Below are 54,898 nucleotides of genomic sequence, written 5' to 3' on the forward strand. Positions count from 1 at the left end.
AGGACTTCCCGCTCACCGACACCGGCAAGATCCGCAAGGTCGAGCTCGTCGACCGGGCCCAGGCGCTCGCCGACGCGGCCCGCGGCTGACCCGTCCGCCGCCTCCTTCCCCCTTCGCACTCCTCACCCGACAGTCCTAGGACAGCCCGCCAGGACCCCGCGCGCGACCGGTCCAGCGCGACAGTCCTAGGACTGTCGGAGCGTCCAGGACGAGCATCACGCGCTTGACACCCCGCGGGGCACCTCAGTATGAATATGAATCCACCTTCAAGTTTCTAGGAGTGCCCATGTCGCTACCGACAACGGCGTCGGACGCGGTCCACGGCATCGCCACCAAGAAGGCGCTGACCCGGCTCGTCCCGATCCTCATGGCCGCCTACTTCATGGCCTTCGTCGACCGCACCAACGTCGGCCTGGCCAAGACCTCCCTGGAGGTGGACGCGGGGATCGACGCGGCCGCCTACGGCCTGGGCGCGGGGCTGTTCTTCATCACCTACGCGCTGCTCGAGGTGCCCAGCAACCTCATCCTGCACAAGGTCGGCCCGCGCCGGTGGATCTCCCGGATCGCGGTGACCTGGGGCCTGATCACCATGGCGATGATGTTCATCTCCAGCCCGGCGGTCTTCTACGTGCTGCGGCTGCTGCTCGGCGCCGCCGAGGCGGGCCTCTACCCCGGGATCATGTACATGATCACCCAGTGGTTCGCCCAGAAGGACCGGGCGAAGGTGGTCGGCCTCATCCTCACCGCCTCGTCGGTGGCCTTCATCGTCGCCAACCCCATCGGCGGCGCGCTGATGTCGCTCGACGGGGTCGGCGGGCTGCACGGCTGGCAGTGGCTCTTCGTCCTCGAGGGCATCCCCACGGTGCTGCTCGGCCTGCTGATCTTCTTCATCCTCCCGGACTCCCCGCGCGACGCCAGCTGGCTCACCGAGGAGGAGGGCGCGGCCCTGGAGCGCGAGGCCGTCGGCGACGCCGCCGAGGCCCAGGTGGAGACCCCGGGCACCATCGTGCGCCAGGCGATGTCCCGCCCCTTCCTGCTCACCGTCGCGGCGATCTACTTCATGAACCAGATCGCCACCTACGGCGTCGTCTTCTTCGTGCCCTCGATCGTCGAGGACATGAACGTCACCGAGCCGCTGATGATCGGGCTCATCTCCGGCGTCGTCGGCATCGGCGCCGTCGTCGGTGTGCTCGTCGTGCCCCGGGTGCTCGCCCGCACCGGACGCGAGGTGCCGCTCATCGGCATCACCACCGCGGCCGCGATCGTCATGGCGCTGGCCTTCATCGCCGTCGCCGACCCGGTCGCCCGGATGATCATCCTCAGCATCACGATGCTCTTCATCGTCGGCGTGCAGCCGCTCTACTGGTCGGTGCTCATGGCCCGCCTGGGCGGTGTCGGCGCCGCGGCCGGGCTGGCCTTCGTCAACACCATCGGCCTCACCGGCGCCTTCGTCGGCCCGTACGCCTTCGGCCTCAGCGAGGAGGCCACCGGCGACCCGTCGGCCGGGCTGTGGGTGCTCGTCGGGGCGACCATCCTGGGCCTGCTGTGCGTGCCGCTGCTGGGCAGCCTGCTGCGCTCGCACGACCGCGCCCACGGCAGCGACGAGGGCGACGCGCTCGTCGTCGACACCGGCTCCGGGGTGCGCTGAGGCCTCACCCGGCACAGACCCCTCGCCGGGCGGGCCGGCTGATCATCCCCGCCCGGCGAGGACCATCCTCGTGACCCGCGGCTGCGCCGTGGGTCACGATGTGCTCCCGCTGAGCCCAAGGGTGCGGCAGACTGCCGTGGTCCCCGCACCTGTCGGACCCGGCACCGGCCGGGCCCCGCACCTCCCGCAGGAGCCCGCATGAGCACGGCCGCACCCCCGGAGCCGTCCCTGAGCCGTCCCGAGCGGCTCGGCCGGCTGCCCTTCACCCGCCGGCACGGGCGCCTCGTGCTGGCCTCCGGCGCCGGCTGGGCGCTGGACGCGATGGACGTCGGGCTCATCTCCTTCGTCCTCGTCGTGCTCACCGAGCAGTGGGGCCTGAGCGACCTGGAGCGCTCCCTGGTCGTCACCGTCGGCTTCGTCGGGATGGCGGTCGGTGCCACCTTCGGCGGGGTTCTGGCGGACCGGATCGGCCGGCGCACGGTCTTCGCGATCACCATGGCGGTCTACGGGCTGGCCACCGGCCTGTCCGCGCTGGTCGGGACGCTGGCGGTCTTCCTCGTGCTCCGGTTCGTCGTCGGCCTCGGTCTCGGCGCCGAGCTGCCGGTGGCCTCGACCCTGGTCAGCGAGCTGTCCCCGACGAAGATCCGCGGACGGCTCGTCGTCGCCCTGGAGTCCTTCTGGGCGGTCGGCTGGATCATGGCCGCGGTGGTCGGCTTCTTCGTCGTCCCCGAGGGGGAGAACGGCTGGCGCTGGGGCCTGGCCATCGGGCTGCTGCCGGCGCTCTACGCGGCGGTGATCCGCTTCGGGCTGCCGGAGTCGGTGCACTTCCTCGAGCGCTCCGGACGCGAGGACGAGGCCGAAGGGGTGGTCCGCGACTTCGAGGAGTCGGCCGGGATCGACCCGCCGGCCGGCGCGGCGCACGGGCCCGCCGCTGACGCGACGACGACGCCCACGGCGACCACCGGCCCGACGACCACCGCCGAGGTGACCCCGGGCGAGGCCACCCCGGGCGAGGCGACCCCGGCGGAGGCCACCTCGGGCGAGGCGGCCCCGGAGGGACCGGCCGGGCTGTGGTCGGCGGCCTACCGGGTGCGCACCGCCGGGATCTGGATCGTCTGGTTCTGCGTGAACTTCTCCTACTACGGCGCCTTCATCTGGCTGCCGTCGCTGCTCGTCGCCCAGGGGCACAGCATCACCCGGTCGTTCGAGTACACGCTGATCATCACCCTCGCCCAGCTGCCCGGCTACCTCGTCGCGGCGGTGCTCGTGGAGGTCTGGGGCCGGCGGGCGACGCTGGCCACCTTCCTCGCCGGCTCGGCGGTCGCCGCGTGGTTCTTCGGCCAGGCCGGCGACGAGACGAGCATCATCGTCGCCGGCTGCGCGCTGTCCTTCTGCAACCTCGGGGCGTGGGGCGCCCTCTACGCGATCACGCCGGAGATCTACCCGACCGCGGTGCGCGCCACCGGGGCCGGCGCCGCGGCCGGCTTCGGCCGGATCGCCTCGATCGTCGCCCCGCTGACCGTGCCCTTCCTGCTGGCCCGGGCCGGGGGAGAGGTGGTCGTCTTCACCCTCTTCACCGTCGCCTTCCTGCTCGCCGCGGCGGCCGCCTTCCTGCTGCCGGAGAAGAAGGGCGTCGGTCTCGAGGCATGAGCACCGGACCGGGCCGCGGAGCTGTGGGCACCGGCACCGAGGTGGCTGGTGCTGCGCCGCCGTCGGTCGTGGGGGAGCATGGAGCCATGCGCAGCGCGAGCGACCGGGTCACCGCGGCCCGGCGGACCCTGTCGGCGAAGGGGGAGCGGGTCACCACTCCCCGGCTCGCGGTCATCGAGGCGCTCGCCGACCTGCCCGGGCACCCGGACGCCGACACCGTCCACGACGCCGTGCATGACGCGGTCGGCATGCACCGGGCCACGACCTACCGAGTGCTGCACCACCTCGTCGAGGTCGGCATCGTCACCCACGTCCACCCCGAGGGCTCGTCGGTGCGATACCACCTCGCCGACGAGGGCGACCACCGGCACGTCCACCTCTCCTGCATGGTGTGCGGCCGGGTGCAGGACGCGCCCCCGGACCTGCTGGAGGCGGCCGCCGACCGGCTCGCAGCCGAGGGCATCGAGCTGCACCCCACCCACGTAGCGCTGTCGATCACCTGCGCGGACTGCGCGGAGGGCGCCGACGACGAGTAGCGCGGCGGGACTCCTCAGCGGTAGTTGACGTACTGCAGGGCGACGTCGAGGTCCTTGCCCTTGAGAAGCGCGATGACCTCCTGCAGGTCGTCCCGGGACTTGCCGGTCACCCGCAGCTCGTCGCCCTGGATCTGCGGCTTGATCCCCTTCGGCCCCTCGTCGCGGATGATCTTGGAGATCTTCTTCGCGTTCTCCTGGTCGATGCCCTCCTTGAGGGGGCCGCCCAGGACGTACTCCTTGCCGGAGGGCTGGGGCTCCTTGTCGCCGAAGTCGATGTTCTTCAGCGAGACGCCGCGCCGCACCAGCTTGGTCTCGAAGACGTCGAGCGCCGCCAGCACCCGCTCGGCCGTGCTGGCGCGCAGCACCACGGACTCGCCGCTCCAGACGATCGAGGCGCCGACCCCCTTGAAGTCGTAGCGCTGGGAGATCTCCTTCGCCGCCTGGTTCAGGGCGTTGTCGACCTCCTGCTTGTCGACGGTGCTGACGATGTCGAAGCTGCTCGTGCTCGCCACGGCGGGCCTCCTTCAGGGACGGGGACGAGGGTGCCGGGGGCGCGGGTTTCCGTCCGTCGCCTCCGGCTTGCTATCGTTTCACGCGCACACGGCAGGTTGTCCGAGCGGCCAATGGAAGCGGACTGTAAATCCGCCGGGTTATCCCTTCGAAGGTTCGAATCCTTCACCTGCCACCGAGGTGCACGACGGCCCCGACCTGCACGGTCGGGGCCGTCGTCGTATCGTCGGCGGGGACCCGTCCGACGAGACCGCAGGAGACCGTCGTGGCATCCGGTGCCCCGTTCGCCATCACCCCCACCATGCTCGCCCGGGCCGCGACCATCGGCGCGGTCAGCGCCACGCTCAGCGCGCGGGAGAACGTACGGGCCTGGCGGGTGACCGAGATCGGCGCCGGCCTCGGCCTCGGCGGGCTGGTCGCCGCCGCCGCCAGCGGCGCCGTGGACCCCTCGCGCCTGCTCGGAGCCGACGCCGTCGAGACCGGCGAGGCGTCGCTGCCCGTGGCCGTCGGGATCGGCGCCGGGACGGCCGTGGCCGTCGTCGCGGTCAGCGAGATCGGGCTGCGGCTGCAGGGTCGCTTCGAGGAGTGGTCCGACCGGGTCACCGGCCGCCCGCGCCTGACCGTGGCCCTGCTCGCCGCCGCGATCAGCCTGGGCACCGACCTCGTCGAGCGCCAGGTCTCCGGGCTGCCCGAGGAAGCCACCGCGACGAGCTGAGCGGCCCGCCGCCGATCCGCCACGACAGGCGCTGGGCACGGTCCGTCCGGGGGCTCAGCCGTCGCCGAGGGTGATGATCTGCCGCAGCGCGGCCCCCGAGGCCAGCTTGTCCATGCCGGCGTTGATGTCGCTCAGCGCGATCCTCCCGGAGACCAGGCGCTCCACCGGCAGCCGACCCTGGCGCCAGAGATCGGCGAAGACCGGGATGTCCCGCGCCGGTACGGCGGAGCCGAGGTAGCTGCCGACGATGCTGCGACCCTCGGCGACCAGCCCGAGCGGGGAGACGCTGATCCGGGCGTCCGGGTGCGGCAGGCCGACGGTGATCGTCACCCCGCCGGGGCCGGTGAGCGCCACCGCCGACTCCAGCGCGGCGGCGTGCCCCACCGCCTCGACGACCACCCGTCCGCGCACCCCCTGCTCGGCGGCCTGCTCCGGGGTGAGCACCTGGTGCGCACCGAGCTCGCGTGCCACCGCCAGCTTGGACTCCACCCGGTCCACGGCGACGACATCCACCCCGGGCTCGGCGAGCGCGGTGAGCACGGCGGCCATGCCGACGCCACCGAGCCCGACGACCACGACGGTGTCACCCGCGCGCGGGCGCCCGACGTTGCGGACCGCGCCGCCGCCGGTGAGCACGGCGCAGCCGAGCAGCGCGGCCACCTCGGCCGGCACGTCCGGTTCCACCGGCACCACCGAGCTGCGGTCCAGCACCGCGTGCGTGGCGAAGGCGGACGCCCCGAGGTGGTGGTGCACGCTCTCGCCGTCGCGGGTCAGCCGGCGACCGCCGCCGACGAGCTCGCCGGCGGCATTCGCCGCGCTGCCGGGCGTGCACGGCGCCGCGCCGTCGCTGGCGCAGGCGTCGCAGCCGCCACAGCGGGGGAGGAAGGTCAGCACCACCCGGTCGCCGGTCTCCAGGTCGGTGACCTGCTCGCCGAGCGCCTCGACGATGCCGGAGGCCTCGTGCCCCAGCAGCATCGGGACCGGGCGGGGCCGGTTGCCGTCGACGACCGACAGGTCGGAGTGGCACAGCCCGGCCGCCTCGATCCGCACCAGCACCTCGCTCGGACCGGGCTCGGCCAGCTCCAGCGTCCCCACGCTCAGCGGTCGGGACGACGCGTACGGCGCGCCCGCGCCGATCGTCTCGAGCACGGCACCCTCGATCTGCATGCTTCTGACCCCTTCGTCACGGCTGCGCCGCACCGCTCCGGTGCGCTGCTCGCACGCTACCGGGGCGCCGTGCCCGCCACCGGTGCCGACCCGGCAGGATGGGGCGGGTGAGCGACCCCGCGCCCGAGCAGCAGCACGCCCCCGACCGCTACCCGCACCAGGTCAGCGTGCCCACCCGGTGGAACGACAACGACCGCTTCGGGCACGTCAACAACGCCGTGCACTACCTCGTCATGGACACCGTCATCAACGACTGGCTCTACGCCCACGGCTTCGACGTCACCGCCGACGGGAGCACCGCCAACCTCATCCCGGAGACCGGCTGCCGCTACCTCGCCGAGATCTCCTACCCGGACACCTTCGAGGTCGGGCTGCGGGCGACCCACGTCGGCCGGACCAGCGTGCGCTGGGAGTGCGCCATGCGTCGCGGCAGCGACGGGGTGCTCGTCGCGGTCGCCACCTCGGCGCACGTCTTCGTCGGCGCCCAGGACCGACGTCCGGTGCCGGTGCCGGAGGTGCTGCGCCCGCACCTGGAGGCGCTGCACGTCACGGGGTGAGCCCAACCGATTTCACCGCGCGGGGCGGGGGCGTGTAACCTCACCGAGGCGCCCGCGCGGCGCACGCCCCCTTAGCTCAGTCGGCAGAGCGTTTCCATGGTAAGGAAAAGGTCGTCGGTTCGATTCCGACAGGGGGCTCTGGTCCGGCCGCCTCGCCGAGCGCGAGGCCCGGTACCTCACGGCGGGGTAGCTCAGCTGGTTAGAGCGCACGACTCATAATCGTGAGGTCGCGGGATCGAGTCCCGCTCCCGCTACGCAGGACGCGACGCTGCCCCGGGCTCGGCTTGAGCCCAGGGCGTGTCGTGGAATATTCTGGCGCGTCGGTTCGCTGTGCCCCCTGTCGGGTCGCGAGCATGCTGCGAGCCGGTCCGACGTCCGCCGCGAGCGCGGCGACCATCCGCATGAAGAGTGTCTGAGAGCAGGTAGTAGCCGTGGCCAGCAAGAGCGCTGACATCCGTCCCAAGATCACGATGGCTTGCACCGAGTGCAAGGAGCGGAACTACATCACCAAGAAGAACCGTCGGAACAACCCCGACCGTCTCGAGCTGGCGAAGTTCTGCCCGCGGTGCCGCACCCACACCCCGCACCGCGAGACCCGCTGATCCCAGGCGAGCACCTGGCGCACCCGTCCTGACGGGTCACGCCTACGACGCCGCCCCGGCCACCTCGGCCGGGGCGGCGTCGTCGTTCTCCCCTAGGCTGTGGCCATGGCCGTCAACGAAGCCTTCGCCGGGCGCACCTACCCGCTCACCGAGCCGTTCAGCGTGGGGCGCGAGCACATCCGCGACTTCGCCACCGCGGTCGGCGCCACCGCGCCCGAGCACCACGACGTCGAGGCCGCGAGGGCGGCCGGCTACGACGACCTGGTGGCCCCGCCCACCTTCGCCGTCGTCCCGGCGCAGCGCTGCGACGCCCAGTTCGTGGCCGACCCCGAGGCGGGCGTCGACTTCAGCCGTGTGGTGCACGGCGAGGAGCGCTTCGTCCACCACCGTCCGGTGGTCGCCGGCGACGAGCTGCGCGGCCGGCTGACCATCGACGCGATCCGCTCCGCCGGCGGGCACCAGATGGCGACCACCCGCAGCGAGCTGCTGGACGCCGACGAGGAGCTGGTCACCACCGTCTACTCGACCATCGTCATCCGAGGAGGCGAGTGATGGCTCGCAGCGAGCAGCCCCTGACCCTGGCCCAGGTGAGCGTCGGCGACGAGCTGCCGGCCCGCACCATCCACGTCGACCGCGCCACCCTCGTGCACTACGCCGGTGCCAGCGGCGACCGCAACCCGATCCACTGGGACGAGCGCTTCGCCACCGGCGTCGGCCTGCCCGACGTCATCGCTCACGGCATGTGGACCATGGGCGCCGTCGTCGGCGTGGTCACCGACTGGGTGGGCGACCCCGGCCGGGTCGTCGAGTACGGCACCCGCTTCACCAAGCCGGTCGTCGTGCCGCACGACGGCGGCGCCGACGTCGAGGTCACCGGCACCGTCAAGAGCGTCGACGAGGACACCCGTCGCGCCGTGGTCGCCCTGACCGTGCGCGCCGACGAGGACAAGGTGCTCGGCCGCACCGACGTCACCGTGCAGCTCGCCTGATGCCGGAGCAGACCCACGCCCCGCTCGCGCCCCTGACGACGATGCGGGTTGGCGGCCCTGCACGCCGCCTGGTGACCGTCACCTCCACCGACGAGGCGATCGCCGCGCTGCGGGAGATCGACACCGCCGGCGAGCCGCTGCTCGTGCTCTCCGGCGGCTCCAACCTCGTCGTCGCCGACGCAGGCTTCGCCGGCACCGTGCTGCAGATCGCCACGCGCGGGGTCGAGGTGCTCTCCGCCGACCGGTGCGGCGGCGTGGTGGTCCGGGTCGCCGCTGGCGAGCCGTGGGACCCCTTCGTCGCCCGGGCGGTCGCCGAGGGCTGGTCCGGCATCGAGGCGCTCTCCGGCATCCCCGGTCTGGTCGGGGCCACCCCCATCCAGAACGTCGGCGCCTACGGCCAGGAGGTCGCCCAGACCATCGCCTCGGTGCGGACCTGGGACCGCCAGGAGCAGGCGGTGCGCACCTTCGCCAACGCGGACTGCGAGTTCACCTACCGGCACTCCCGCTTCAAGGGGCACGACCGCTACGTCGTCCTCGAGGTCACCTTCCAGCTGGTCCTCGGGGACCTCTCGGCGCCGGTCGCCTACGCCGACCTGGCCACCCAGCTCGGGGTCGAGCAGGGTGCACGGGTCCCGCTGGCCGACGCCCGCGAGGCGGTGCTGGCGCAGCGACGGCGGCGCGGCATGGTGCTCGACGAGCCCGACCACGACACGTGGAGCTGCGGGTCCTTCTTCACCAACCCGATCCTCACCGAGGCCGAGCACGACGCGCTCATGGCGCGAGCCGCGGAGCGACTGGGCGCGGACGGGCCGGTCCCGCCGCGCTTCCCCGGGGGCGCGGACGGCATGGTCAAGACGAGCGCCGCGTGGCTGATCGACAAGGCCGGCTTCGGGAAGGGCTACGCGATGCCCGGGCCGGCCGCGCTCTCGACCAAGCACACCCTGGCGATCACGAACCGGGGGAGCGCCAGCGCGGCCGACGTCGCCGCGCTGGCCCGCGAGGTGCGGGACGGGGTGGCGGACGCCTTCGGGGTCACCCTCGTCAACGAGCCGGTCTTCGTCGGCCACGAGCTCTGAGACCGGCGCCGACTCCGGGGCCCCGTCGGCGCAGGTCCGCAGACGCTCACCTTCGCCCTACCCGCTCAGCGTGCAAGCTGAGGGGATCCAGCTGCCTAGGGGGTTGCGGGGGAGAGGGGCGGTGGGGAGAGGGGCGGTGGGGTCTCAGGAGGGGGGTGGGGAGGAGAGCCAGGTGTCGATGTCGGCCAGGGTGGTCGCGCGCAGGTCGGCGGGCATGAGGCTGGCTCGCACCGAGCCGCGGGCCAGCTCGGCCAGCGCCGCGTCGTCCAGCCCGTGCACCGTGCGGGCGGTCTCGTACTGGTCGAGCAGCCGGGAGCCGAAGAGCAGCGGGTCGTCCGCCCCGAGCGCCACCGTGGCCCCGGCCTCCAGCAGCCGGCGCAGCGGCACCTGCTCGGCCTCGCCGTAGACCCCGAGGGAGACGTTGCTGCCCGGGCACACCTCGAGGGCCACCCCGTCGCGGACCAGCCGCTGCAGCACCGCCGGGTCCTCGACCGCGCGCACCCCGTGGCCCAGCCGGTCCGGGCCCAGGGTGTCCAGGGTCCGGATGATCGCCTCCGGCCCGAGCAGCTCGCCGGCGTGCGGCACCAGCGCCAGGCCGGCCCGGCGGGCGATGGCGAAGGCGGGCGCGAAGTCACCCGTCTCGCCGCGCCGCTCGTCGTTGGACAGCCCGAAGCCGAGCACCGACCCCGGGCCGTCACCGGCGTGCAGCGCGGCCAGCCGCGCCAGGGTGCGCGCCTCCAGGGGATGGCGCACCCGGCTCGCCGCGACGAGCACCCCGACCTGCGCAGCCCCGGTCACCGCGGCGCCCGCCGAGACCTGCCGTGCCTCGTCGAGGACGATCTCCAGCGCCGGGGTGATCCCCCCGACGAAGGGGGCGTAGGAGGTCGGGTCGACCTGGATCTCCAGCCAGCGCGACCCCTCGGCCCCGTCGTCCAGCGCCGCCTCGCGGACGATCCGGCGCATGTCCGCCTCGCCCTGGACGACGTGCCGGGCCGCGTCGTAGATCCGTTGGAAGCGGAACCAGCCGCGCTCGTCGGCCGCGGACAGCTCCGGCGGCCACCCGCCACGCAGGGTCTCCGGCAGCCGCAGCCCGTGGCCGTCGGCCATGTCGCGCACCGTCTGCACGCGCATCGACCCGGTGAAGTGCAGGTGCAGGTGCGCCTTCGGCAGGGCGCGCAGGTCGCGACCCGGGCCCCCGCCCGTGGGACCGCTCAGAGGTCGCCCTCGTCGCCCTCGTCGTCGACCACGACGTGCACCGCGGCCTCCTCGGCCGAGGCGGCGCCGGCGTCCACGCCGACGTCCTCGCCGAGCGCCTCCTTCTCGACGTCCGGGCCGTCGCCCTCGTCCGGGGCGACCAGCCGACCGGCGCGCTCGTCGCCGACCTGGGCGTCGTCGCCGATCCAGTCCTGGTCGGCGTCGATGGCGTCCGGGTCGTCACCACCGACCCGGTCCACGTCCAGCCCGGACTCGTTGTCCGGGGCGCCGTAGGCGCTGGTCGGGTCCGGCACCTCCTGCCGGATCCGGTCCTCGATGGTCTCGTCCTCGTCGTCGAAGCCGGCGAGGTCGGCCCGCGGCCGGTCGTCGGTGACGTACCCGGTGTCCAGGACGTCCTCGCCGAGCTCGCCGTCGAGGGTGTCCTCGGGCTGCAGCTGGTCGGTGTCGCCGAGGATCCCGCTCGGCAGGTCGGCGGCGTCGCTCTCGCGGGGGGAGTCGCTCATCAGTTCTCCTTCGTCAGCTGCTCGGCGGCCGCCAGCAGCACGCAGGTCGCCACGGTCTCCATCGCCGCGGTGACCTCCTCGACGGGCGGCATCGTCGGGGCGAGGCGGATGTTGGTGTCCTCCGGGTCCTGGCCGTAGGGGAAGGAGGCGCCCGCCGGGGTGAGCGCCAGCCCGGCCTCCTTCGCCAGGGCCACCACCCGGGAGGCGGTCCCGGGCAGCACGTCGAGGCTCACGAAGTAGCCGCCGGCCGGCGAGTTCCACGAGGCCACCTCGTAGCCGCCGAGGCGCTCGCTCAGCACCCGGTCCACCTCGGCGAACTTGGGCGCGATGATCTCGCGGTGCCGGGCCATGTGCGCCCGCACCCCGGCGGCGTCGCCGAAGAGCTCGACGTGGCGCAGCTGGTTGACCTTGTCCGGCCCGATCGAGCCCTTGCCGAGGTGGGCGAGGTACCAGGCGACCTGATCGGTGGAGCAGCCGAGGAAGGCGACCCCGGCGCCGGCGTAGGTGATCTTGCTCGTCGAGGCGAAGGTCAGCGGCCGGTGCGGGTTCCCGGCGGCCGCGGCCAGGCTGAGGATGTCGGCGCTCTTCGCCTCGTCCTCGGTGAGGTGGTGCACCGCGTAGGCGTTGTCCCAGAAGATCTTGAAGTCCGGCGCCGCGGTCTCCATCGCGGCCAGCCGGGCGGCCACCTCCTGGGTGCACACCGAGCCGGTCGGGTTGGCGTAGGTGGGCACGATCCACATGCCCTTGATGCTGGGGTCGTCCTTGACCAGGGCGGCGACGGCCTCGGCGTCCGGGCCGTCCGGGGTCATCGGGACGGTGACCATCCCGATGCCGAGCTCCTCGAGCAGGGCGAAGTGGCGGTCGTAGCCGGGCACCGGGCAGACGAAGGTGAGCGACTCCTCCTGGGACCACGGGCGCGGGCTGTCCACGCCGCCGAAGAGCAGCAGGTCGACCAGGCAGTCGCGCATCATCGTCAGGCTGCTGTTGCCGCCGGCGGCGAGCTGGTCGGGCTGCACCCCGAGCAGCTCGGCGAAGATCTCCCGCAGCTCGGCCAGGCCCTGCAGGCCGCCGTAGTTGCGCACGTCGGTCCCGGACCGGTCCCGGGTGCTGCTGGGCAGCCGCAGCAGGGCGTCGGAGAGGTCCAGCTGGGCGGCGCTCGGCTTGCCGCGGGTGACGTCGAGGCTGAGGCCCTCGGCGACGAGGTCGCCGTGGGCGGAGCGCTGCCGGTCGCGGAGCGCGACGAGCTCCTCCGGGGCCATCTGGGACAGGGGTCGGGGCTGCGGGTCGGTCACGGCGTGGATTCTTCCACCGATCGCCGGGTTCGCGGATCTCGGGCCCTCTGCCGTATGGTGGACCTTCGGTTGATCTCGACCACGATCCCGGCGTGCCCTCGCGGTGCCCGGTCGGGGACAGGTCGGCCGCGGGTCCCGGTCCCCGACGCCGAGGCCCGAAGGGCAGTGGCTCAATTGGTAGAGCACCGGTCTCCAAAACCGGCGGTTGGGGGTTCGAGTCCCTCCTGCCCTGCGTTGCACGACACCTGGTCGCGCAGCGAGGTGGACATCCACGACGAGCTGAAGAGGACACGACGTGACCGACCTGGGTACCCAGCCGCGGGCACGGCGCACGCCGAAGGGCGGGAACCCCGTCACCCGGTTCTTCTCCTCGATCGGCCTGTTCATCAGCCAGGTGCTCGACGAGCTCCGCAAGGTGGTCCGCCCGACGCGGTCCGAGCTGCTGAACTACACCGCCGTGGTGATCGTCTTCGTGACCGTCATGATGCTGCTCGTGGCCGGCATGGACTACGTCTTCACCAAGCTCGTGCTCTGGGTGTTCGGCGGCTGAGCCCGCCCGCCTGCCAGCAGCGACGACCGCGCCACGGACGGCGCACCGAGGATCGACGAGAGAAGAGGTCATGTCCGACCAGCCTGTGAGCCCCTTTGCCGGCGACGCTGACGAGGAGCAGAGCGCCGCGGCGGCCGAGGCCGCCGCCAGCGGCCTGGGTACCCCGGACCTGCCCACCGCCGAGGAGGTCGACGCCGAGCGCGCCCTCGAGGCCGCCGAGGCCGAGGCCGCCGCCGACGAGGACGACGCCGCTGGCGAGACCTCCGCCGACACGGCAGGTGACGAGACGTCCGCCGACGCCACCACCGGCGAGGTCGACGCGGACGGGGACGTGCTGCCCGAGGAGGCGGCCGACCCGGTCCAGGCCTTCAAGGACGACCTGCGCGGCCGCTTCGGCGACTGGTACGTCATCCACACCTACGCCGGCTACGAGAACCGGGTGAAGCACAACCTCGAGACCCGTGTGGCCAACCTCGACATGGAGGACTACATCTTCGAGGTGGCCGTCACCATCGACGAGGTCACCGAGATCAAGGCCGGCCAGAAGAAGACCCGCAAGCAGCCTCGGATGCCCGGCTACGTGCTGGTCCGGATGGATCTCACCGACGAGTCCTGGGGCGCCGTGCGGCACACCCCGGGCGTCACCGGCTTCGTCGGCAACGCCCACGACCCGGTGCCGCTGAGCCTCGACGAGGTCTACACGATGATCAAGCCGGCCGACCTGGAGAAGGCGGCCGCCGCGGCCGCCGCCGCTCCGGCCGCCGGCGGCGACGGGCTGACCCCGGCCGCCCCGATCGACGTCGACTTCGAGGTCGGCGAGTCCGTGACCGTCATGGACGGTCCCTTCGAGACCATGCCGGCGACGATCTCCGAGATCCTGCCGGAGAGCCAGAAGCTCAAGGTTCTCGTCTCCATCTTCGGCCGGGAGACCCCGGTCGAGCTGGGCTTCCACCAGGTCGCCAAGATCTGAGCGGAGCCCGTCCGCTGCCCGGCCCGGGCAGCGATGCAACCGGGTCATCGCCCATGGCGTGGGCCCACGAGCACGACAAGGAAGATCACGCATGCCTCCCAAGAAGAAGGTCTCCGGCTTCATCAAGCTGCAGATCCAGGCCGGTCAGGCCACCCCCGCCCCGCCGGTCGGTCCGGCGCTGGGTCAGCACGGCGTCAACATCATGGAGTTCGTCAAGGCGTACAACGACGCCACGGCGGACATGCGGGGCAACGTCGTCCCCGTCGAGATCACGGTCTACGAGGACCGGTCCTTCACCTTCATCACCAAGACGCCCCCGGCGGCCGAGCTCATCAAGAAGGCGGCCGGCGTGCAGAAGGGCTCCGGCGAGCCGCACAAGACCAAGGTCGCCAAGCTGAGCAAGGACCAGGTCAAGGAGATCGCCGAGACCAAGATGCCCGACCTCAACGCCAACGACATCGACGCCGCGATGAAGATCGTGGCTGGCACGGCGCGCCAGATGGGTATCGAGACCGAGCTCTGACGAGCACGCACGACATCTGAGCCGACCCCGGCTCAGCAGTGGGAGGGCCGGCGCTTCGGCCCGCACCACGACTCCAGGACGAACCACGAGGAGCACGACATGAAGCGCAGCAAGAGCTACCAGGCCGCCGCCGAGCGGATCGACGACGACGCCCTGTACGCGCCGCTGGAGGCCGTCCGCCTGGCCAAGGAGGGCGCCAAGAGCACCTACGACGAGACCGTCGAGGTCGCCTTCCGCCTGGGCATCGACCCCCGCAAGGCCGACCAGATGGTCCGCGGCACGGTCAACCTGCCCAACGGCACCGGCAAGACCGCCCGGGTGCTCGTCTTTGCCAACGGTGACAAGGCCGAGGCCGCCCGCGAGGCCGGCGCCGACCACGTCGGCTCGGACGACATGATCGAGAAGGTCCAGGGCGGCTGGATGGACTTCGACGCCGTCGTCGCCACCCCGGACCTCATGGGCAAGGTCGGCCGGCTCGGTAAGGTGCTGGGCCCGCGCGGTCTCATGCCGAACCCGAAGACCGGCACGGTCACGATGGACACCGCCAAGGCGGTCTCGGACATCAAGGGCGGCAAGATCGAGTTCCGCAACGACAAGCACGCCAACCTGCACCTCATCATCGGCAAGGCGAGCTTCGACGAGAAGGCGCTGGTGGAGAACTACCAGGCCGCGCTCGAGGAGCTGCAGCGGCTCAAGCCGTCCGCCTCCAAGGGTCGCTACATCACCAAGGCGACGATGAGCACGACGATGGGTCCGGGCATCCCGGTGGACTTCACCCGCACCAAGAACCTGCTCGAGGAGTCCGCGCCGGTCGCGGCCGAGGAGGTCCTCGACGCCGCGGAGTGATCCACGGCGCGATGACGAAGGCGCGATGACGAAGGGGGGCGGTCCCGGTGACGGGGCCGCCCCCCTTCGCCGTGCTCGCGTGGCATCGTCGGGCGGTTCAGCTCGGTGCGGCGCGGTCGGGACGATTTGGCCGTCGGGCCCCCTCGCCCCTACTCTTGTCGACGACCGATGACCGCCGGTTGCCGGAGGCCTGCTCGCAGGTGTCCCGGCCGAAGGTTCCGCCACGAGCGGGCGACCAGCGCAGGACATGATGCCGATGCGTGCCGTTGTGCGCGTCCCGAGCCCCGTGCCCTGTGCCGGGGCTCTTCTCGTGCCCGGGCCGGGCGGTCCCACGCAGAGAAGGGAGGCCCGCATGGCGACCGACGAGAAGAACGCCGCCATCGCCGAGCTCGCGGAGAAGTTCCGCAGCTCCAGCGCGGCCGTTCTCACGGAGTACCGCGGCCTGTCCGTGGCGCAGCTCGCCGAGCTGCGCAAGACCCTCCGTGGCAACGCCACCTACTCCGTGGTGAAGAACACGCTGACCGAGCGGGCTGCGAAGGAGGCGGGCGTCGAGTCCGCCTTCGACGGCCAGCTCGTCGGGCCGAACGCCATCGCCTTCGTCGAGGGTGACCCGGTCGAGGCCGCCAAGGGCCTGCGCAACTTCGCCAAGGACAACCCCCACCTGGTGATCAAGGGCGGCATCCTGGACGGGAACGCCCTCACCGCCGAGGACATCGACAAGCTCGCCAAGCTCGAGTCGCGCGAGGTCCTCCTGGCCAAGCTGGCCGGCGCCATGAAGGCGCAGCTCAGCCAGGCCGCCAGCCTCTTCAACGCGCCGCTGTCCCAGACCGCCCGGGTGGTCGAGGCGCTGCGCGCCAAGGTCGAGGAGGAGGGCCCGGCCGAGGCCGCCGCTCCCGCCGCGACCGACGAGGCTCCTGCCGAGGAGGTCCCCGCCGCGGCGGAGACCACCGAGGCCACCGAGACCACCCCCGAGGGTGGCGACGAGGGCTGAGGCCGTCCGGCCCCTGCCCTGACACCGCACGACGCCGCCTTCGGCAGCACGTAGAGAAAGGACGCCCATCATGGCGAAGCTCAGCACCGACGAGCTCCTTGACGCCTTCAAGGAGATGACCCTCATCGAGCTCTCCGAGTTCGTGAAGCAGTTCGAGGAGACCTTCGAGGTCTCCGCCGCCGCCCCGGTCGCCGTGGCCGGCGCCGCGCCCGCCGCCGGTGGCGGCGAGGCCGGTGGCGACGCCGCCGCCGAGCAGGACGAGTTCGACGTCATCCTGGCCGCGGCCGGCGACAAGAAGATCCAGGTCATCAAGGAGGTCCGTGCGCTCACCAGCCTCGGCCTCAAGGAGGCCAAGGACCTCGTCGACGGGGCCCCGAAGCCGATCCTGGAGAAGGTCGACAAGGACGCCGCGGAGAAGGCCAAGGAGGCCCTCGAGGGCGCCGGCGCCACCGTCGAGCTCAAGTGATCCCAGGCCCCGCCACGGGGTCTGCCTGATCTGCCGGAGGGCGGGTCGCACCAGCTGGTGCGGCCCGCCCTTCGTCGTGCCGCGGGAGCTGCGGGCTCAGGCGAGGTCGCGCCAGGGCGCGAGGATCCCCTCGGTGGCCCGGGCGATCATCGGCCGGGCGGTCCACTCCTCGAGCGTGAGCTCGGTGCAGTTGGTGGCGTCCAGCTCGAAGATCGCCTCCATCTGCGCGGCCAGCGCCTCGTCGATGATCTCGACGTTGACCTCGTAGTTGCCGACCAGGCTGAGCCGGTCGATGTTGGCGGTGCCGATGGTCGACCAGCGCCCGTCGATGGTGGCGGTCTTGGCGTGCACCATCGCGTGCTCGTAGCGCAGGATCCGCACCCCGCCCTTGAGCAGCTCGGTGAAGTGGGTCCGGCTGAACCAGTCTGCGAAGACGTGGTTGCTGAAGCGCGGCACGATGATCCGCACGTCCGCCCCGCGCTGGGCCGCCCGCACCAGCGCCCGCCGGAAGGCCTCGTCCGGGATGAGGTACGCCTGGGTGATGGCGATGCTGCGCTCGGCCCGGTCGATCGCCTCGAGGTACATGTTCCGGATCGGGTAGACCAGGTCGACCGGGGTGTTCCGGTGCACCCGCAGGGTCTGGCTCCAGGCGCGGCCGGTCGGCTCGGGCAGCGGGGCCTCGTCGCCGCGGCGGGCGTGCACGTTCCAGTAGTCGATGAAGGCGTTCTCCAGCTCGACGACGAACTCCCCGGTGATCCGGGCGTGCGTGTCCCGCCACTTGGTGGCGTAGAGGCTGCCGATGTTGAAGCCGCCGACGTAGGCGATGTCGCTGTCGACGACGAGCAGCTTGCGGTGGTCGCGGCCGGAGTACCGCGGGTGCAGGAACTTCCATCCACCGGAGACCAGCGGGTGCGCCGCCGCGTGCACGGTCGCCGGGAGCGAGCGCTTGAAGGAGGCCGGAACGACGAGGTTGGCGAAGTCGTCGATGACGACGTAGACCTCCACGCCCCGGGCGTCGGCACGCACCAGCGCGTCCCGGAAGCGCTGGCCCATCTCGTCGCCCTTCCAGATGTAGGTCTCGAGGAAGACCCGGTGCTGCGCGGCCTCGATGTCCTCGAGCATCTGCTCGAAGAGCTCCTCGCCGTACATGAAGACCCGCACCTCGCTGCGGGGGAGGGCCACCGTCTCGGCCGGGCGGTGCGGGAAGGCGCCCTCCGGGCGGTCCTTCTTGCGGATCGAGTCGAAGGTGAACAGCCCTGCGGCCGTGGCGGTCTGGACCGCCAGGGTGCCCATGACCCCGCGGCGGACCAGCCGCCGCATCCGCTGCCGCCGGCGCTGGCGCTCACGGCGCTCGAAGAAGCGGTGCAGGGTGCGGCGTGCAGACATGGCCACACCCTAGGACCTCGTAGGTGACCTCGCGCCGCCGCGGCGCGGGGACGGCCCCGGCGTCCTCTGCGGACCGTCGGGCCCGACCCGCCGGGCTCTCCTGCTTGACCTGGCCCGGATCGTCCTTCATCCTCGTGTCGTCGCAGCAACGGCACATGCCCCGCTGATCGCGGGGACGCCGGTGACCACCGTCAGCCGCCAGGCTTGACCGGGTTGGACAGTCGCGCCTTCATCTACTATGCTAGTGCTTTGCGCTGCCCTTCTCCCGTCCTGAGCCTTTCGTCGTCCGTCCCGACCGCCCTCTTCCGAGGTGCGCACGGACGCCACGGACTGCCCGGAGCGGGCGCATGCGGCGCCGCCCGACCATCCAGGCCCGTGGAAGGAACCATCCTTGGCTGCCTCGCGCACCGCATCCCCGATGTCCACCGCACGGACGGCATCCGGCCGTCTGTCGTTCGCGAAGATCCGTGAGCCCCTCGAGGTCCCCGACCTCCTCGCCCTGCAGACCGAGAGCTTCGACTGGCTGCTCGGCAACGAGCGCTGGCAGGAGCGCGTCGCGGCCGCCCTCGAGGCCGGCCGGGGCGACGTCCCCGAGCGCTCCGGGCTCGAGGAGATCTTCGAGGAGATCAGCCCGATCGAGGACTTCTCGGGGTCCATGTCCCTCTCCTTCCGGGAGAGCCGCTTCGAGGAGCCGAAGTACTCCGTCGACGAGTGCAAGGAGCGCGACCAGACGTACTCGGCGCCGCTCTTCGTCACCGCGGAGTTCATGAACGCCGAGACCGGCGAGATCAAGAGCCAGACGGTCTTCATGGGTGACTTCCCGCTGATGACCGACCGCGGCACCTTCATCATCAACGGCACCGAGCGGGTCGTCGTCTCCCAGCTGGTCCGCAGCCCCGGCGTCTACTTCGAGCGCACCCCGGACAAGACCTCCGACAAGGACGTCTACTCCGCCAAGGTCATCCCCAGCCGGGGTGCCTGGCTGGAGTTCGAGGTCGACAAGCGCGACCAGGTCGGCGTGCGCGTCGACCGCAAGCGCAAGCAGTCGGTCACCGTGCTGCTCAAGGCCCTCGGCATGACCGAGGCCCAGATCCTCGAGGAGTTCGGCGACTACGAGTCGATCCGCTCCACCCTGGAGAAGGACACCGTCGAGGACCAGGACGCGGCGCTGCTGGACATCTACCGCAAGCTGCGCCCGGGCGAGCCGCCGACCCGTGAGGCCGCCCAGAACCTCCTGGACAACCTGTACTTCAACCCCAAGCGCTACGACCTGGCGAAGGTCGGCCGCTACAAGATGAACCGCAAGCTCGGGGTCGAGGTCGACCTCGGCGCCTCGGTGCTCACCCTCGACGACGTCGTGGCCACCCTGAAGTACCTGGTCGCGCTGCACGCCGAGCAGTCCACCCTGCCCGGTCACCGGGACGGCGAGGAGATCGACGTCGTCGTCGAGACCGACGACATCGACCACTTCGGCAACCGTCGCCTGCGCAGCGTCGGCGAGCTCATCCAGAACCAGGTCCGCACCGGCCTGTCCCGGATGGAGCGCGTCGTCCGCGAGCGGATGACCACCCAGGACGTCGAGGCGATCACGCCGCAGACGCTGATCAACATCCGGCCGGTCGTCGCCTCCATCAAGGAGTTCTTCGGCACCAGCCAGCTCTCGCAGTTCATGGACCAGAACAACCCGCTGGCCGGGCTGACGCACAAGCGTCGTCTCTCGGCCCTGGGCCCGGGCGGCATCAGCCGTGACCGCGCCCAGATGGAGGTCCGTGACGTCCACCCGAGCCACTACGGCCGGATGTGCCCGATCGAGACCCCTGAGGGCCCGAACATCGGTCTCATCGGCTCGCTCGCCAGCTACGGGCGGATCAACGCCTTCGGCTTCATCGAGACCCCGTACCGCAAGGTCGAGGACGGCAAGGTCAGCGATGACGTCGTCTACGTCTCGGCGGACGAGGAGGACCAGTACGTCGTCGCCCAGGCGAACGCCACCCTCGACGACCAGAACCGGTTCGTCGACGACCGCGTGCTCGCCCGCACCAAGGGCGGCGAGGCCGCCGAGGTGCCGGCCGAGGACGTCGACTACATGGACGTCTCGCCGCGCCAGATGGTCTCGGCCGCGACCGCGATGATCCCCTTCCTCGAGCACGACGACGCCAACCGCGCGCTGATGGGCGCGAACATGCAGCGTCAGGCCGTGCCGCTGGTGCGCAGCGAGGCCCCGTACGTCGGGACCGGCATGGAGCACCGCGCCGCGCTGGACTCCGGCGACGTCGTCCGGGCCGAGAAGGCCGGCGTGGTCACCGAGGTCTCCGCGGACCTGGTCACGGTCACCCAGGACGAGGGTGGCAGCCGTACCTACAAGATCATGAAGTTCAGCCGGTCCAACCAGGGCAACAGCTACAACCAGCGCGTCATGGTCGCCGAGGGCGACCGCGTCGAGGCCGGTCAGCTGATCGCCGACGGCCCGGCCACCGACGGCGGGGAGATGGCTCTGGGCCGCAACCTGCTGGTCGCCTTCATGCCGTGGGAGGGCTACAACTACGAGGACGCGATCATCCTCAGCCAGCGCCTGGTGCAGGACGACGTCCTCTCCTCGATCCACATCGAGGAGCACGAGGTCGACGCCCGCGACACCAAGCTCGGCCCGGAGGAGATCACCCGGGACATCCCGAACGTCGGCGAGGACGTCCTGGCCGACCTCGACGAGCGCGGCATCATCCGGATCGGCGCCGAGGTCCGCGACGGCGACCTGCTCGTCGGCAAGGTCACGCCGAAGGGCGAGACCGAGCTGACCCCGGAGGAGCGCCTGCTGCGCGCCATCTTCGGCGAGAAGGCCCGGGAGGTCCGGGACACCTCGATGAAGGTGCCGCACGGCGAGACCGGCACGGTCATCGGCGTCAAGGTCTTCGACAAGGACGAGGGCGACGAGCTGCCCCCGGGCGTGAACCAGCTGGTGCGCGTCTACGTGGCGAACAAGCGCAAGATCACCGACGGCGACAAGCTCGCCGGCCGCCACGGCAACAAGGGCGTCATCTCCAAGATCCTCCCGGTCGAGGACATGCCCTTCCTCGAGGACGGCACCCCGGTCGACGTCGTGCTCAACCCGCTCGGCGTGCCCGGCCGGATGAACATCGGCCAGATCCTCGAGCTGCACCTCGGCTGGGCCGCCAGCCGTGGCTGGGAGATCGCCGGCAACCCGGAGTGGGCGGAGATGATCCCGGACGACGCGCGCAGCGCCGAGCCGGACACCCGCGTGGCCAGCCCGGTCTTCGACGGCGCCGAGGAGGAGGAGATCACCGGTCTGCTCGACTCCACCCGCCCGACCCGGGACGGCGTCCGGCTGATCGACCGCACCGGCAAGGCGCAGCTCTTCGACGGCCGCACCGGCGAGCCCTACCCGGACCCGGTCTCGGTGGGCTACATGTACATCCTCAAGCTGCACCACCTCGTGGACGACAAGATCCACGCCCGCAGCACGGGGCCGTACTCGATGATCACCCAGCAGCCGCTCGGCGGTAAGGCCCAGTTCGGCGGCCAGCGCTTCGGCGAGATGGAGGTGTGGGCCCTGGAGGCCTACGGCGCCTCCTACGCGCTGCAGGAGCTGCTGACGATCAAGTCCGACGACGTCAACGGCCGGGTGAAGGTCTACGAGGCCGTCGTCAAGGGCGACAACATCCCCGAGCCCGGCATCCCCGAGTCCTTCAAGGTGCTCATCAAGGAGATGCAGTCCCTCTGCCTCAACGTGGAGGTGCTCAACTCCGAGGGCGGCACCATCGAGATGCGCGACAACGAGGACGACGTCTTCCGCGCCGCGGAGGAGCTCGGTATCGACCTGTCCCGGCGTGAGCCGAGCAGCGTCGAAGAGGTCTGATCCAGACCCGTACGGACAGACCAGACGACACTGAAGAGAACGAGAGAAGGAATCACGTGCTCGACGTCAACTTCTTCGACGAGCTGCGCATCGGTCTGGCGACCGGTGACGACATCCGGACCTGGAGCCACGGCGAGGTCAAGAAGCCGGAGACCATCAACTACCGCACCCTCAAGCCGGAGAAGGAGGGGCTCTTCTGCGAGCGCATCTTCGGCCCCACCCGGGACTGGGAGTGCTCCTGCGGCAAGTACAAGCGCGTCCGCTTCAAGGGCATCGTCTGCGAGCGCTGCGGCGTCGAGGTGACCCGTGCCGGCGTGCGTCGTGAGCGGATGGGCCACATCGAGCTCGCCGCCCCGGTGACGCACATCTGGTACTTCAAGGGTGTGCCCAGCCGGCTCGGCTACCTGCTCGACCTGGCGCCGAAGGACCTCGAGAAGGTCATCTACTTCGCCGCCTACATGATCACCAGCGTCGACGAGGACCAGCGGCACGCCGACCTGCCCTCGCTCGAGGCCCAGATCGAGGGCGAGAAGAAGGAGCTGGAGAACCGCCGCGACGCCGACGTCGAGGCCCGCGCCAAGAAGCTCGAGCAGGACATCGCCGAGCTGGAGGCCGAGGGCGCCAAGTCCGACGCCAAGCGCAAGGTCCGCGACTCCGCGGAGCGGGAGATGAACCAGATCCGCAAGCGCGCCGACCAGCAGGTCGAGCGGCTGTCCCAGGTCTGGGACCGCTTCAAGAACCTCAAGGTCCAGGACCTCGAGGGCGACGAGGTGCTCTACCGCGAGATGCGCGACCGGTTCGGCCTCTACTTCGAGGGCGGCATGGGCGCGGCGGCGATCCAGAAGCGTCTGGAGACCTTCGACCTCGAGGCCGAGGCGGAGGAGCTGCGGGACATCATCGCCAACGGCAAGGGCCAGAAGAAGACCCGTGCCCTCAAGCGGCTGAAGGTGGTCACCGCCTTCCAGACCACCGACAACCAGCCCTCCGGCATGGTCCTGGACGCGGTCCCGGTCATCCCGCCGGACCTGCGTCCGATGGTCCAGCTCGACGGTGGCCGCTTCGCCACCTCGGACCTCAACGACCTCTACCGGCGCGTGATCAACCGGAACAACCGGCTCAAGCGGCTGCTCGACCTGGGCGCCCCGGAGATCATCGTCAACAACGAGAAGCGGATGCTGCAGGAGGCCGTCGACAACCTCTTCGACAACGGCCGCCGCGGTCGCGCCGTCACCGGCCCGGGCAACCGGCCGCTGAAGTCGCTCTCCGACATGCTCAAGGGCAAGCAGGGCCGCTTCCGGCAGAACCTGCTCGGCAAGCGCGTCGACTACTCCGGCCGCTCGGTCATCGTCGTCGGCCCGCAGCTGAAGCTGCACCAGTGCGGCCTGCCCAAGGCGATGGCGCTGGAGCTCTTCAAGCCCTTCGTCATGAAGCGCCTGGTCGACCTCGACCACGCCCAGAACATCAAGTCCGCCAAGCGCATGGTCGAGCGCCAGCGCCCGGTCGTCTGGGACGTGCTCGAGGAGGTCATCACCGAGCACCCGGTGCTGCTGAACCGTGCGCCGACGCTGCACCGTCTGGGCATCCAGGCCTTCGAGCCGCAGCTGGTCGAGGGCAAGGCGATCCAGATCCACCCGCTGGTCTGCACCGCCTTCAACGCCGACTTCGACGGTGACCAGATGGCGGTCCACCTGCCGCTGTCGGCGGAGGCCCAGGCCGAGGCCCGGATCCTCATGCTCTCCAGCAACAACATCCTCAAGCCGGCCGACGGTCGCCCGGTGACCATGCCCACCCAGGACATGGTGATCGGTCTCTTCCACCTGACCTCCGAGGTCGCGCTGGAGACCGAGAACCGTCGTGCCTTCGCCTCCACCGCCGAGGCCCAGATGGCCTTCGACGCGGGCGAGATCAAGATCGGCACGCCGATCCGGATCCGGCTGCAGGACGTCGTCCCGCCGGAGGGCACCGAGCTGCCCGAGGGCACCGAGCGCGACGAGCGCGGCGTGGTCCCCGAGTGGACCGCCGAGACCACCCTCGGTCGGGCGCTCTTCGGCGAGGCGCTGCCGGAGGACTACCCCTTCGTCAACGAGCCGGTCGACCGCAAGCGGCTGAGCACCATCGTCAACGACCTGGCCGAGCGCTACACCAAGGTGCAGGTCGCCGCGTCGCTGGACGCCCTCAAGGAGGCCGGCTACCACTGGGCCTCCCGCTCGGGCACCACGGTCGCGGTCTCCGACGTCGTCACCCCGCCGCGCAAGCAGGAGATCCTCGACGGCTACGAGACGAAGGCGACGAAGGTCCAGACCCAGTACGAGCGTGGTCTGATCACCGACGACGAGCGCCGTCAGGAGCTCATCGAGATCTGGACGCAGGCGACGAACGAGGTCGCCTCGGAGATGCAGGAGAACTTCCCGCGGGACAACCCGATCTACCGGATGGTCTCCTCCGGCGCCCGAGGCAACTGGTTCCAGCTGCGTCAGATCGCCGGGATGCGTGGCCTCATGGCCAACCCGAAGGGCGAGATCATCCCCCGACCGATCCGCACGAACTTCCGTGAGGGCCTGTCGGTGGTCGAGTTCTTCATCTCCACGCACGGCGCCCGCAAGGGTCTGGCGGACACCGCGCTGCGGACCGCCGACTCGGGGTACCTCACCCGTCGTCTCGTCGACGTCTCCCAGGACGTCATCATCCGCGAGGACGACTGCGGCACCGAGCGCGGCCTGACGATGGACATCGCCCAGCACGACGAGCTGACCGGCACCCGCCGGCTGCACGACGACGTGGAGTTCACCGCCTACGCCCGCTGCCTCGCCTCCGAGGTGGTCGGCGAGGACGGCACCGTGCTCGCGGCGGCCGGCTCGGACCTCGGTGACGTGGTCATCGCCCGCCTCTTCGAGGCCGGCGTCGACCAGGTCAAGATCCGCTCCGTGCTCACCTGCGAGTCGCGGGTCGGGACCTGCGCCAAGTGCTACGGCCGCAGCCTGGCCACCGGCCAGCTGGTGGACATCGGCGAGGCCGTCGGCATCATCGCGGCGCAGTCCATCGGCGAGCCCGGCACCCAGCTGACGATGCGCACCTTCCACACCGGTGGTGTGGCCGGTGACGACATCACCCAGGGTCTGCCGCGAGTCGTCGAGCTCTTCGAGGCCCGCACCCCCAAGGGTGTCGCCCCGATCGCCGAGGCGGACGGGCGCATCGAGATCGAGGAGACCGACAAGGGCCGTCGTCTGCTGCTGACCACGGACGCCACCGGCGAGGAGCACGCCTACCCGGTGAGCAAGCGCGCGCGCCTGCTCGTCGAGGACGGCGAGCGGGTCGCGGTCGGCACCCAGCTGGTGCAGGGCGCGATCGACCCCAAGCAGGTGCTGCGCATCCTCGGTCCGCGGCAGGCCCAGAAGCACCTCGTCGACGAGGTGCAGAAGGTCTACCGCCAGCAGGGTGTGTCGATCCACGACAAGCACATCGAGGTCATCGTCCGGCAGATGCTGCGGCGGATCACCATCCTCGAGTCCGGCGAGACCGGGCTGCTGCCGGGCACGCTGGCCGAGCGGGCCCGCTTCGAGGCGGAGAACCGTCGGGTGGTCGCCGAGGGCGGGCGTCCCGCGGCCGGCCGTCCCGAGCTGATGGGCATCACCAAGGCCTCGCTGGCGACCGACAGCTGGCTCTCCGCGGCCTCCTTCCAGGAGACCACCCGCGTCCTCACCGAGGCCGCGATGGAGGGCAAGTCGGACCCGCTGCTGGGGCTGAAGGAGAACGTCATCCTCGGCAAGCTGATCCCGGCGGGCACCGGTCTGAGCCGGTACCGCGACATCGAGGTCGAGCCCACCGAGGAGGCGAAGGCGGCGATGTACGCGCTGCCGAGCTACGAGGACTACGCCTACCCGGTCTTCGGGCCCGGCTCCGGCGAGGCGATCCGCCTCGACGACGCCGAGCTCGGCCTGGACTGACCTCCGGCACCCCACGACGGGCCGTCGACCGCAGCCGCGGTCGGCGGCCCGTCGTCGTGCCCGGCGCGGGCAGGGGCTCGGCAGGGGTGGGGCTGGTGGGGCAGATGAGGCCCGTGGGACGTCATCTGCACGAAGAAGCCCGGAAAATCAAGGGACACACGCGGCGCTGCGAGTCGACGCCGGGCCGCTGTTGTGATTCTGTGGGGTGGTTCAACCCCCACAGATGATGGAGATCCCAACATGAACAAGTCTGAGCTCGCCAGCGCCGTCGCCGAGAAGGCCGGCGTCTCCGCGTCCTCGGCCACCGAGGTCATCACCGCGCTGCAGGCCGTCCTGTCCGAGCAGGTCGGCAAGGGCGAGAAGGTCACCGTGCCGGGCTTCTTCAGCCTCGAGCGCGTCGAGCGGGCCGAGCGCAAGGGCCGCAACCCGCAGTCCGGCGAGGAGATGACCATCCCCGGCGGGTACGCCGCCAAGCTCACCGCCGGCAGCGCCCTCAAGGCCGCCGCGAAGGGCTGAGCGCACCAGCGCTGACGAGGCGCGTGGTCACTGGGGCAGCCCGGGGCCGCGCGCCTCGTGCGTGCCGGCGCCCCGGCGTGGTGGATGATGGCCCGGTGAGCCAGGAACCGCCGCTGAGCGCCGCCCGGGCGACCCTGGCCCGCTGGGCGACGGGTGCGCTGCTGGCGGTGGGTGCTCTCGCCCTGCTGGTCCGCCCCGGGGTGCTGGCCAAGGTGCTGGCCCTCGTGCTGGCCGCGGCCTCGGTGGCCGTCTTCGTCCGCAAGGACCGCAGCAGCGCGACCATCGTGGCGGTGCTGCTGCTGGGGATCGCCGCCTTCTTCCTCGCCGCGCTGGTCACCGGCAACTCTCACTGGATCACGGACAGGTACTCACGATGAACGATCTGCGCGACCGGCTGCGGCTGCGCCCCGAGGAGCCGGCCGACCACGAGGCGGTGGACACGGTCACCGACGCCGCCTTCGGCGCGGTCGGCGGGCCCAGCCTGGAACGACGGCTCGTCGGCGGGCTGCGCGCCGACGGCGACCTGGTCCCCGAGCTCACCGTCGTGGCCGAGGTGGACGGCGAGGTCGTCGGGCACGTCGCCTGCTCGCGCGGCACCCTCGACGGAGCGCCGTCGATCGGGCTCGGACCGATCAGCGTGCGGCCCGACCTGCAGCGGCAGGGGATCGGGGCCGCCCTGATGAGCGCGGTCATCGTCACCGCCGACCAGCGCGGCGAGCCGGTGATCGTCCTGCTCGGGGACCCGGAGTACTACGGCTTCTTCGGGTTCGTGCCGGCCTCCCGGCTCGGGATCGGCTCGCCGGGCCCCTGGGAGGACCGCTTCTTCCAGGCGCGCCCGCTGCAGGCCTGGCGGCCCGAGCTGGCCGGCCCCTTCCGCTACGCCGCCGCCTTCGACCGGCTGGAGGACTAGCCCGACGCAGGAGAGCGGCGGTCCTCTCCCCGGGTCTGCGGCCCCCCTGGCGCCGGGAACACGCCGGGCGTCGCGGGCGTTGTGCTGGCTGGTGGCGTGGTAGAGCGACCGATTTGTGACCTCACCCGCCGCGCCGGTATCGTTGACGCTCGTGTGTGGTGGCACCTGAGGGTGCTGGCTGCACGCACGCGGTCCGGCTGGCGCCGGACCACCACCTCTCGCCGGGCACCTCGTGCTCCGTCCACCCGGGCGGCGCGCCGAGGGAGGCAGGGGAGAGCACCGTCGCCCGACACACCCGATCTCGGGGGTCGGGCGGAGGAACCCCAAGGAGCGCTCGTCGGCCCCGCCGAGGAGCGCAGACAACATCGACCGACGTACGGAGTAACAGGTTGCCTACCATCAACCAGCTGGTGCGCAAGGGGCGGCAGGACAAGCCGGCCAAGGCCGCCACCCCCGCCCTCAAGGGCTCGCCGCAGCGCCGTGGCGTGTGCACGCGCGTCTACACGACCACCCCGAAGAAGCCGAACTCTGCCCTGCGCAAGGTGGCCCGTGTGCGGCTCACCTCGGGCATCGAGGTCACGGCCTACATCCCGGGCGTCGGCCACAACCTGCAGGAGCACTCGATCGTGCTCGTGCGCGGCGGCCGTGTGAAGGACCTCCCCGGTGTCCGCTACAAGATCGTGCGCGGCTCCCTCGACACCCAGGGTGTCAAGGGTCGCCAGCAGGCTCGTAGCCGTTACGGCGCCAAGAAGGAGAAGAAGTAATGCCTCGCAAGGGTCCCGCCCCGAAGCGCCCCCTGGTCGTCGACCCCGTCTACCAGAGCCCGCTCGTCACCCAGCTCGTCAACAAGATCCTCCTCGACGGCAAGAAGTCGATCGCCGAGTCGATCGTCTACGGCGCCCTCGAGGGCTGCCGCGAGAAGACCGGCACCGACCCGGTCCAGACCCTCAAGCGGGCGCTGGACAACGTCAAGCCCAGCCTGGAGGTCAAGTCCCGCCGCGTCGGCGGCGCCACCTACCAGGTGCCGATCGAGGTCAAGCCCGGCCGGGCCACCACGCTCTCGCTGCGCTGGCTGGTCGGCTACGCCCGGCAGCGTCGCGAGAAGACGATGACCGAGCGCCTCATGAACGAGATCCTCGACGCGAGCAACGGCCTGGGTGCCGCGGTGAAGCGTCGCGAGGACACCCACAAGATGGCCGAGTCGAACAAGGCCTTCGCGCACTACCGCTGGTGACAGCGGCCCGGGGCGGGCGGACCGCCCGCCCCGGGCACCAGCTCTCTCCACGCGAGGGAGCACCGAGCAGACACACCGCAACGAAGACGGGAAACCACGAGTGGCACAGGACGTCCTGACGGACCTCAACAAGGTCCGCAACATCGGCATCATGGCGCACATCGACGCCGGCAAGACGACGACGACTGAGCGCATCCTCTTCTACACCGGCGTCAACCACAAGATCGGCGAGACGCACGACGGTGCCTCCACCACCGACTGGATGGAGCAGGAGAAGGAGCGCGGCATCACGATCACGTCGGCCGCGGTCACCTCCTTCTGGGAGGGCACCCAGGTCAACATCATCGACACCCCGGGCCACGTCGACTTCACCGTCGAGGTGGAGCGCAGCCTGCGCGTCCTCGACGGCGCGGTCGCCGTCTTCGACGGCAAGGAGGGCGTCGAGCCGCAGTCCGAGACGGTCTGGCGCCAGGCGGACAAGTACGACGTGCCGCGCATCGCCTTCGTCAACAAGATGGACAAGCTCGGTGCGGACTTCTACTTCACCGTGGACACCATCAAGGACCGCCTGGGCGCCGAGCCGCTGGTCATGCAGCTGCCGATCGGCTCCGAGAGCGACTTCGTCGGCGTCGTCGACCTGCTCTACATGCGTGCCCTGGTCTGGCCGGGCGACGCCAAGGGTGACGTCACCATGGGCGCCGAGTACGAGGTCCGGGAGATCCCCGAGGACCTGCAGGCCCGCGCCGAGGAGTACCGCAACCACCTCGTCGAGCGCGTCGCCGAGTCCGACGACGACCTCATGGAGAAGTACCTCGGTGGCGAGGAGCTGACCGTCGACGAGCTCAAGGCGGGCATCCGCAAGCTCACGGTCAACTCCGAGCTCTACCCGGTCTTCTGCGGCTCCGCCTTCAAGAACCGTGGCGTGCAGCCGATCCTGGACGCGGTCAAGGACTACCTGCCGAGCCCGCTGGACGTCGCCGCCATGGAGGGGCACGCCCCGGGCGACGAGGACGAGGTCGTGCTGCGCAAGCCGAGCACCGAGGAGCCCTTCTCGGCGCTCGCCTTCAAGATCGCCGCGCACCCCTTCTTCGGCACCCTGACCTTCATCCGGGTCTACTCCGGCCGGCTCAGCTCGGGCACCCAGGTGATCAACTCCACCAAGGGCAAGAAGGAGCGCATCGGGAAGCTCTTCCAGATGCACGCCAACAAGGAGAACCCGGTCGAGGAGGCGATGGCGGGGCACATCTACGCCGTCATCGGGCTCAAGGAGACCACCACCGGTGACACCCTGAGCAACATCGACCACCCGGTCATCCTCGAGTCGATGACCTTCCCGGAGCCGGTCATCCAGGTGGCCATCGAGCCCAAGACCAAGGGTGACCAGGAGAAGCTCTCCACGGCCATCCAGAAGCTCGTCGCCGAGGACCCCACCTTCCAGGTGTCCCTCGACGAGGAGACCGGGCAGACGATCATCGCCGGCATGGGCGAGCTCCACCTGGACGTCTTCGTCGACCGGATGAAGCGCGAGTTCAAGGTCGAGGCGAACATCGGCAAGCCGCAGGTCGCCTACCGGGAGACCATCCGCCGGCCGGTCGAGAAGTACGACTACACCCACAAGAAGCAGACCGGTGGGTCGGGTCAGTTCGCCAAGGTGCAGCTCACCTTCGAGCCGCTGGACACCACCGAGGAGGGCGAGCTCTACGAGTTCGAGAACGCCGTCACCGGTGGTCGCATCCCGCGCGAGTACATCCCCAGCGTCGACGCCGGCATCCAGGACGCCATGCAGTACGGCATCCTCGCGGGCTACCCGGTGGTCGGGGTCAAGGCGACCCTGCTCGACGGCGCCTACCACGACGTCGACTCCTCGGAGATGGCGTTCAAGATCGCCGGCTCGATGGCCTTCAAGGAGGCCGCCCGTCGGGCTGAGCCGGTGCTCATGGAGCCGATGATGAAGGTCGAGGTGCGCACCCCCGAGGACTACATGGGGGACGTCATCGGCGACATCAACGCCCGCCGTGGGCACATCCAGTCCATGGAGGACGTCAGCGGTGCGAAGGTCGTCACCGGCCTGGTCCCGCTGTCGGAGATGTTCGGCTACGTCGGGGACCTGCGGTCCAAGACCCAGGGCCGGGCGAACTACTCCATGGAGTTCGACTCCTACGCCGAGGTTCCCAAGAGCGTCGCCGAGGAGATCATCAAGAAGGTCCGTGGTGAGTGACCGGTAGCATGACCGGGATCCACCGCACCCCCTGACAACCCAGACCAACAACACGTCGCCATCGTCCCCACGGTCGACAGGCGTCCACCAAGAAGAGTCCTGAGGAGGACAAGCAAGTGGCGAAGGCAAAGTTCGAGCGGAGCAAGCCGCACGTCAACATCGGCACCATCGGTCACATCGACCACGGCAAGACGACGCTGACGGCTGCGATCTCCAAGGTCCTGCACGACACCTACCCGGACCTCAACGAGGCGTCCCCGTTCGACACGATCGACAAGGCGCCCGAGGAGAAGCAGCGCGGCATCACGATCTCGATCGCGCACATCGAGTACCAGACGGAGAAGCGCCACTACGCGCACGTCGACTGCCCCGGGCACGCCGACTACGTCAAGAACATGATCACCGGTGCCGCCCAGATGGACGGCGCGATCCTCGTGGTCGCCGCCACCGACGGCCCGATGCCGCAGACGAAGGAGCACGTCCTCCTGGCCCGCCAGGTCGGCGTCCCCTACATCGTCGTGGCCCTCAACAAGGCCGACATGGTCGACGACGAGGAGATCATGGAGCTCGTCGAGATGGAGGTCCGCGAGCTGCTGTCCGACTACGAGTTCCCGGGCGACGACGTCCCGGTCGTGCAGGTCTCCGCGCTCAAGGCCCTCGAGGGCGACGAGAAGTGGGCCAAGTCGGTCGTCGACCTCATGGACGCCGTGGACGAGTACATCCCGGAGCCGGAGCGCGACATCGACAAGCCGTTCCTCATGCCGGTCGAGGACGTCTTCACGATCACCGGTCGTGGCACCGTCGTCACCGGTCGTATCGAGCGCGGTGTGCTCACCGTGAACGAGGACGTCGAGATCGTCGGCATCCACGAGGGCCCGGCGACCAAGACCACGGTCACCGGCATCGAGATGTTCCGCAAGCTGCTCGACGAGGGCCGCGCCGGCGAGAACGTCGGTCTGCTGCTCCGCGGCATCAAGCGCGAGGACGTCGAGCGCGGCCAGGTCGTCTGCAAGGCCGGCTCGATCACCCCGCACACCGAGTTCGAGGGCCAGGTGTACATCCTCGGCAAGGAGGAGGGCGGCCGTCACACGCCGTTCTACGACAGCTACCGTCCGCAGTTCTACTTCCGGACCACGGACGTCACCGGCGTCGTCAACCTCCCCGAGGGCACCGAGATGGTCATGCCCGGCGACAACACCGACATGAAGGTCGAGCTCATCCAGCCGATCGCCATGGAGGAGGGCCTGAAGTTCGCCATCCGCGAGGGTGGCCGGACCGTCGGCGCCGGCCGGGTCACCAAGATCATCAAGTGACCCACCCCCGCTGACGCCGCGACCTGCGGCGACACCACGACGGGCCCCACGGAGCACCTGCTCCGTGGGGCCCGTCGTCGTGGGTGCGGCGCCGTCGTCGCAGGTGGGTGTGGCGAGCCGTCGCCGGGGGAGCCGGACGCATAGGGTGTCCAGCGACCAGCGCGAACGACGAAGGGGAGCACGATGGCCGACATGGGTGCGAGCGTCGAGAAGGACGCCACGGCGCCGGATCCCGAGGACCCGGGCAAGGTCGAGTCGATGGCCGACATCGAGGGGGCCTCCTGGGGCTACGCGCTCAAGCAGGCGATCGGCCAGTTCGGGCGCGACAAGTGCACCGACCTGGCGGCCGGGCTCACCTACTACGGCGTGCTCTCGATCTTCCCCGCGCTGCTGGCGATGGTCTCGCTGCTCGGCGTCTTCGGCCAGGGCGAGGAGACGGTGCAGACCATCCTGCAGATGGTCCGCGACCTCGGGCAGAGCAGCGTCGCCGACCAGATCGAGGGACCGATCCGCGACATGGTCACCAGCTCCGGCGCCGGCGTCGGCCTGGTCGTCGGTGTCGTCGGTGCGCTGTGGTCGGCCTCCGGCTACGTCGGCGCCTTCGGGCGGGCGATGAACCGGATCTACGGCGTCGACGAGGGCCGTCCGGTGTGGAAGCTGCGGCCGGCGATGCTGCTGCTGACCCTGCTGCTCGTCGTCATGGGCGGCCTGATCATCGTCGGCCTCGGCGTCTCCGGCGGGATCGCCGAGGAGATCGGCAGCCTCATCGGCCTCGGGGACACCGCGGTGACGGTCTGGGAGTACGCCAAGTGGCCGGTGATGATCGTGCTCGTCATGGTCATGGTGGCGCTGCTCTACTACTTCACGCCGAACGTGCGCCAGCCCAAGCTGCGCTGGATGAGCCCGGGCGCTGCGCTGGCGATCATCGTGGCCATCCTCGCCTCGGTCGCCTTCGGCTTCTACGTCTCCAACTTCGGCTCCTACAACGCCACCTACGGCTCGCTGGCCGGTGTCATCGTCTTCCTGCTCTGGCTGTGGATCATCAACAACGTGCTGCTGCTGGGCGCCGAGGTGGACGCCGAGGTCGAGCGCGCCCGCCAGCTGCAGTCCGGGATCCGGGCCGAGCGTCGGCTGCAGCTGCCGGCGCGGGACACCGCCGCCTCCGAGAAGGCCGCCGAGAAGGAGGACGAGGCGATCGAGGAGGGTCGACGGATCCGGCTCGAGGCCGACCGTGAGATCGCCGCCGAGCGCCGCGAGCGCTCCCGGACGGACGCCGATGCCGACGCGGACGAGCGCACCGACGCCGCGGACGAGGACGGGTCGACCCGGAGTGACGCGCGGGACTGAGCACCGGCGACCGGGGTCGCTGCCCCGACGTGCCGCGCTGACCGGCCTCGGTCTCGCCGGTGTCGGGGCGGTGGCCGGCGGCAGCCACCTGTGGCACCACCGGGCCTACGCGCCGGCCCCGCAGCACGGGCTGACCGTGGCGATGACCGCCCGCGGCGAGCGCTTCGTGGCCGGCGCCCCGGCCGACGTGGTGCCCGGCACCCGGGTCGCCGCGGGACGTCCCACCACCGCCGAGCTGGTGGCCCGTGAGGACGACTGGCTGGCCGGGTGCGCCCCGTGGACGCGGGAGGGGTCCTCCGCCGCAGCGGTCCGGGCGGCGCTGCGCGACCTGTACGTGCTCAGCGCCGGGCTGCCGGTGCCGGTGGCCGGCTGGCCGCTGATGTGGCGCTACGTGTGGCCGCGGGACACCGCCCACGTGGTGCTCGCCTGGCACGAGGTGGGCCGCGCGGACCTGGTGCAGCAGCACCTGCTCGCCCTGTCCGACCTGGTCGGGACGCGCCCGCTGGCCGCGCGGTACCGCCCGGTCGGCGGGGTGCCCGACGACCGGCCGGACCAGCTGGACGGCCCCGGCTTCGTGCTGTGGGCGATCGGCGCCACCCGGAGCAGCTGGCAGGACAGCACCGCGCGCTGGCCGGTCGTCGACCTCGCCCGGCACTGCGCCGAGCAGCTGCTGGCCGCCGTCGAGGGCCGCGACCTGCCGCCGGCCGGCCCGGACTACTGGGAGCGCCCCGAGCGGGCGGTCACCCTGGGGGTCGCCGCCCCGGTGCTCGTGGGGCTGGAGGCCGCGGCCGCCGAGCTGCCCACCCTGGCCCACCCGATCCTGGCGCGGCGCTGCGGCGAGGCGGCGGCACGCGTGGCCGCCGCGATCGAGCGGGACTTCGGCGCGGCCGGCTACTCCCGCTCGGTCGAGGGCGGGCCGCGCGACGCGGCGGTCACCTTCCTGCTGCCGCCCTACCGAGAGCCGGGCACGGTGACCCCGGCGCTGCGCCGGGCGCTGACCGCGGCCACCCGGGAGATGGGCCGCGGCAACGGCGGGCTGGCGCCCGGCGGCGGGTGGAAGCGGGACGGCGTGGCCTGGACCCCGGAGACCCTGCTGGTGGCGCGGGCCGAGGCGGGCCTGGGGGAGCGGGCCGCCGCGCGCTCGCGCCTGGACTGGGTGGCCCGGCACCGCACCGCGCTGGGCTCGGTCCCGGAGAAGGTGCGCTGGGACGGCAGCCCGGCCGGTCCGGCGCCGCTGGCCTGGAGCGCCGCGCTGATCGTCTCCACCGAGGCCGCGCTGCGCGGCTGAGCCGGGGCGGCACGCCACGGGCCGGTCGGTGCACGCCCCCCGGGCCACGGGGTGCTAGGCCGATTTGTCTCTCCGGAGCGGCCTCTGGCACACTGTTCAGGTTGCTTGATGAGCAGCGACCCGTGCGCGTCGGCCGAGCCGGCTGCGGCGGGCCTGCCACAGCCTGGTGACAACGCATCGAACCGCCTCGGGCGGGGCGACACACCGGGCAGCACGCAGACCCCGGTCCGACCGGGGCGACGACAACACCGCAGCACAGCCCACGGGTTGCGCGCGGCCTGCGGACAGGGTGCGACACACCCGACCTCGGGGGTCGGAGCCCCAGACCGGACCGACATGCCCTGCACGACGGCGAGAGAGAGACGGAAGCACAGATGGCGGGACAGAAGATCCGCATCCGGTTGAAGTCGTATGACCACGAGGTCATCGACAGCTCGGCGCGAAAGATCGTCGACACGGTGACCCGTGCCGGCGCGACGGTGGTCGGCCCCGTGCCGCTGCCGACGGAGAAGAACGTCTTCTGCGTCATCCGGTCGCCGCACAAGTACAAGGACAGCCGCGAGCACTTCGAGATGCGCACCCACAAGCGCCTCATCGACATCGTCGACCCGACCCCCAAGGCGGTCGACTCGTTGATGCGTCTCGACCTGCCGGCGGACGTCAACATCGAGATCAAGCTCTGAGGTCCTCGAGATGACTACCACCAGCACCAAGACCGTCAAGGGCGTGCTCGGCGAGAAGCTCGGGATGACCCAGGTCTGGGACGACGAGAACCGCCTCGTCCCCGTGACCGTCATCCAGGCCGGCCCGTGCGTCGTGACCCAGGTCCGCGACGCCGAGACCGACGGCTACCAGGCCGTGCAGATCGCCTACGGCGCCATCGACCCGCGCAAGGTGAACAAGCCGGAGAGCGGCCACTTCGCCAAGGCCGGCGTCACCCCGCGCCGCTACACCGTCGAGCTGCGCACCGCCGACGCCGGCGACTACAGCCTCGGCCAGGAGCTGACCGTCGAGCTCTTCGAGGCCGGCGGCCAGGTCGACGTCTCGGCCACCACCAAGGGCAAGGGCTTCGCCGGTGTCATGAAGCGTCACGGCTTCGCCGGCGTCTCCGCCAGCCACGGCGCCCACCGCAACCACCGCAAGCCGGGCTCGATCGGTGGCTGCGCCACCCCGGGCCGCGTCTTCAAGGGCATGCGGATGGCCGGCCGGATGGGCGGCGTGCGCCAGACCACGCAGAACCTCACCATCCACGCCGTGGACGCGGAGAAGAACCTGCTCCTCGTCAAGGGTGCCGTCCCCGGCCCCCGCGGCGGCATGGTCCTCGTCCGCAACGCGGTGAAGGGAGCCTGACATGCCGACCATCGACGTCATCAGCCCCGCGGGCAGCGCGTCCGGCACCGTCGAGCTCCCCGCGGAGATCTTCGACGTGCAGACCAACGTCCCGCTGATCCACCAGGTCGTCGTCGCCCAGCTCGCCGCGGCGCGCCAGGGCACGCACGCCACCAAGACCCGCGGCGCCGTCCGCGGCGGTGGCCGCAAGCCGTACCGGCAGAAGGGCACCGGCCGCGCCCGTCAGGGCTCGACCCGCGCGCCGCAGTTCGCCGGCGGTGGCACCGTGCACGGCCCGCAGCCGCGCGACTACGCCCAGCGCACCCCCAAGAAGATGAAGGCCGCCGCCCTGCGCGGGGCCCTCTCGGACCGGGCGCGCCACGGCCGGATCCACGTGCTGTCCGCGCTGGTCGAGGGCGAGGCCCCGTCGACCAAGGCGGTCTCCGGCGTGCTCGCCGGCCTCACCGAGCGGCCCAACCTGCTCGTCGTGCTGGACCGCGCCGACAGCCTCGCGCTGAAGTCGGTGCGCAACCTGGCCGACGTGCACGTGCTGTGGGCCGACCAGCTCAACACCTACGACGTGCTGTGCGCCGACGACGTGGTCTTCACCCAGGCGGCGCTCGAGGCCTTCCTCGCCGGCCCGTCGACCAAGGCCCAGGAGGAGTCCAAGTGAGCACCCCGACCAAGGACCCGCGCGACGTGCTGATCCGCCCGGTCGTCTCGGAGAAGTCCTACGGGCTCCTCGACGAGGGCAAGTACACCTTCATCGTCGACCCGCGGGCCAACAAGACCGAGATCAAGATCGCCGTCGAGCAGATCTTCGACGTCACGGTCGAGTCCGTCCACACGATGAACCGCCCCGGCAAGACCCGCCGCACCCGCTTCGGGACCGGCAAGCGCAAGGACACCAAGCGGGCGATCGTCACCCTCCGTGAGGGCTCGATCGACATCTTCGGCGGCCAGGGCTGACCGGGAGGAACTGAGTAGACATGGCTATCCGCAAGTACAAGCCCACGACGCCGGGTCGGCGCGGCAGCTCCGTCGCCGACTTCGTCGAGGTGACCCGCTCCACGCCCGAGAAGTCGCTGGTCCGCCCGCTGTCCAAGAGCGGCGGCCGCAACGCCAGCGGCCGGATCACCACCCGTCACATCGGTGGTGGCCACAAGCGCGCCTACCGGGTCATCGACTTCCGTCGTCACGACAAGGACGGCGTGCCGGCCACGGTCGCGCACATCGAGTACGACCCCAACCGGACCGCGCGGATCGCGCTGCTGCACTACGCCGACGGCGAGAAGCGCTACATCCTCGCGCCGAGCCGGCTCAAGCAGGGTGACGCGATCGAGAACGGCCCCGGCGCCGACATCAAGCCCGGCAACAACCTGCCGCTGCGCAACATCCCGACCGGTACCACGGTGCACGCCGTGGAGCTGCGTCCCGGCGGCGGGGCGAAGATCGCCCGCTCGGCCGGCGCCAGCATCCAGCTGCTCGGCAAGGAGGGCCCCTACGCCACGCTGCGCATGCCCTCCGGCGAGATCCGTCGGGTGGACGCGCGCTGCCGCGCGACCATCGGCGAGGTCGGCAACGCCGAGCAGAGCAACATCAGCTGGGGCAAGGCCGGCCGGATGCGCTGGAAGGGCAAGCGCCCGACCGTGCGCGGCGTCGTGATGAACCCCGTGGACCACCCGCACGGCGGTGGCGAGGGCCGGACCTCCGGCGGCCGCCACCCCGTCTCGCCCTGGGGCCAGCCCGAGGGTCGCACCCGTCGTCCCGGCAAGGCGAGCGACAAGCTCATCGTCCGCCGTCGCCGCACCGGCAAGAAGCGCTGATAGGAGCGATCGAAGATGCCTCGTAGCCTCAAGAAGGGCCCCTTCATCGACGACCACCTGCAGAAGAAGGTGGACGCCCAGAACGAAGCGGGTACCAAGAACGTCATCAAGACCTGGTCGCGCCGCTCGGTGGTCAGCCCCGACATGCTCGGCCACACCTTCGCCGTGCACGACGGCCGCAAGCACGTCCCGGTGTTCGTCACCGAGGCGATGGTCGGCCACAAGCTCGGCGAGTTCGCCCCGACCCGCACCTTCCGCGGTCACGTGAAGGACGACAAGAAGGGACGTCGTCGCTGATGCCTGCCACCGACTCCACCGAGCGCGACGCGCTGGTCGCCCGCGCGTCGGCCCGCCACGTGCGGATCACGCCGATGAAGGCCCGCCGCGTCGTGGACATGATCCGCGGCAAGGACACCCAGGCCGCCATCGCCACGCTGCAGTTCGCCCCCCAGGGTGCCTCCGAGCAGGTCCTGAAGGTGCTGCAGTCCGCGGTCGCGAACCTGCGGGTCGCCTCCGACGAGGCCGGCGAGGCCTTCGACGAGCGCAACCTGGTGGTCACCGCCGCCTACGTCGACGAGGGCCCGACGATGAAGCGCTTCCGGCCGCGGGCCCAGGGCCGCGCCGGCCGCATCAACAAGCGGACCAGCCACATCACCGTCCTCGTCACGACCAAGCCTGAGAAGGCCGCGAAGGGAGGGACCCGCTGATGGGTCAGAAGATCAACCCGCACGGCTTCCGGCTGGGCATCACCAACGACCACAAGAGCCGCTGGTTCGCCGACTCCAACAAGGAGGGTCAGCGCTACCGCGACTACGTCAAGGAGGACGTGGCGATCCGCAAGCTCCTGTCCACGGGCATGGAGCGCGCCGGGATCGCCCGCGTCGAGATCGAGCGCACCCGCGACCGGGTCCGCGTGGACATCCACACCGCCCGCCCGGGCATCGTCATCGGGCGTCGCGGCGCGGAGGCCGACCGGATCCGTGGCGAGCTCGAGAAGCTCACCGGCAAGCAGGTCCAGCTGAACATCCTCGAGGTGAAGAACCCCGAGATCGAGGCCCAGCTCGTCGCCCAGGGCATCGCCGAGCAGCTGGCCGCCCGGGTCACCTTCCGTCGGGCCATGCGCAAGGGGATCCAGTCCTCGCTGCGCGCCGGCGCCAAGGGCATCCGGATCCAGTGCTCCGGTCGTCTCGGCGGCGCCGAGATGTCCCGCAGCGAGTTCTACCGCGAGGGGCGGGTGCCGCTGCACACCCTCCGGGCGAACATCGACTACGGCTTCTACGAGGCCAAGACCACCTTCGGCCGGATCGGCGTGAAGGTCTGGATCTACAAGGGCGACATGACCGAGAAGGAGTTCGCCGCCCAGCAGGCCAGCTCCGCCCCGCGCGGCCGCGGTCCCCGTCGGGACCGTGACGACCGTCCGGCGCGCGCCCGTCGCGGCGACCGTGCCGAGGGTGGCGCCGGCCAGGGCGGCGAGGCTCCGGCCCAGCCCGCCACGAGCGAGCAGGCCCCGACCGAGCAGGCTCCGGCCAGCACCGAGGGAGAGTCCTGACATGTTGATTCCTCGTCGAGTCAAGCACCGCAAGCAGCACCACCCGAAGCGCTCGGGCATGGCCAAGGGCGGCACCACCGTCAGCTTCGGTGACTACGGCCTCCAGGCGCTGGAGCCGGCGTACGTCACCAACCGGCAGATCGAGTCCGCGCGTATCGCCATGACCCGCTACATGAAGCGTGGCGGCAAGGTGTGGATCAACATCTACCCGGACCGTCCGCTGACCAAGAAGCCCGCCGAGACCCGCATGGGGTCCGGCAAGGGCTCGCCGGAGTGGTGGGTCGCCAACGTCAAGCCGGGGCGGATCATGTTCGAGATCTCCGGTGTACAGGAAGACGTCGCACGCGAGGCCATGCGCCTGGCGATGCACAAGCTGCCGATGAAGTGCCGCTTCGTCGCGCGTGAGGGTGGTGACTTCTGATGGCGATCGGATCCAAGGACCTGACTCCGACCGGCCTGCGCGAGCTCGCTGACGACCGGCTGGTCGAGGAGCTGCGCAAGTCCAAGGAGGAGCTGTTCAACCTGCGCTTCCAGTCGGCCACCGGCCAGCTGGACAGCCACGGTCGGCTCCGGGCCGTCCGCAAGGACATCGCCCGGATCTACACCGAGATGCGCGAGCGCGAGCTCGGCATCGGCACCGCCGGAGCAGGTGAGGCCAAGTGAGCGAGAACGTGAAGGACGAGACCGTGACCGAGACCGCGCAGAGCGAGCCCGTGCAGAGCGGTGACCGCAACTACCGCAAGACGCGTCGTGGCTACGTGGTCAGCGACAAGATGGACAAGACCGTCGTCGTCGAGGTCGAGGACCGCGTCAAGCACGCCCTCTACGGCAAGGTCATGCGCCGCAGCCACAAGGTGAAGGTGCACGACGAGCAGAACGACGCGGGCGTCGGCGACCACGTGCTCATCATGGAGACCCGCCCGATGTCGGCCACCAAGCGGTGGCGCGTCGTGCAGATCCTCGAGCGGGCGAAGTAAGCCCCACCGGTCGGTCCTCGGGCCGGCCGACCTAGACCACATCGAGTTCGGCCAGGCTCGCCGCCGGTGACACCGGCCGCGAGAACCAGCACGACGAAGGAGTGAAAGTGATCCAGCAGGAGTCGCGACTGCGCGTCGCCGACAACACCGGCGCGAAGGAGATCCTCTGCGTCCGGGTGCTCGGCGGCTCCGGCCGCCGGTACGCCGGCATCGGGGACACCATCGTCGCCACCGTCAAGGACGCCATCCCCGGTGGCAACGTCAAGAAGGGCGACGTCGTCAAGGCGGTCATCGTCCGCACCACCAAGGAGCGTCGCCGCAACGACGGGTCGTACATCAAGTTCGACGAGAACGCGGCCGTCATCCTCAAGACCGACGGCGACCCGCGCGGTACCCGCATCTTCGGCCCGGTGGGCCGCGAGCTGCGTGACAAGCGCTTCATGAAGATCGTCTCGCTCGCCCCGGAGGTGCTCTAAGACCATGGCGAAGATGAAGATCAAGAAGGGCGACCTGGTCCAGGTCCTGTCCGGCAAGGACAAGGGCCTGCAGGGCAAGGTCATCGCCGTGCACACCGAGACCCAGCGCGTCGTCGTCGAGGGTGTCCAGCGGGTCACCCGGCACACCAAGGCCGGCATGGGTGGGCAGGCCGGCGGCCTGGTCGTCCAGGAGGCCCCGATCCACGTGAGCAACGTGGCCGTGGTGGACCCCGACGACAACAAGCCGACCCGGGTCAAGACCCGGGTGGAGACCGTCGAGCGCGACGGTCGCGAGAAGGCGAGCCGGACCCGCGTCGCGGGCCGCTCGGGCAAGGACCTCTGAGATGACCGAGACCATCGAGACCACCGAGACGAGCAGCGCCCCGGCGCCCCGCCTGAAGACGCGCTACCGCGACGAGATCAAGGCCGGTCTGCAGGAGCAGTTCTCCTACGAGAACGCCATGCAGGTCCCCGGCGTCGTCAAGGTCGTCGTCAACATGGGTGTCGGCGACGCGGCCAAGGACAGCAAGCTCATCGAGGGCGCGATCCGCGACCTGACCGCGATCACCGGTCAGAAGCCGCAGGTCACCCGGGCCCGCAAGTCGATCGCGCAGTTCAAGCTGCGCGAGGGCATGCCGATCGGCGCGCACACCACGCTGCGCGGCGACCGGATGTGGGAGTTCCTGGACCGCCTGGTGTCGATCGCGCTGCCGCGCATCCGTGACTTCCGCGGTCTGTCGCCGAAGCAGTTCGACGGCAACGGCAACTACACCTTCGGTCTCAACGAGCAGTCGATGTTCCACGAGATCGACCAGGACAAGATCGACCGCGTCCGCGGCATGGACATCACGGTCGTCACCACCGCGACCAACGATGACGAGGGCCGCGCCCTGCTCCGGGCGCTCGGCTTCCCCTTCAAGGAGAACTGACATGGCCAAGACCGCCCTGATCAACCAGGCGAACAAGAAGCCGAAGTTCAAGGTGCGCGGCTACACCCGCTGCCAGCGCTGCGGCCGTCCGCACTCGGTCTACCGCAAGTTCGGCCTCTGCCGCGTCTGCCTCCGCGAGATGGCGCACCGCGGCGAGCTGCCGGGTGTGACCAAGTCCAGCTGGTGACCCACCGCCGGAGGCCACCGGCCCCCGGCACCGCGGCCCGTCGCCGCACCACGAACCGAACCAACCGTTCTACATCGAAGGTCGCCCACCAGGGTGAAACCGCGATGAGAGAGGGCAGGCACAGCCCATGACCATGACCGACCCGATTGCGGACATGCTGACCCGCGTCCGGAACGCCAACTCGGCGCACCACGACGAGGTCTCCATGCCGTTCTCGAAGCTCAAGTCGCACATCGCCGAGATCCTCCAGGCCGAGGGCTACATCGCCGGCTGGGCCGTCGAGGAGGCGCAGGTCGGCAAGACGCTGACCATCACGCTGAAGTACGGCCCGAACCGCGAGCGCTCCATCGCCGGGGTGCGCCGGGTCTCCAAGCCCGGTCTGCGCGTCTACGCCAAGTCCACCAACCTGCCGAAGGTCCTCGGCGGGCTCGGTGTGGCGATCATTTCCACGTCGTCGGGCCTGCTCACGGACAAGCAGGCCGCCAGCAAGGGTGTGGGCGGGGAAGTCCTCGCCTACGTCTGGTAAGGGAGAGCAGACATGTCGCGAATCGGACGACTTCCTGTCGCCATCCCGAGCGGTGTCGACATCACCATCGACGGCCAGACCGTCGTCGTCAAGGGCCCGAAGGGGGAGCTCAGCCACACCGTGGCCGAGCCCATCACCGTCGAGCAGGGCGAGGACGGCCTGCAGGTCAACCGGCCGGACGACGAGCGTGACTCGCGCTCGCTGCACGGCCTGACCCGCAGCCTCATCAACAACATGGTGCTCGGGGTGACCCAGGGCTTCGAGAAGAAGCTCGAGATCCACGGCACCGGTTACCGCGTGCAGAACAAGGGCGGCAGCCTCGAGCTCGCGCTCGGGTACAGCCACTCGATCACCGTCGACGCCCCGGAGGGGATCACCTTCGCCGTGGAGAACCCCACCCGGTTCTCCGTGCAGGGCATCGACAAGCAGCTCGTCGGCGAGGTCGCCGCGAACATCCGCAAGCTCCGTCGGCCCGACCCCTACAAGGGCAAGGGCGTCCGCTACGAGGACGAGCGCATCCGTCGCAAGGTCGGAAAGGCTGGTAAGTAAGCCATGGCTATGACCGTCAAGCGCGCGAAGGGCAAGAGCGCCGCCCGCGGCCGTCGGCACCTGCGCGTCCGCAAGAAGATCACCGGCACCGCCTCGCGGCCCCGGCTGGTGGTCACCCGCAGCAGCCGGCACGTCTTCGTGCAGGTCGTCGACGACACCGTCGGCAAGACCGTCGCCTCCGCCTCCACCATGGAGGCGGATGTGCGGGGCCTGACCGGGGGCAAGACCGAGCAGGCCAAGAAGGTCGGCGAGCTGGTCGCCGCCCGCGCCAAGGACGTGGGTGTCGAGGCCGTCGTCTTCGACCGGGGCGGCAACGCCTACCACGGCCGTGTCGCGGCGATCGCCGACGGCGCCCGTGAGGGGGGCCTGGCCCTGTGATCACGCTCAACCCGTTCGAGAAGAGGAACATCTGATGCCCGGACCCCAGCGTCGAGGCGCCGGTGCCGGAGGCACCAACGAGCGCTCCAACGACCGCAGCAACGACCGGCGCGACAACAACCGCGGCGGTGGCCGCGACCGCCGCGACGGCGGGCGCGACCGCGACAACCAGTACCTCGAGCGCGTCGTCACCATCAACCGGGTGGCGAAGGTGGTCAAGGGTGGCCGCCGCTTCAGCTTCACCGCGCTCGTCGTCGTCGGTGACGGCGACGGCAACGTCGGTGTCGGCTACGGCAAGGCCAAGGAGGTCCCCTCGGCCATCGCCAAGGGCGTCGAGGAGGCCAAGAAGGCCTTCTTCGCCGTCCCGCGTATCCAGGGCACCATCCCGCACCCGGTGCAGGGCGAGGCCGCTGCCGGCGTCGTCATGCTCCGCCCGGCGTCGCCCGGTACCGGTGTCATCGCCGGTGGCCCGGTCCGCGCCGTGCTCGAGTGCGCCGGCATCCACGACGTGCTGAGCAAGTCGCTCGGCTCGGACAACGCCATCAACATCGTCCACGCGACGGTGGAGGCCCTCAAGGGTCTGGAGCGTCCCGAGGCGGTCGCCGCCCGTCGTGGCCTGCCGATCGACGAGGTCGCCCCGGCCGCCATGCTGCGCGCCCAGGCCGCCGGTCGCGCCGAGGCCGCCGACAAGGCGAAGGCAGGTGCATGATGGCTCGCCTGAAGGTGACCCAGACCCGTTCCGAGATCGGGGGCAACCAGAAGCAGCGGGACACGCTGCGCACCCTCGGTCTGAAGCGCATCGGCGACATCGTCGTCAAGGAGGACCGCCCCGAGATCCGCGGGATGGTCCGCTCGGTCACCCACCTGGTGGCCGTCGAGGAGGTGGACTGATCATGGCTGACTCCAAGGCTTCCCAGCCGCAGGCCAGGACCGACGAGGGTGGCACGCACGCGCTGAAGGTGCACCACCTGCGTCCGGCGCCCGGCTCGAAGACCGCCCGTACCCGCGTGGGTCGTGGTGAGGGCAGCAAGGGCAAGACCGCGGGCCGCGGCACCAAGGGCACCAAGGCCCGCTACCAGGTGCCGGACCGCTTCGAGGGTGGCCAGACGCCGCTGCACATGCGTCTGCCGAAGCTCCGCGGCTTCACCAACCCCTTCAAGACCGAGTACCAGGTCGTGAACCTGGACCGGATCGCGGCGCTCTTCCCCGAGGGCGGCCAGGTCGGCGTCGACGAGCTCGTCGCCAAGGGCGCCGTGCGCGGCGGCCACCCGGTCAAGGTCCTCGGCTCCGGCGAGATCTCGGTGAAGGTCGACGTCACCGTCGACGCCTTCTCCAAGAGCGCCAAGGAGAAGATCGAGGCTGCCGGCGGGAGCATCACCGGCGCCTGACCCGTGCCGACCGAGGGGCTCGTCCTGATTCCAGGGCGGGCCCCTCGTCGTCGTCGCACCCCTGCTCACCGACCATCGTGTCGTGCCTGCCGGGCACGGCAGGTATCGTTCATCCGGCCCCCGCCACCGATCGGTGGGCGGCGCTGACGCAGCTTCATCCTGGAGGACCTGTTGCTTTCCGCATTCACCCGCGCGTTCAAGACGCCGGACCTGCGCAACAAGCTGCTGTTCACGCTCGGGATCATCGTGCTCTTCCGCCTCGGCAGCCACGTGCCCACCCCGAACGTCGACTACACGGCCGTCCAGGACTGCATCGCCGGCGCCCGTGACGAGGGCGGCACGACCTTCCTCGGCATCGCCAACCTCTTCAGCGGCGGAGCGCTGCTGCAGCTGTCGATCTTCGCGCTGGGGATCATGCCGTACATCACGGCGAGCATCATCGTGCAGCTGCTCACCGTGGTCATCCCGCGCTTCGAGCAGCTGAAGAAGGAGGGGCAGGCCGGCCAGGCCAAGATGACGCAGTACACGCGCTATCTGACGATCGCCCTGGCCGTGCTGCAGTCGGCGACCTTCATCACCTTCGCCCGCAACCCTTCCCAGCTCTTCGGGAACGCCAACTGCACCGACATCCTCTACCGGGACGGCCTCGGCTCGATCGTCCTCATGGTGCTGACCATGACCGCCGGCACCGGCCTGATCATGTGGCTCGGTGAGCTGATCACCGACAAGGGCGTCGGCAACGGGATGTCGCTGCTCATCTTCACCTCGATCACCGCGACCTTCCCCGGCTCGCTGTGGGCCATCCAGCAGCGCGACGGCCGCTGGGACATCTTCTTCCTGGTGATCGCCATCGGGCTGCTCATCATCGCCGCGGTCGTCTTCGTGGAGCAGAGCCAGCGCCGCATCCCGGTGCAGTACGCCAAGCGGATGGTCGGCCGGCAGATGTACGGCGGGACCTCGACGTACATCCCGATCAAGGTCAACATGGCCAACGTCATCCCGGTGATCTTCGCCAGCTCGATGCTCGCGCTGCCGACGATGATCGCCCAGTACCGCTCCGACCCGACCGGCAACAACCCCGGCTGGGTGGACTGGCTCATGGTGAACTTCAACCCCTCGCAGCCCACCTGGGTCTACATCCTGGTCTTCACCGGGCTCATCCTCTTCTTCACCTTCTTCTACGTCTCGATCACCTTCAACCCGACCGAGGTGGCCGACAACATGAAGAAGTACGGGGGCTTCATCCCAGGGAAGCGCGCCGGGCGACCCACGGCCGAGTACCTGCAGTACGTCCTCACCCGGATCACCGCGGTCGGAGCGATCTACCTCGCTCTGGTCTCGTTGATCCCGCTGATCGCGCTGGTGCTGGTGGGCGCGAATCAGAACTTCCCCTTCGGCGGCACCTCTATCCTCATCATGGTGGGTGTCGGTCTGGAGACGGTGAAGCAGATCGAGTCCCAGCTCCAGCAGCGCCACTACGAAGGGTTCCTCCGCTGATGCGTCTGATCATCTTCGGCCCGCCCGGTGCCGGCAAGGGCACCCAGGCCGCCCGGATCGCCGAGCACTACGGCATCCCCGCCATCTCCACCGGCGACATCTTCCGGGCCAACATCAAGAACGAGACGCCGCTGGGGCTGCAGGTCAAGGAGATCACCTCCAGCGGGGGCTACGTGCCCGACGACGTGACCAACGCGATCGTCGAGGACCGGCTGGCCGAGGACGACTGTCAGCCGGGCTTCCTGCTCGACGGCTACCCGCGGACCACCGGCCAGGTCGAGGCCCTGGACGGCATGCTCGCCAAGCGCGACGAGAGCATCGACAAGGTGCTCGTGCTGACCGTCGACGAGGACGAGGTCGTGCAGCGCCTGCTCAAGCGGGCCGAGACCGAGGGGCGCGAGGACGACACCGAAGAGGTCATCCGCGAGCGCCAGGCGATCTACACCCGGGAGACCGCGCCGCTGGCCGAGCTCTTCGCGCAGCGTGGTCTGCTCGTCGAGGTCGACGGCATGGGTGAGGTCGACGAGGTCACCCAGCGGGTCGTCGCCGCTCTCGGCTGACGTCGTAGCGCAGGACGACGCTGCCGTCGTCGAAGGTCTCGTGCCCGGCCGGCGCCAGGTCGAGGCTGAGCCTGGGTGGCAGCAGCGGCAGCCCGCCGCCGGTGGCGTGCGGCATGACCGCGACGCAGACCTGGTCGACGAGGCCGGCGCGCAGCGCGCTCGCGGCCAGGGTCGGCCCGGAGATGCCGACGTCGCCCGGGGCATCGCGGACGAGCTCGGCCAGCCGGTCGAGGTCGAGAGCCGGCCACAGGGTGGTGCGCGGCGCGTCGAGGGAGGTCAGTGTCGTGGAGACGACGACCTTGTCGATGCCCTGCCAGGCCTGCGCGAAGCCGCGCGCCTCAGGGTGCTCCAGGTCGGCAGCCGGCGGGTCCAGCCAGTAGCGCATGTCCTCCCACATGCCGCGGCCGTAGACCTCGGCGGAGCGTGTCGCAACCTGCTCGTTGAACCAGTCGTGCAGCGCCGGTCCGGGCGTCGCCCACTGGTAGTCGCCGGACGGGTCGCGGACGTAGCCGTCGAGCGAGGCGAGCATCTCGTAGACGAGGCGGCCCATCAGCCCGCCCTCCGCTGCATCGTGAGGTGGGTGACGCCGGTCGTGGGGGAGACCACCGACCGCATGTCGTAGCGCTCCTCGATGCCTTCCAGGCCCTCCCACAGGGAGACGCCCCGGCCGAGGATGATCGGCACGATGACGAGGTGAGCGTGGTCGACGAGGCCGGCGGCGAGGAACTGGCGCACGACGGTGGGCCCGCCACCGATGCGCACGTCCGTGCCGCCGGCCGCCTCGCGGGCCATCGCCAGCACCTCCTCGGGGCTGCCGTCGACGAAGTGGAAGCTCGTCCCGTTCGCCATCTCGATGCTCGGCCGGGGGTGGTGGGTCATGACGAAGACCGGCGTCTCGAAGGGCGGCTCCTCGCCCCACCAGCCGCGCCACCCGTCGTCGGCCCAGGGGCCGGTCTGCGGGGTGAACTTGCGCCGGCCCATGATCTCGGCGCCGATGCTGCCGTCCCAGCCGGCGTGGACCATCGCGTCGTCGACGCCGAAGGGGGCGGTCGCGGGCTGGCCGTGGACGTGGGCGCCCAGCCGGGTGGCGGCCATCCACTCCATGAGGCGGCCGCCCGCGTGCCCGAAGGGTGCGTCGACGCTCTGCCCCTCCCCGGTGGCGTAGCCGTCGAGCGAGACGGCGAGCTGGGTGATACGCACGAGCGACATGGGGCCTCCGGCGTCGATAGGGGTGATGGCGTCCGAGTGATGCTGATACGCAACCACTTCGACGGTAGGGCATAGTGGTTGCGGTCAGCAACCGGTAGGCGGCGACCCAGGGACGAGGTGATCGGCGTGGTGGGTGGTGTGCGCAGCGAGCCCAGGTCGGGCTGCCCGATCAACATCGCGGTCGAGGTGCTCGGCGACCCGTGGAGCCTCGTCGTGCTGCGGGACATCATGTTCGGCGACCGGCGGTACTTCCGCGAGCTGCTCACCCGCAGCGAGGAGGGGATCGCGAGCAACGTCCTCGCCGCCCGGCTCAAGGGTCTCGTCGCGGCGGGCCTGCTCACCCGGGACGAGGCCCGGCGCGGCCAGCGTGTGCGGTACTCGCTCACCGAGGTCGGTATCCAGACGCTGCCCGTGCTCGTCGCGCTCGGCACCTGGGGGCGGGCGCACCGCGACACCGACCCGCTGCTGACCGTGCGCCAGACCGCGCTGGAGGAGGGCGGCCCGGCGATGGTCGACGAGCTCATGGACGAGCTGCGTGCCGGGCACCTCGGGGCGGCGCTGCCCGCCGCCGACGGGCCCCGGGCGAGCGAGCGGCTGCAGGCGGCCTACGCCGCCGCCGCGGGTTCGCCGGTCTCCACGCCCGGACCGTAGGCTTGATCGCATGGGTTTCTTCGGGCGCGAGAAGGTCGAGGCCAAGACGCACGAGCAGGTGCGCCTCATGCGGGTGGCCGGGTTGCTCACCGGGCGCACGCTGGACCTGCTGCGCACCGAGGCGCGGGCGGGGATGACCACGCTCGAGCTGGACACGCTCGCCGAGGCGCACATCCGCGACCACGGAGGGATCCCCAACTTCCAGCTCGTCCCCGGCTACCGGCACACCCTGTGCACCTCGGTGAACGAGGAGATCGTGCACGGCATCCCGGGCGAGCGGGTGCTGGCCGACGGTGACCTGCTGAGCATCGACTGCGGCGCCGAGGTCGAGGGCTGGAACGGCGACTCGGCGATCTCCTTCGTCGTCGGCGGGCCGGAGGCCGCGCGCGCCGAGGACCTCGAGCTCATCGAGGACACCGAGGCCTCGCTGTGGGCCGGGATCGCGGCGCTGAGCGTCGGCGCCGACCTCTACGACGTCGGGGCCGCGGTCGAGGACAGCATCACCGACGCCGGTCGTCGGCGCGGCCGGCGCTACGGGATCGTCGAGGACTACGTCGGGCACGGCATCGGCACCTCGATGCACATGCCGCCGCAGGTGCCGAACTACCGGGTGCAGGGGCGCGGGCCGAAGGTCGCCGACGCCACCACGGTGGCCATCGAGCCGATGATGACGCTCGGCGCCCAGCGCAACCACACCCTGGCCGACGACTGGACGATCGTCACCGACGACGGCCAGCGGGCGGCGCACTGGGAGCACTCGGTCGCCGCGACCAGCGAGGGCCTGTGGGTGCTCACCGCGCTGGACGGCGGCGAGGCGCGCCTGGCCGAGCTCGGCGCCCCCTTCGCCCCCCTCGACTGACCACCGCACACACGTCGTCACCCCTTCGCCCCGCCCTCTCTCGCGGACCACGACGCGACCTACCTCGCCGGCTACCACGCAGTAAGTGCTGCGATCACGACACTTACTGCGTGGTAGCCCGCGTCGTGGGGTGCGTGGAGGGGGGAAGGGGGTGTGGGAAGGCTCTCGCCCGGGGGCGGGCGGGCGCCGGTAAGGTGCGCGGTGGGCCCGTGCTGCGCCGACCCTGGCGCACGGGCCGCCCCAGACGGCACGTAGGAGTGGTGGATGACGGTGTCCCCGGACCGGACCGAGACGATGGCGCTGGCCTCGTCGTTCCCGGAGCGCAGCCCCGCCGACTGGCGTGATCTCGCCGCCGGTGTCGTCAACAAGAGCCGTGCCGAGGGCGAGCAGCTCGACGGTGACGCCGCGGTGGCGCACCTGCGTAGCACCCTCCCCGGCGACATCCAGCTCGACCCCGTCTACTGGCGCCCGGAGCAGCCGACCGCGCTCGGGCTGCCCGGCAGCATGCCCTTCACCCGTGGCCTCGGCCCGCGCCATCCCGACCAGGCCTGGGACGTGCGCCAGCTGCACGACGACCCCGACCCGACCACCTCCCGGCGGGCCGTCCTCGACGACCTCGAGCACGGGGTCACCTCCGTCTGGGTGCACGTCGGCGCCGACGGCATCGCGCCCGGTGACGTCGCCGAGGTGCTCGCCGACGTCATGCTCGACCTGGCCCCCGTCGTCGTCAGCTCGCTCGACGACCAGCCCGCCGCGGCCGCCGCCCTCACCGCCGTCTGGGACGCCTCCGAGGTCGACGACGCCAGCATCGGTGGCAGCCTCGGGCACGACCCGATCGGCGCCGCCGCCGCGCTCGGCACCACTCCCGACCTGGCCCCGCTGGCCGACGCCGTGCGCTCGTGCACCGACCGGTGGACCGGCGCTCGCGCGATCACCGTCGACACCCGCGTCCACCACGACGCCGGCGCCACCGACCAGGACGAGATCGCCCTCGCCCTGGTCACCGGCCTCGACTACGTCCGCCACCTGACCGGCGAGGGCGTGCCGGCCGGCGAGGCCTTCGCCCGGATCGACTTCCGGGTCGCGGCCACCGCCGACCAGTTCGCCACCATCGCCAAGCTGCGCGCGCTGCGCCGCTGCTGGGCGCGCGTCGGCGAGGTGCTGGAGGTCCCTGAGGACCGCCGCGGCGCCTGGATCCACGCGGTCACCTCCACCCGGATGCAGACCCGCACCGATCCGTGGGTCAACCTGCTGCGCAGCACCATCGCGTGCTTCGCCGCCGCTGCCGGGGGTGCCGAGGCGATCACCGTGCTGCCCTACGACAGCGCGGACGGGCTGCCCACCGGCTTCTCGCGCCGGATCGCCCGCAACACCCAGTCGTTGCTGGCCGCCGAGTCGCACGTCGCCCGGGTCGCCGACCCGGCCGGCGGCTCCTGGTACGTCGAGAGCCTCACCGACGAGCTGGCGCAGGCCGCCTGGCAGTGGTTCGGCGAGCTCGACGGCGCCGGGGGCGCGGCTCAGGGCCTCGCCTCCGGGCGCATCGCCGAGCGCCTCGCCGCCACCCGCGCCGAGCGGGACGCCGGCCTGGCCACCCGTCAGGTGCCGCTCACCGGGACCTCCACCTTCCCGCTGGCCGGCGAGGCGCCGCTGCAGCGCACCGCCCGCGTCGAGCTGCCCCGCCGCGGTCTGCCGCGGCACCGGGACAGCGAGGTCTTCGAGCGGCTGCGCGACCGCACGGCCGCCGCCGGCGGCCTTAGCGTGCCGGTGCTCGCCCTCGGCCCGGTCAAGGAGCACACCACCCGGCTGACCTGGGTGAGCAACCTGCTCGGCATCGCCGGGATCACCCCCGAGGTGATCGAGGTCGGTGACGACCCGGCCGCTGCGGCCCAGACGGTCGCCGGCGCCCCGGCCGTCATCCTGGCCACCAGCCCGAAGGGGTACGCCGCCCACGGCGCAGCCACCCTCGCCGCGCTCGCTGCGAGCGACCGACCCGGCCGGGTGCTGCTCACCGGCCGCACCCGCGAGCTGGGCGAGACCGAGGGGGCCGCGGTGGACGGCGAGCTCCGAGAGGGCATCGACGTCGTGGCCACCCTCACCGACCTGCTGGACGCGCTCGGCGCGCCGGCCTCCACGGAAGGAGCCTCGGCATGACCGCCGAGACCAGCAGCCCGCAGGGCACCGGTGCGGCCGGTGCCGACATCCCCACCTTCGACACCGTCGAGCTCGGCGAGCCCACGGTCGGCGAGCAGGCCCGGCAGACCTGGGACGAGGCCGTCGCGGGGGTCGAGGGGCTGGCCGACGGCTGGGAGACCCCCGAGCACGTCGTCGTGCCGCCGGTCTACACCGAGGAGCACACCGAGGGCCTGGACTTCCTCGGCACGGTGCCCGGCGCCGCCCCCTTCCTGCGCGGTCCCTACCCGACGATGTACGTCAACCAGCCGTGGACCGTCCGGCAGTACGCCGGCTTCTCCACCGCCGAGGAGTCCAATGCCTTCTACCGGCGCAACCTCGCCGCCGGGCAGAAGGGGCTCTCGGTCGCCTTCGACCTGGCCACCCACCGCGGCTACGACAGCGACCACCCGCGGGTCGGCGGCGACGTCGGCATGGCCGGGGTGGCGATCGACTCGATCTACGACATGCGCACGCTCTTCGACGGCATCCCGCTGGACCAGATGAGCGTGTCGATGACCATGAACGGCGCGGTGCTCCCGGTGCTCGCGCTCTACGTCGTCGCTGCCGAGGAGCAGGGGGTGAGCCCGGAGCAGCTCTCGGGGACCATCCAGAACGACATCCTCAAGGAGTTCATGGTCCGCAACACCTACATCTACCCGCCCGAGCCGTCGATGCGGATCATCTCCGACATCTTCGCCTTCACCAGCGAGCGGATGCCGCGCTTCAACTCGATCTCCATCTCCGGCTACCACATGCAGGAGGCCGGGGCGACGCAGGACCTCGAGCTGGCCTACACCCTGGCCGACGGGGTGGAGTACATCCGCGCCGGGCGGGACGCCGGGCTGGACGTCGACCGGTTCGCCCCGCGGCTGAGCTTCTTCTGGGCGATCGGCATGAACTTCTACATGGAGATCGCCAAGATGCGCGCCGCCCGGCTGCTCTGGGCGCGGCTGGTCTCGGAGAACTTCGCGCCGCAGAACGCCAAGTCGCTCTCGCTGCGCACGCACAGCCAGACCTCCGGGTGGAGCCTGACCGCCCAGGACGTCTACAACAACGTCGTGCGCACCTGCATCGAGGCGATGGCCAGCACCCAGGGCCACACCCAGAGCCTGCACACCAACGCCCTCGACGAGGCGATCGCGCTGCCCACCGACTTCAGCGCGCGGATCGCCCGGAACACCCAGCTCGTGCTGCAGCAGGAGTCCGGCACCACCCGGGTCATCGACCCCTGGGGCGGCAGCGCCTACGTCGAGCGGCTCACCCACGACCTCGCCGCCCGCGCCTGGGAGCACATCGCCGAGGTCGAGGAGGCCGGCGGCATGGCCAAGGCCATCGAGGCCGGGATCCCGAAGATGCGCATCGAGGAGGCGGCCGCGCGCACCCAGGCGCGGATCGACTCCGGCCAGCAGGCGCTCATCGGGGTCAACACCTACCCGGTCACCGACAGCTCGGCGGACGAGGCGGTGGAGATCCTCAAGGTCGACAACGCCTCGGTCCGCGCCCAGCAGATCGCCAAGCTGGAGCGGCTGCGCGAGGAGCGCGACGAGGAGGCGACCCAGGCCGCGCTGCGGGCCCTGACCGAGGGCGCGAAGGGGGACGCCAACCTCCTCGAGCTGGCCATCGACGCCGGCCGCACCAAGGCGACCGTCGGCGAGATCAGCGCCGCCCTGGAAGAGGTCTTCGGCCGCTACACCGCGCAGATCCGTACCATCTCCGGTGTGTACCGGGACGAGGCCAGGGACAGCGGACCGGTGGCCGCCGCCCAGGCGCGGGTCGAGGAGTTCGAGCAGGCCGAGGGGCGCCGGCCGCGCATCCTCGTGGCGAAGATGGGCCAGGACGGCCACGATCGCGGGCAGAAGGTCATCGCCACCGCCTTCGCCGACCTCGGCTTCGACGTCGACGTGGGCCCGCTCTTCCAGACCCCGGAGGAGGTCGCCCGTCAGGCCGTCGAGGCCGACGTGCACGTCGTCGGGGTCAGCTCGCTGGCGGCGGGGCACCTCACCCTGGTGCCGGCGCTGCGCGAGCAGCTGAACGCCCTGGGCCGCCAGGACCTCATGATCGTCGTCGGCGGGGTCATCCCGGACCAGGACTTCGAGGAGCTGCGGGCCGCCGGCGCGGACGACATCTACCCGCCGGGGACGGTCATCGCCGAGGCGGCGGTGCGGCTCGTCGACGCTCTCGCGGAGCGCGCCGCGACCGATGCCTGAGGCCGTCGCCGACCTCGCCGCCGGTGTCCGCTCGGGCTCGCGGGCGCACGTCGCCCGGGCGATCACGCTCGTGGAGTCCTCGCGCCCGGACCACCGGGAGCGGGCGGGTCGCCTGCTGGCCGAGCTCGCCGGGGACACCGGCGGCTCGGTGCGGGTCGGCATCTCCGGGATCCCAGGCGCCGGCAAGTCCACTTTCATCGACGCGCTCGGCACCCGGCTCATCGAGCAGGGGCACCGGGTCGCGGTCGTCGCGGTCGACCCGAGCAGCTCGCGCACCGGCGGCTCGGTCCTCGGCGACCGCACCCGGATGGCGGCGCTCACCGCCAGCGACGACGCCTTCGTCCGCCCTTCGCCCTCGGGGGCGCACCTCGGCGGGGTGGCCCGGGCGACCCGGGAGTCGATGCTCGTGCTCGAGGCGGCCGGCTTCGACGTGGTGCTCGTCGAGACGGTCGGGGTCGGTCAGTCCGAGGTGGCCGTGGCCGGGATGGTCGACACCTTCCTGCTGCTGGCGCTGGCCCGCGGCGGCGACCAGCTGCAGGGGATCAAGCGCGGCATCCTCGAGATGGCCGACGTCATCGCGGTGAACAAGGCCGACGGCCCGCACGAGTCGGACGCCTGGGTGGCCGCCCGGGAGCTCTCCGGCGCGATGCGGCTGATGAACCCCGACCCGGAGGCGCGCCGGCCGCCGGTGCTGACCTGCAGCGCGCAGACCGGCACCGGCCTCGACGAGGTCTGGCAGGCGGTGCTCGACCACCGCTCCTGGCTGGAGCAGGAGGGCTCGCTGCACTCGCGG

General features: G+C 71.0%; 63 protein-coding genes and 4 tRNA genes (2 of these 67 running past the window's edge). 59 read left to right on the forward strand and 8 right to left on the reverse strand.

The window, feature by feature from the left end:
* The 4 genes from BJY28_RS08130 to BJY28_RS08145 all read left to right on the forward strand — a co-directional run.
* Nucleotides 1–89: the end of an AMP-binding protein gene (locus BJY28_RS08130; RefSeq protein ID WP_179462570.1), read on the forward strand. It extends 1,606 nt beyond the left edge of the window; the window shows 89 of its 1,695 coding nt (coding positions 1,607–1,695); its start codon lies beyond the left edge, outside the window; its stop codon occupies nt 87–89.
* 197 nt (nt 90–286) lie between these two features.
* Complete coding sequence (locus tag BJY28_RS08135) at nt 287–1,648, forward strand: MFS transporter (RefSeq protein WP_179462571.1); 1,362 nt, start codon at nt 287–289, stop codon at nt 1,646–1,648.
* A 198-nt stretch (nt 1,649–1,846) separates the two neighbouring features.
* A complete protein-coding gene (locus BJY28_RS08140) occupies nt 1,847–3,298 on the forward strand; it encodes an MFS transporter (RefSeq protein ID WP_179462572.1) in 1,452 nt (483 codons plus the stop codon).
* 86 nt (nt 3,299–3,384) lie between these two features.
* The gene (locus tag BJY28_RS08145) at nt 3,385–3,834 is read left to right on the forward strand and encodes a Fur family transcriptional regulator (protein ID WP_179462573.1); all 450 of its coding nucleotides are present in this window, start codon (nt 3,385–3,387) and stop codon (nt 3,832–3,834) included.
* A 14-nt stretch (nt 3,835–3,848) separates the two neighbouring features.
* On the opposite strand, the gene BJY28_RS08150 is transcribed toward BJY28_RS08145, so the two are convergent.
* Nucleotides 3,849–4,346, reverse strand: a complete 498-nt coding sequence (locus tag BJY28_RS08150) for a YajQ family cyclic di-GMP-binding protein (protein ID WP_179462574.1) — start codon at nt 4,344–4,346, stop codon at nt 3,849–3,851.
* A gap of 90 nt (nt 4,347–4,436) precedes the next feature.
* On the opposite strand from BJY28_RS08150, the gene BJY28_RS08155 reads away from it, so the two are divergent.
* Together BJY28_RS08155 and BJY28_RS08160 are read left to right on the forward strand one after the other, a co-directional pair.
* A tRNA-Tyr gene (locus tag BJY28_RS08155) sits at nt 4,437–4,519 on the forward strand.
* Nucleotides 4,520–4,609: 90 nt separating this feature from the next.
* A complete protein-coding gene (locus BJY28_RS08160; protein ID WP_179462575.1) occupies nt 4,610–5,059 on the forward strand; it encodes a hypothetical protein in 450 nt (149 codons plus the stop codon).
* A gap of 54 nt (nt 5,060–5,113) precedes the next feature.
* On the opposite strand, the gene BJY28_RS08165 is transcribed toward BJY28_RS08160, so the two are convergent.
* Nucleotides 5,114–6,226, reverse strand: coding sequence for an alcohol dehydrogenase catalytic domain-containing protein (locus tag BJY28_RS08165; protein ID WP_179462576.1), 1,113 nt, complete (start codon nt 6,224–6,226; stop codon nt 5,114–5,116).
* Nucleotides 6,227–6,333: 107 nt separating this feature from the next.
* On the opposite strand from BJY28_RS08165, the gene BJY28_RS08170 reads away from it, so the two are divergent.
* The 7 genes from BJY28_RS08170 to BJY28_RS08200 all read left to right on the forward strand — a co-directional run bounded on the left by BJY28_RS08170 (nt 6,334) and on the right by BJY28_RS08200 (nt 9,450).
* Nucleotides 6,334–6,783 carry a thioesterase family protein gene (locus BJY28_RS08170; protein ID WP_218875252.1) on the forward strand — a complete coding sequence of 150 codons (450 nt, stop codon included), beginning with the start codon at nt 6,334–6,336 and terminating at the stop codon, nt 6,781–6,783.
* Nucleotides 6,784–6,848: 65 nt separating this feature from the next.
* Nucleotides 6,849–6,921: transfer RNA gene (locus tag BJY28_RS08175), tRNA-Thr, on the forward strand.
* Between the two features lie 42 nt (nt 6,922–6,963).
* Nucleotides 6,964–7,037: transfer RNA gene (locus BJY28_RS08180), tRNA-Met, on the forward strand.
* 177 nt (nt 7,038–7,214) lie between these two features.
* Complete coding sequence (gene rpmG, locus BJY28_RS08185; RefSeq protein WP_179462578.1) at nt 7,215–7,385, forward strand: 50S ribosomal protein L33; 171 nt, start codon at nt 7,215–7,217, stop codon at nt 7,383–7,385.
* 105 nt (nt 7,386–7,490) lie between these two features.
* Nucleotides 7,491–7,937 (forward strand): FAS1-like dehydratase domain-containing protein, encoded by a 447-nt coding sequence (locus tag BJY28_RS08190; RefSeq protein ID WP_179462579.1) that lies wholly within the window; start codon nt 7,491–7,493, stop codon nt 7,935–7,937.
* Nucleotides 7,937–8,374 carry a MaoC family dehydratase gene (locus BJY28_RS08195; RefSeq protein ID WP_179462580.1) on the forward strand — a complete coding sequence of 146 codons (438 nt, stop codon included), beginning with the start codon at nt 7,937–7,939 and terminating at the stop codon, nt 8,372–8,374. Before BJY28_RS08190 ends, BJY28_RS08195 begins: the two co-directional genes overlap by 1 nt.
* Nucleotides 8,374–9,450: a UDP-N-acetylmuramate dehydrogenase gene (locus BJY28_RS08200; protein ID WP_179462581.1), complete on the forward strand. Its 1,077-nt coding sequence runs from the start codon at nt 8,374–8,376 to the stop codon at nt 9,448–9,450. Before BJY28_RS08195 ends, BJY28_RS08200 begins: the two co-directional genes overlap by 1 nt.
* Nucleotides 9,451–9,594: 144 nt before the next feature.
* Here the strand turns inward: BJY28_RS08200 and BJY28_RS08205 are convergent, their stop codons facing one another.
* From BJY28_RS08205 to BJY28_RS08215, 3 genes are read right to left on the reverse strand one after another with little or no spacing between them, the layout of a single operon-like run.
* Nucleotides 9,595–10,629, reverse strand: coding sequence for an adenosine deaminase (locus tag BJY28_RS08205; protein ID WP_179464013.1), 1,035 nt, complete (start codon nt 10,627–10,629; stop codon nt 9,595–9,597).
* A 32-nt stretch (nt 10,630–10,661) separates the two neighbouring features.
* Nucleotides 10,662–11,168 (reverse strand): DUF5709 domain-containing protein, encoded by a 507-nt coding sequence (locus BJY28_RS08210; protein WP_179462582.1) that lies wholly within the window; start codon nt 11,166–11,168, stop codon nt 10,662–10,664.
* Entirely contained in the window at nt 11,168–12,460 is a 1,293-nt protein-coding gene (locus BJY28_RS08215) for an aspartate aminotransferase type Ic (RefSeq protein WP_179462583.1), read from the reverse strand. The genes BJY28_RS08210 and BJY28_RS08215 overlap by 1 nt, the downstream gene beginning before the upstream one ends.
* A 159-nt stretch (nt 12,461–12,619) precedes the next feature.
* Between BJY28_RS08215 and BJY28_RS08220 the strand changes: the two genes are divergently transcribed.
* The 7 genes from BJY28_RS08220 to rplL all read left to right on the forward strand — a co-directional run bounded on the left by BJY28_RS08220 (nt 12,620) and on the right by rplL (nt 16,806).
* Nucleotides 12,620–12,692, forward strand: a tRNA-Trp gene (locus BJY28_RS08220).
* Between the two features lie 63 nt (nt 12,693–12,755).
* Nucleotides 12,756–13,010, forward strand: coding sequence for a preprotein translocase subunit SecE (gene secE / locus BJY28_RS08225; RefSeq protein ID WP_179462584.1), 255 nt, complete (start codon nt 12,756–12,758; stop codon nt 13,008–13,010).
* A 70-nt stretch (nt 13,011–13,080) separates the two neighbouring features.
* Nucleotides 13,081–13,980 carry a transcription termination/antitermination protein NusG gene (nusG, locus tag BJY28_RS08230; protein WP_179462585.1) on the forward strand — a complete coding sequence of 300 codons (900 nt, stop codon included), beginning with the start codon at nt 13,081–13,083 and terminating at the stop codon, nt 13,978–13,980.
* 91 nt (nt 13,981–14,071) lie between these two features.
* Complete coding sequence (gene rplK / locus BJY28_RS08235) at nt 14,072–14,503, forward strand: 50S ribosomal protein L11 (protein WP_179462586.1); 432 nt, start codon at nt 14,072–14,074, stop codon at nt 14,501–14,503.
* Between the two features lie 99 nt (nt 14,504–14,602).
* Nucleotides 14,603–15,349 carry a 50S ribosomal protein L1 gene (rplA, locus tag BJY28_RS08240; RefSeq protein ID WP_179462587.1) on the forward strand — a complete coding sequence of 249 codons (747 nt, stop codon included), beginning with the start codon at nt 14,603–14,605 and terminating at the stop codon, nt 15,347–15,349.
* Nucleotides 15,350–15,701: 352 nt separating this feature from the next.
* Complete coding sequence (gene rplJ / locus BJY28_RS08245) at nt 15,702–16,340, forward strand: 50S ribosomal protein L10 (protein ID WP_179462588.1); 639 nt, start codon at nt 15,702–15,704, stop codon at nt 16,338–16,340.
* Between the two features lie 70 nt (nt 16,341–16,410).
* A complete protein-coding gene (gene rplL, locus BJY28_RS08250) occupies nt 16,411–16,806 on the forward strand; it encodes a 50S ribosomal protein L7/L12 (RefSeq protein ID WP_179462589.1) in 396 nt (131 codons plus the stop codon).
* A gap of 96 nt (nt 16,807–16,902) precedes the next feature.
* Here the strand turns inward: rplL and BJY28_RS08255 are convergent, their stop codons facing one another.
* Nucleotides 16,903–18,192 (reverse strand): phospholipase D-like domain-containing protein, encoded by a 1,290-nt coding sequence (locus BJY28_RS08255; RefSeq protein ID WP_218875253.1) that lies wholly within the window; start codon nt 18,190–18,192, stop codon nt 16,903–16,905.
* A 391-nt stretch (nt 18,193–18,583) separates the two neighbouring features.
* On the opposite strand from BJY28_RS08255, the gene rpoB reads away from it, so the two are divergent.
* The 34 genes from rpoB to BJY28_RS08425 all read left to right on the forward strand — a co-directional run bounded on the left by rpoB (nt 18,584) and on the right by BJY28_RS08425 (nt 47,007).
* Nucleotides 18,584–22,066 carry a DNA-directed RNA polymerase subunit beta gene (rpoB, locus tag BJY28_RS08260; protein WP_179462590.1) on the forward strand — a complete coding sequence of 1,161 codons (3,483 nt, stop codon included), beginning with the start codon at nt 18,584–18,586 and terminating at the stop codon, nt 22,064–22,066.
* A 56-nt stretch (nt 22,067–22,122) separates the two neighbouring features.
* Nucleotides 22,123–26,010, forward strand: a complete 3,888-nt coding sequence (locus BJY28_RS08265) for a DNA-directed RNA polymerase subunit beta' (protein ID WP_179462591.1) — start codon at nt 22,123–22,125, stop codon at nt 26,008–26,010.
* 240 nt (nt 26,011–26,250) lie between these two features.
* Nucleotides 26,251–26,526 carry an HU family DNA-binding protein gene (locus tag BJY28_RS08270; protein ID WP_179462592.1) on the forward strand — a complete coding sequence of 92 codons (276 nt, stop codon included), beginning with the start codon at nt 26,251–26,253 and terminating at the stop codon, nt 26,524–26,526.
* Between the two features lie 95 nt (nt 26,527–26,621).
* Nucleotides 26,622–26,903, forward strand: a complete 282-nt coding sequence (locus BJY28_RS08275) for a hypothetical protein (protein WP_179462593.1) — start codon at nt 26,622–26,624, stop codon at nt 26,901–26,903.
* Nucleotides 26,900–27,436, forward strand: a complete 537-nt coding sequence (locus BJY28_RS08280; RefSeq protein ID WP_246313372.1) for a GNAT family N-acetyltransferase — start codon at nt 26,900–26,902, stop codon at nt 27,434–27,436. Before BJY28_RS08275 ends, BJY28_RS08280 begins: the two co-directional genes overlap by 4 nt.
* A 389-nt stretch (nt 27,437–27,825) precedes the next feature.
* Nucleotides 27,826–28,200, forward strand: coding sequence for a 30S ribosomal protein S12 (gene rpsL, locus BJY28_RS08285; protein ID WP_179462594.1), 375 nt, complete (start codon nt 27,826–27,828; stop codon nt 28,198–28,200).
* On the forward strand, nt 28,200–28,670 hold the full coding sequence (gene rpsG, locus BJY28_RS08290) for a 30S ribosomal protein S7 (protein WP_179462595.1): 471 nt from the start codon (nt 28,200–28,202) through the stop codon (nt 28,668–28,670). The genes rpsL and rpsG overlap by 1 nt, the downstream gene beginning before the upstream one ends.
* Before the next feature lie 100 nt (nt 28,671–28,770).
* Complete coding sequence (gene fusA, locus BJY28_RS08295) at nt 28,771–30,888, forward strand: elongation factor G (protein ID WP_179462596.1); 2,118 nt, start codon at nt 28,771–28,773, stop codon at nt 30,886–30,888.
* Nucleotides 30,889–31,004: 116 nt separating this feature from the next.
* Nucleotides 31,005–32,201, forward strand: coding sequence for an elongation factor Tu (tuf, locus tag BJY28_RS08300; protein ID WP_179462597.1), 1,197 nt, complete (start codon nt 31,005–31,007; stop codon nt 32,199–32,201).
* A gap of 192 nt (nt 32,202–32,393) precedes the next feature.
* On the forward strand, nt 32,394–33,548 hold the full coding sequence (locus tag BJY28_RS08305; RefSeq protein WP_343037022.1) for a YihY/virulence factor BrkB family protein: 1,155 nt from the start codon (nt 32,394–32,396) through the stop codon (nt 33,546–33,548).
* On the forward strand, nt 33,532–34,836 hold the full coding sequence (locus BJY28_RS08310; RefSeq protein WP_179462599.1) for a hypothetical protein: 1,305 nt from the start codon (nt 33,532–33,534) through the stop codon (nt 34,834–34,836). Before BJY28_RS08305 ends, BJY28_RS08310 begins: the two co-directional genes overlap by 17 nt.
* Before the next feature lie 374 nt (nt 34,837–35,210).
* Nucleotides 35,211–35,519: a 30S ribosomal protein S10 gene (rpsJ, locus tag BJY28_RS08315; RefSeq protein WP_006946210.1), complete on the forward strand. Its 309-nt coding sequence runs from the start codon at nt 35,211–35,213 to the stop codon at nt 35,517–35,519.
* 10 nt (nt 35,520–35,529) lie between these two features.
* Nucleotides 35,530–36,186 carry a 50S ribosomal protein L3 gene (rplC, locus tag BJY28_RS08320; protein ID WP_179462600.1) on the forward strand — a complete coding sequence of 219 codons (657 nt, stop codon included), beginning with the start codon at nt 35,530–35,532 and terminating at the stop codon, nt 36,184–36,186.
* 1 nt (nt 36,187) lies between these two features.
* On the forward strand, nt 36,188–36,838 hold the full coding sequence (gene rplD / locus BJY28_RS08325) for a 50S ribosomal protein L4 (protein ID WP_179462601.1): 651 nt from the start codon (nt 36,188–36,190) through the stop codon (nt 36,836–36,838).
* A complete protein-coding gene (rplW, locus tag BJY28_RS08330; RefSeq protein WP_179462602.1) occupies nt 36,835–37,134 on the forward strand; it encodes a 50S ribosomal protein L23 in 300 nt (99 codons plus the stop codon). Before rplD ends, rplW begins: the two co-directional genes overlap by 4 nt.
* Before the next feature lie 20 nt (nt 37,135–37,154).
* Nucleotides 37,155–37,991, forward strand: a complete 837-nt coding sequence (gene rplB / locus BJY28_RS08335; RefSeq protein WP_179462603.1) for a 50S ribosomal protein L2 — start codon at nt 37,155–37,157, stop codon at nt 37,989–37,991.
* A gap of 15 nt (nt 37,992–38,006) precedes the next feature.
* Nucleotides 38,007–38,288, forward strand: coding sequence for a 30S ribosomal protein S19 (gene rpsS / locus BJY28_RS08340; protein WP_144855660.1), 282 nt, complete (start codon nt 38,007–38,009; stop codon nt 38,286–38,288).
* On the forward strand, nt 38,288–38,698 hold the full coding sequence (rplV, locus tag BJY28_RS08345; RefSeq protein WP_179462604.1) for a 50S ribosomal protein L22: 411 nt from the start codon (nt 38,288–38,290) through the stop codon (nt 38,696–38,698). Before rpsS ends, rplV begins: the two co-directional genes overlap by 1 nt.
* Entirely contained in the window at nt 38,698–39,540 is an 843-nt protein-coding gene (gene rpsC, locus BJY28_RS08350) for a 30S ribosomal protein S3 (protein WP_179462605.1), read from the forward strand. The genes rplV and rpsC overlap by 1 nt, the downstream gene beginning before the upstream one ends.
* 1 nt (nt 39,541) lies before the next feature.
* Nucleotides 39,542–39,961 (forward strand): 50S ribosomal protein L16, encoded by a 420-nt coding sequence (gene rplP, locus BJY28_RS08355; protein WP_179462606.1) that lies wholly within the window; start codon nt 39,542–39,544, stop codon nt 39,959–39,961.
* Nucleotides 39,961–40,203, forward strand: a complete 243-nt coding sequence (gene rpmC, locus BJY28_RS08360; RefSeq protein WP_246313373.1) for a 50S ribosomal protein L29 — start codon at nt 39,961–39,963, stop codon at nt 40,201–40,203. Before rplP ends, rpmC begins: the two co-directional genes overlap by 1 nt.
* Nucleotides 40,204–40,211: 8 nt before the next feature.
* Nucleotides 40,212–40,517, forward strand: a complete 306-nt coding sequence (gene rpsQ / locus BJY28_RS15840) for a 30S ribosomal protein S17 (RefSeq protein ID WP_425485721.1) — start codon at nt 40,212–40,214, stop codon at nt 40,515–40,517.
* A 107-nt stretch (nt 40,518–40,624) separates the two neighbouring features.
* Complete coding sequence (rplN, locus tag BJY28_RS08370) at nt 40,625–40,993, forward strand: 50S ribosomal protein L14 (protein ID WP_179462608.1); 369 nt, start codon at nt 40,625–40,627, stop codon at nt 40,991–40,993.
* Nucleotides 40,994–40,997: 4 nt separating this feature from the next.
* Nucleotides 40,998–41,336, forward strand: a complete 339-nt coding sequence (rplX, locus tag BJY28_RS08375; protein ID WP_179462609.1) for a 50S ribosomal protein L24 — start codon at nt 40,998–41,000, stop codon at nt 41,334–41,336.
* A gap of 1 nt (nt 41,337) precedes the next feature.
* Entirely contained in the window at nt 41,338–41,922 is a 585-nt protein-coding gene (rplE, locus tag BJY28_RS08380) for a 50S ribosomal protein L5 (RefSeq protein WP_179462610.1), read from the forward strand.
* Between the two features lies 1 nt (nt 41,923).
* Complete coding sequence (locus tag BJY28_RS08385) at nt 41,924–42,109, forward strand: type Z 30S ribosomal protein S14 (RefSeq protein ID WP_179462611.1); 186 nt, start codon at nt 41,924–41,926, stop codon at nt 42,107–42,109.
* Nucleotides 42,110–42,236: 127 nt separating this feature from the next.
* Nucleotides 42,237–42,635: a 30S ribosomal protein S8 gene (gene rpsH, locus BJY28_RS08390; protein WP_179462612.1), complete on the forward strand. Its 399-nt coding sequence runs from the start codon at nt 42,237–42,239 to the stop codon at nt 42,633–42,635.
* Between the two features lie 12 nt (nt 42,636–42,647).
* Nucleotides 42,648–43,184: a 50S ribosomal protein L6 gene (gene rplF, locus BJY28_RS08395; RefSeq protein WP_179462613.1), complete on the forward strand. Its 537-nt coding sequence runs from the start codon at nt 42,648–42,650 to the stop codon at nt 43,182–43,184.
* A 3-nt stretch (nt 43,185–43,187) separates the two neighbouring features.
* Nucleotides 43,188–43,562 (forward strand): 50S ribosomal protein L18, encoded by a 375-nt coding sequence (gene rplR, locus BJY28_RS08400; protein WP_179462614.1) that lies wholly within the window; start codon nt 43,188–43,190, stop codon nt 43,560–43,562.
* A 34-nt stretch (nt 43,563–43,596) separates the two neighbouring features.
* Complete coding sequence (rpsE, locus tag BJY28_RS08405) at nt 43,597–44,271, forward strand: 30S ribosomal protein S5 (RefSeq protein WP_179462615.1); 675 nt, start codon at nt 43,597–43,599, stop codon at nt 44,269–44,271.
* Complete coding sequence (rpmD, locus tag BJY28_RS08410) at nt 44,271–44,453, forward strand: 50S ribosomal protein L30 (RefSeq protein WP_179464017.1); 183 nt, start codon at nt 44,271–44,273, stop codon at nt 44,451–44,453. Before rpsE ends, rpmD begins: the two co-directional genes overlap by 1 nt.
* Before the next feature lie 2 nt (nt 44,454–44,455).
* Nucleotides 44,456–44,950, forward strand: a complete 495-nt coding sequence (gene rplO, locus BJY28_RS08415; protein ID WP_218875254.1) for a 50S ribosomal protein L15 — start codon at nt 44,456–44,458, stop codon at nt 44,948–44,950.
* A 171-nt stretch (nt 44,951–45,121) separates the two neighbouring features.
* Nucleotides 45,122–46,447, forward strand: a complete 1,326-nt coding sequence (secY, locus tag BJY28_RS08420) for a preprotein translocase subunit SecY (protein WP_179462616.1) — start codon at nt 45,122–45,124, stop codon at nt 46,445–46,447.
* Entirely contained in the window at nt 46,447–47,007 is a 561-nt protein-coding gene (locus tag BJY28_RS08425; protein WP_179462617.1) for an adenylate kinase, read from the forward strand. Before secY ends, BJY28_RS08425 begins: the two co-directional genes overlap by 1 nt.
* On the opposite strand, the gene BJY28_RS08430 is transcribed toward BJY28_RS08425, so the two are convergent.
* Nucleotides 46,976–47,557, reverse strand: coding sequence for a dihydrofolate reductase family protein (locus BJY28_RS08430; protein ID WP_179462618.1), 582 nt, complete (start codon nt 47,555–47,557; stop codon nt 46,976–46,978). The two genes, BJY28_RS08425 and BJY28_RS08430, sit on opposite strands and share 32 nt — an antisense overlap.
* Nucleotides 47,557–48,216 carry a dihydrofolate reductase family protein gene (locus BJY28_RS08435; RefSeq protein ID WP_179462619.1) on the reverse strand — a complete coding sequence of 220 codons (660 nt, stop codon included), beginning with the start codon at nt 48,214–48,216 and terminating at the stop codon, nt 47,557–47,559. The genes BJY28_RS08430 and BJY28_RS08435 overlap by 1 nt, the downstream gene beginning before the upstream one ends.
* A gap of 138 nt (nt 48,217–48,354) precedes the next feature.
* On the opposite strand from BJY28_RS08435, the gene BJY28_RS08440 reads away from it, so the two are divergent.
* The 5 genes from BJY28_RS08440 to meaB all read left to right on the forward strand — a co-directional run.
* On the forward strand, nt 48,355–48,867 hold the full coding sequence (locus BJY28_RS08440) for a winged helix-turn-helix transcriptional regulator (RefSeq protein ID WP_179462620.1): 513 nt from the start codon (nt 48,355–48,357) through the stop codon (nt 48,865–48,867).
* Between the two features lie 10 nt (nt 48,868–48,877).
* Nucleotides 48,878–49,726, forward strand: a complete 849-nt coding sequence (gene map, locus BJY28_RS08445) for a type I methionyl aminopeptidase (RefSeq protein ID WP_179462621.1) — start codon at nt 48,878–48,880, stop codon at nt 49,724–49,726.
* A 264-nt stretch (nt 49,727–49,990) separates the two neighbouring features.
* Nucleotides 49,991–51,877: a methylmalonyl-CoA mutase subunit beta gene (locus tag BJY28_RS08450; RefSeq protein WP_246313374.1), complete on the forward strand. Its 1,887-nt coding sequence runs from the start codon at nt 49,991–49,993 to the stop codon at nt 51,875–51,877.
* A complete protein-coding gene (gene scpA / locus BJY28_RS08455) occupies nt 51,874–54,105 on the forward strand; it encodes a methylmalonyl-CoA mutase (RefSeq protein WP_179462622.1) in 2,232 nt (743 codons plus the stop codon). The genes BJY28_RS08450 and scpA overlap by 4 nt, the downstream gene beginning before the upstream one ends.
* Nucleotides 54,098–54,898, forward strand: the 5' portion of a protein-coding gene (gene meaB, locus BJY28_RS08460) for a methylmalonyl Co-A mutase-associated GTPase MeaB (RefSeq protein ID WP_179462623.1). It continues 216 nt past the right edge of the window; only the first 801 of its 1,017 coding nucleotides appear in the window; it begins with the start codon at nt 54,098–54,100; the stop codon falls past the right edge of the window. The genes scpA and meaB overlap by 8 nt, the downstream gene beginning before the upstream one ends.

The organism is Janibacter alkaliphilus (genome assembly GCF_013408565.1).
Lineage (GTDB): Bacteria > Actinomycetota > Actinomycetes > Actinomycetales > Dermatophilaceae > Janibacter > Janibacter alkaliphilus.

Bases quoted from the DNA above. Each gene is read 5' to 3' on its own strand.
- BJY28_RS08385 (WP_179462611.1), top strand. From the start codon at position 41,924: ATGGCCAAGACCGCCCTGATCAACCAGGCGAACAAGAAGCCGAAGTTC.
- BJY28_RS08280 (WP_246313372.1), top strand. From the start codon at position 26,900: ATGAACGATCTGCGCGACCGGCTGCGGCTGCGCCCCGAGGAGCCGGCC.
- rpmD (WP_179464017.1), top strand. From the start codon at position 44,271: ATGGCTCGCCTGAAGGTGACCCAGACCCGTTCCGAGATCGGGGGCAAC.
- rplE (WP_179462610.1), top strand. From the start codon at position 41,338: ATGACCGAGACCATCGAGACCACCGAGACGAGCAGCGCCCCGGCGCCC.
- rpsJ (WP_006946210.1), top strand. From the start codon at position 35,211: ATGGCGGGACAGAAGATCCGCATCCGGTTGAAGTCGTATGACCACGAG.
- BJY28_RS08210 (WP_179462582.1), bottom strand. From the start codon at position 11,168: ATGAGCGACTCCCCCCGCGAGAGCGACGCCGCCGACCTGCCGAGCGGG.
- rpsC (WP_179462605.1), top strand. From the start codon at position 38,698: ATGGGTCAGAAGATCAACCCGCACGGCTTCCGGCTGGGCATCACCAAC.
- BJY28_RS08195 (WP_179462580.1), top strand. From the start codon at position 7,937: ATGGCTCGCAGCGAGCAGCCCCTGACCCTGGCCCAGGTGAGCGTCGGC.
- BJY28_RS08200 (WP_179462581.1), top strand. From the start codon at position 8,374: ATGCCGGAGCAGACCCACGCCCCGCTCGCGCCCCTGACGACGATGCGG.
- BJY28_RS08305 (WP_343037022.1), top strand. From the start codon at position 32,394: ATGGGTGCGAGCGTCGAGAAGGACGCCACGGCGCCGGATCCCGAGGAC.
- BJY28_RS08190 (WP_179462579.1), top strand. From the start codon at position 7,491: ATGGCCGTCAACGAAGCCTTCGCCGGGCGCACCTACCCGCTCACCGAG.
- scpA (WP_179462622.1), top strand. From the start codon at position 51,874: ATGACCGCCGAGACCAGCAGCCCGCAGGGCACCGGTGCGGCCGGTGCC.
- BJY28_RS08165 (WP_179462576.1), bottom strand. From the start codon at position 6,226: ATGCAGATCGAGGGTGCCGTGCTCGAGACGATCGGCGCGGGCGCGCCG.
- rpsH (WP_179462612.1), top strand. From the start codon at position 42,237: ATGACCATGACCGACCCGATTGCGGACATGCTGACCCGCGTCCGGAAC.
- rplP (WP_179462606.1), top strand. From the start codon at position 39,542: ATGTTGATTCCTCGTCGAGTCAAGCACCGCAAGCAGCACCACCCGAAG.
- BJY28_RS08135 (WP_179462571.1), top strand. From the start codon at position 287: ATGTCGCTACCGACAACGGCGTCGGACGCGGTCCACGGCATCGCCACC.
- BJY28_RS08425 (WP_179462617.1), top strand. From the start codon at position 46,447: ATGCGTCTGATCATCTTCGGCCCGCCCGGTGCCGGCAAGGGCACCCAG.
- BJY28_RS08140 (WP_179462572.1), top strand. From the start codon at position 1,847: ATGAGCACGGCCGCACCCCCGGAGCCGTCCCTGAGCCGTCCCGAGCGG.
- BJY28_RS08430 (WP_179462618.1), bottom strand. From the start codon at position 47,557: ATGGGCCGCCTCGTCTACGAGATGCTCGCCTCGCTCGACGGCTACGTC.
- rpsS (WP_144855660.1), top strand. From the start codon at position 38,007: ATGCCTCGTAGCCTCAAGAAGGGCCCCTTCATCGACGACCACCTGCAG.
- rplR (WP_179462614.1), top strand. From the start codon at position 43,188: ATGGCTATGACCGTCAAGCGCGCGAAGGGCAAGAGCGCCGCCCGCGGC.
- BJY28_RS08450 (WP_246313374.1), top strand. From the start codon at position 49,991: ATGACGGTGTCCCCGGACCGGACCGAGACGATGGCGCTGGCCTCGTCG.
- nusG (WP_179462585.1), top strand. From the start codon at position 13,081: ATGTCCGACCAGCCTGTGAGCCCCTTTGCCGGCGACGCTGACGAGGAG.
- rplD (WP_179462601.1), top strand. From the start codon at position 36,188: ATGCCGACCATCGACGTCATCAGCCCCGCGGGCAGCGCGTCCGGCACC.
- BJY28_RS08435 (WP_179462619.1), bottom strand. From the start codon at position 48,216: ATGTCGCTCGTGCGTATCACCCAGCTCGCCGTCTCGCTCGACGGCTAC.
- rplX (WP_179462609.1), top strand. From the start codon at position 40,998: ATGGCGAAGATGAAGATCAAGAAGGGCGACCTGGTCCAGGTCCTGTCC.
- rplO (WP_218875254.1), top strand. From the start codon at position 44,456: ATGGCTGACTCCAAGGCTTCCCAGCCGCAGGCCAGGACCGACGAGGGT.
- BJY28_RS08270 (WP_179462592.1), top strand. From the start codon at position 26,251: ATGAACAAGTCTGAGCTCGCCAGCGCCGTCGCCGAGAAGGCCGGCGTC.
- rplJ (WP_179462588.1), top strand. From the start codon at position 15,702: ATGGCGACCGACGAGAAGAACGCCGCCATCGCCGAGCTCGCGGAGAAG.
- rpsG (WP_179462595.1), top strand. From the start codon at position 28,200: ATGCCTCGCAAGGGTCCCGCCCCGAAGCGCCCCCTGGTCGTCGACCCC.
- rpsE (WP_179462615.1), top strand. From the start codon at position 43,597: ATGCCCGGACCCCAGCGTCGAGGCGCCGGTGCCGGAGGCACCAACGAG.
- rplC (WP_179462600.1), top strand. From the start codon at position 35,530: ATGACTACCACCAGCACCAAGACCGTCAAGGGCGTGCTCGGCGAGAAG.
- map (WP_179462621.1), top strand. From the start codon at position 48,878: ATGGGTTTCTTCGGGCGCGAGAAGGTCGAGGCCAAGACGCACGAGCAG.
- BJY28_RS08255 (WP_218875253.1), bottom strand. From the start codon at position 18,192: ATGTCTGCACGCCGCACCCTGCACCGCTTCTTCGAGCGCCGTGAGCGC.
- rplV (WP_179462604.1), top strand. From the start codon at position 38,288: ATGCCTGCCACCGACTCCACCGAGCGCGACGCGCTGGTCGCCCGCGCG.
- rplB (WP_179462603.1), top strand. From the start codon at position 37,155: ATGGCTATCCGCAAGTACAAGCCCACGACGCCGGGTCGGCGCGGCAGC.
- BJY28_RS08145 (WP_179462573.1), top strand. From the start codon at position 3,385: ATGCGCAGCGCGAGCGACCGGGTCACCGCGGCCCGGCGGACCCTGTCG.
- rplL (WP_179462589.1), top strand. From the start codon at position 16,411: ATGGCGAAGCTCAGCACCGACGAGCTCCTTGACGCCTTCAAGGAGATG.
- rplF (WP_179462613.1), top strand. From the start codon at position 42,648: ATGTCGCGAATCGGACGACTTCCTGTCGCCATCCCGAGCGGTGTCGAC.
- rpmC (WP_246313373.1), top strand. From the start codon at position 39,961: ATGGCGATCGGATCCAAGGACCTGACTCCGACCGGCCTGCGCGAGCTC.
- rplK (WP_179462586.1), top strand. From the start codon at position 14,072: ATGCCTCCCAAGAAGAAGGTCTCCGGCTTCATCAAGCTGCAGATCCAG.
- rplA (WP_179462587.1), top strand. From the start codon at position 14,603: ATGAAGCGCAGCAAGAGCTACCAGGCCGCCGCCGAGCGGATCGACGAC.